This is a genomic window from Acinetobacter sp. YH01019 (assembly GCF_013420285.1).
Taxonomy (GTDB): domain Bacteria; phylum Pseudomonadota; class Gammaproteobacteria; order Pseudomonadales; family Moraxellaceae; genus Acinetobacter; species Acinetobacter gandensis.
This window is the reverse complement of sequence record NZ_VOYM01000001.1, coordinates 173,014-230,684: the sequence shown is the minus strand read 5'-3', so window position 1 is coordinate 230,684 and position 57,671 is coordinate 173,014. Positions and strand designations below refer to the sequence as shown.

At 41.0% G+C, this 57,671-nt stretch carries 53 protein-coding genes and 4 tRNA genes (2 of these 57 only partly in view); 25 read left to right on the top strand and 32 right to left on the bottom strand.

Annotation, left to right across the window (positions count from 1 at the left end):
* The 3 genes in view from FTT84_RS01140 to truA are tightly spaced (at most 49 nt apart) and all read left to right on the top strand, a layout consistent with a single transcriptional unit that may run on beyond the window.
* Positions 1-1,076, top strand: partial view of a fimbrial protein FimV gene (locus FTT84_RS01140; RefSeq protein ID WP_180079642.1) — the 3' portion only. 235 nt of this gene lie to the left of the window's left edge; the window shows 1,076 of its 1,311 coding nt (coding positions 236-1,311); the start codon falls outside the window, past its left edge; the stop codon is at positions 1,074-1,076.
* Between the two features lie 49 nt (positions 1,077-1,125).
* Positions 1,126-2,088, top strand: coding sequence for an asparaginase domain-containing protein (locus FTT84_RS01135; RefSeq protein ID WP_180079684.1), 963 nt, complete (start codon positions 1,126-1,128; stop codon positions 2,086-2,088).
* Positions 2,089-2,105: 17 nt separating this feature from the next.
* Positions 2,106-2,903 (top strand): tRNA pseudouridine(38-40) synthase TruA, encoded by a 798-nt coding sequence (gene truA / locus FTT84_RS01130; protein ID WP_180058457.1) that lies wholly within the window; start codon positions 2,106-2,108, stop codon positions 2,901-2,903.
* 147 nt (positions 2,904-3,050) lie between these two features.
* Here truA and FTT84_RS01125 read toward each other — a convergent pair whose 3' ends face one another.
* Positions 3,051-4,058, bottom strand: coding sequence for an AraC family transcriptional regulator (locus tag FTT84_RS01125; RefSeq protein WP_067763848.1), 1,008 nt, complete (start codon positions 4,056-4,058; stop codon positions 3,051-3,053).
* Positions 4,059-4,289: 231 nt separating this feature from the next.
* Here FTT84_RS01125 and infA point away from each other — a divergent pair, with 231 nt between their 5' ends.
* The 3 genes from infA (at position 4,290) to FTT84_RS01110 (ending at position 5,661) form a co-directional block, all read left to right on the top strand.
* Entirely contained in the window at positions 4,290-4,511 is a 222-nt protein-coding gene (infA, locus tag FTT84_RS01120; protein WP_004692529.1) for a translation initiation factor IF-1, read from the top strand.
* Positions 4,512-4,760: 249 nt separating this feature from the next.
* Positions 4,761-4,976, top strand: coding sequence for a hypothetical protein (locus tag FTT84_RS01115; RefSeq protein ID WP_162270483.1), 216 nt, complete (start codon positions 4,761-4,763; stop codon positions 4,974-4,976).
* Positions 4,977-5,226: 250 nt separating this feature from the next.
* Entirely contained in the window at positions 5,227-5,661 is a 435-nt protein-coding gene (locus FTT84_RS01110; RefSeq protein ID WP_257223343.1) for a hypothetical protein, read from the top strand.
* A 94-nt stretch (positions 5,662-5,755) separates the two neighbouring features.
* Here FTT84_RS01110 and leuB read toward each other — a convergent pair whose 3' ends face one another.
* The 4 genes from leuB to leuC form a co-directional block, all read right to left on the bottom strand.
* Positions 5,756-6,835 carry a 3-isopropylmalate dehydrogenase gene (leuB, locus tag FTT84_RS01105; protein ID WP_067763852.1) on the bottom strand — a complete coding sequence of 360 codons (1,080 nt, stop codon included), beginning with the start codon at positions 6,833-6,835 and terminating at the stop codon, positions 5,756-5,758.
* Between the two features lie 41 nt (positions 6,836-6,876).
* Positions 6,877-7,440: a hypothetical protein gene (locus tag FTT84_RS01100; RefSeq protein ID WP_067763855.1), complete on the bottom strand. Its 564-nt coding sequence runs from the start codon at positions 7,438-7,440 to the stop codon at positions 6,877-6,879.
* Between the two features lie 105 nt (positions 7,441-7,545).
* The gene (gene leuD, locus FTT84_RS01095; protein ID WP_067763859.1) at positions 7,546-8,196 is read right to left on the bottom strand and encodes a 3-isopropylmalate dehydratase small subunit; all 651 of its coding nucleotides are present in this window, start codon (positions 8,194-8,196) and stop codon (positions 7,546-7,548) included.
* 24 nt (positions 8,197-8,220) lie between these two features.
* Positions 8,221-9,654, bottom strand: a complete 1,434-nt coding sequence (gene leuC, locus FTT84_RS01090) for a 3-isopropylmalate dehydratase large subunit (protein WP_180079640.1) — start codon at positions 9,652-9,654, stop codon at positions 8,221-8,223.
* 355 nt (positions 9,655-10,009) lie between these two features.
* Here leuC and FTT84_RS01085 point away from each other — a divergent pair, with 355 nt between their 5' ends.
* Positions 10,010-10,246 carry a DUF2061 domain-containing protein gene (locus tag FTT84_RS01085; RefSeq protein ID WP_067763865.1) on the top strand — a complete coding sequence of 79 codons (237 nt, stop codon included), beginning with the start codon at positions 10,010-10,012 and terminating at the stop codon, positions 10,244-10,246.
* Between the two features lie 101 nt (positions 10,247-10,347).
* Here the strand turns inward: FTT84_RS01085 and FTT84_RS01080 are convergent, their stop codons facing one another.
* The gene (locus FTT84_RS01080) at positions 10,348-10,545 is read right to left on the bottom strand and encodes a hypothetical protein (protein WP_067763869.1); all 198 of its coding nucleotides are present in this window, start codon (positions 10,543-10,545) and stop codon (positions 10,348-10,350) included.
* A 645-nt stretch (positions 10,546-11,190) separates the two neighbouring features.
* On the opposite strand from FTT84_RS01080, the gene FTT84_RS01075 reads away from it, so the two are divergent.
* On the top strand, positions 11,191-12,054 hold the full coding sequence (locus FTT84_RS01075; RefSeq protein WP_067763872.1) for a LysR family transcriptional regulator: 864 nt from the start codon (positions 11,191-11,193) through the stop codon (positions 12,052-12,054).
* A gap of 63 nt (positions 12,055-12,117) precedes the next feature.
* Here FTT84_RS01075 and FTT84_RS01070 read toward each other — a convergent pair whose 3' ends face one another.
* The 3 genes from FTT84_RS01070 to FTT84_RS01060 form a co-directional block, all read right to left on the bottom strand.
* Positions 12,118-12,360 carry a DUF2789 family protein gene (locus tag FTT84_RS01070; RefSeq protein WP_067763876.1) on the bottom strand — a complete coding sequence of 81 codons (243 nt, stop codon included), beginning with the start codon at positions 12,358-12,360 and terminating at the stop codon, positions 12,118-12,120.
* Positions 12,361-12,459: 99 nt separating this feature from the next.
* A complete protein-coding gene (locus tag FTT84_RS01065; RefSeq protein WP_067763879.1) occupies positions 12,460-12,939 on the bottom strand; it encodes a DUF2628 domain-containing protein in 480 nt (159 codons plus the stop codon).
* Positions 12,940-13,038: 99 nt separating this feature from the next.
* Positions 13,039-13,695 carry an HAD family phosphatase gene (locus FTT84_RS01060; RefSeq protein WP_180079638.1) on the bottom strand — a complete coding sequence of 219 codons (657 nt, stop codon included), beginning with the start codon at positions 13,693-13,695 and terminating at the stop codon, positions 13,039-13,041.
* Between the two features lie 181 nt (positions 13,696-13,876).
* Here FTT84_RS01060 and FTT84_RS01055 point away from each other — a divergent pair, with 181 nt between their 5' ends.
* Positions 13,877-14,356, top strand: coding sequence for an RNA pyrophosphohydrolase (locus FTT84_RS01055; protein ID WP_180058402.1), 480 nt, complete (start codon positions 13,877-13,879; stop codon positions 14,354-14,356).
* A gap of 77 nt (positions 14,357-14,433) precedes the next feature.
* On the top strand, positions 14,434-16,728 hold the full coding sequence (gene ptsP, locus FTT84_RS01050) for a phosphoenolpyruvate--protein phosphotransferase (protein WP_180079635.1): 2,295 nt from the start codon (positions 14,434-14,436) through the stop codon (positions 16,726-16,728).
* On the opposite strand, the gene FTT84_RS01045 is transcribed toward ptsP, so the two are convergent.
* Entirely contained in the window at positions 16,721-16,915 is a 195-nt protein-coding gene (locus tag FTT84_RS01045; RefSeq protein WP_180079633.1) for a hypothetical protein, read from the bottom strand. The two genes, ptsP and FTT84_RS01045, sit on opposite strands and share 8 nt — an antisense overlap.
* Positions 16,916-17,007: 92 nt before the next feature.
* A complete protein-coding gene (locus FTT84_RS01040; RefSeq protein ID WP_180079631.1) occupies positions 17,008-17,661 on the bottom strand; it encodes a LysE family translocator in 654 nt (217 codons plus the stop codon).
* 137 nt (positions 17,662-17,798) lie between these two features.
* Here FTT84_RS01040 and FTT84_RS01035 point away from each other — a divergent pair, with 137 nt between their 5' ends.
* The gene (locus FTT84_RS01035) at positions 17,799-18,272 is read left to right on the top strand and encodes an Lrp/AsnC family transcriptional regulator (protein WP_257223342.1); all 474 of its coding nucleotides are present in this window, start codon (positions 17,799-17,801) and stop codon (positions 18,270-18,272) included.
* 48 nt (positions 18,273-18,320) lie between these two features.
* Here the strand turns inward: FTT84_RS01035 and FTT84_RS01030 are convergent, their stop codons facing one another.
* Complete coding sequence (locus FTT84_RS01030; protein ID WP_180079629.1) at positions 18,321-19,994, bottom strand: acyl-CoA dehydrogenase family protein; 1,674 nt, start codon at positions 19,992-19,994, stop codon at positions 18,321-18,323.
* 92 nt (positions 19,995-20,086) lie between these two features.
* Between FTT84_RS01030 and FTT84_RS01025 the strand changes: the two genes are divergently transcribed.
* Entirely contained in the window at positions 20,087-20,692 is a 606-nt protein-coding gene (locus FTT84_RS01025) for a TetR/AcrR family transcriptional regulator (RefSeq protein ID WP_067764153.1), read from the top strand.
* 204 nt (positions 20,693-20,896) lie between these two features.
* Here FTT84_RS01025 and FTT84_RS01020 read toward each other — a convergent pair whose 3' ends face one another.
* Positions 20,897-22,021 (bottom strand): alpha/beta fold hydrolase, encoded by a 1,125-nt coding sequence (locus FTT84_RS01020; protein WP_373684981.1) that lies wholly within the window; start codon positions 22,019-22,021, stop codon positions 20,897-20,899.
* A 982-nt stretch (positions 22,022-23,003) separates the two neighbouring features.
* Here FTT84_RS01020 and FTT84_RS01015 point away from each other — a divergent pair.
* Positions 23,004-24,524, top strand: a complete 1,521-nt coding sequence (locus FTT84_RS01015) for a catalase (protein WP_180058399.1) — start codon at positions 23,004-23,006, stop codon at positions 24,522-24,524.
* Positions 24,525-24,605: 81 nt separating this feature from the next.
* On the opposite strand, the gene FTT84_RS01010 is transcribed toward FTT84_RS01015, so the two are convergent.
* From FTT84_RS01010 to hcaE, 9 genes are all read right to left on the bottom strand, one after another.
* The gene (locus FTT84_RS01010; protein WP_067764155.1) at positions 24,606-25,661 is read right to left on the bottom strand and encodes an MBL fold metallo-hydrolase; all 1,056 of its coding nucleotides are present in this window, start codon (positions 25,659-25,661) and stop codon (positions 24,606-24,608) included.
* 57 nt (positions 25,662-25,718) lie between these two features.
* Positions 25,719-26,660, bottom strand: coding sequence for a cation diffusion facilitator family transporter (locus tag FTT84_RS01005; RefSeq protein ID WP_180058398.1), 942 nt, complete (start codon positions 26,658-26,660; stop codon positions 25,719-25,721).
* 271 nt (positions 26,661-26,931) lie between these two features.
* Positions 26,932-27,843, bottom strand: a complete 912-nt coding sequence (locus FTT84_RS01000; protein WP_180058397.1) for a DMT family transporter — start codon at positions 27,841-27,843, stop codon at positions 26,932-26,934.
* A 283-nt stretch (positions 27,844-28,126) separates the two neighbouring features.
* Complete coding sequence (gene hcaD / locus FTT84_RS00995) at positions 28,127-29,362, bottom strand: 3-phenylpropionate/cinnamic acid dioxygenase ferredoxin--NAD(+) reductase subunit (protein WP_180079627.1); 1,236 nt, start codon at positions 29,360-29,362, stop codon at positions 28,127-28,129.
* An 11-nt stretch (positions 29,363-29,373) separates the two neighbouring features.
* Positions 29,374-30,336 (bottom strand): 3-carboxyethylcatechol 2,3-dioxygenase, encoded by a 963-nt coding sequence (locus tag FTT84_RS00990; protein WP_180079625.1) that lies wholly within the window; start codon positions 30,334-30,336, stop codon positions 29,374-29,376.
* A gap of 65 nt (positions 30,337-30,401) precedes the next feature.
* Entirely contained in the window at positions 30,402-31,220 is an 819-nt protein-coding gene (gene hcaB, locus FTT84_RS00985) for a 3-phenylpropionate-dihydrodiol/cinnamic acid-dihydrodiol dehydrogenase (RefSeq protein WP_180079623.1), read from the bottom strand.
* Positions 31,221-31,222: 2 nt separating this feature from the next.
* Positions 31,223-31,549 carry a 3-phenylpropionate/cinnamic acid dioxygenase ferredoxin subunit gene (gene hcaC, locus FTT84_RS00980; RefSeq protein WP_067763933.1) on the bottom strand — a complete coding sequence of 109 codons (327 nt, stop codon included), beginning with the start codon at positions 31,547-31,549 and terminating at the stop codon, positions 31,223-31,225.
* Positions 31,549-32,067 carry a 3-phenylpropionate/cinnamic acid dioxygenase subunit beta gene (gene hcaF, locus FTT84_RS00975; protein WP_180062903.1) on the bottom strand — a complete coding sequence of 173 codons (519 nt, stop codon included), beginning with the start codon at positions 32,065-32,067 and terminating at the stop codon, positions 31,549-31,551. The genes hcaC and hcaF overlap by 1 nt, the downstream gene beginning before the upstream one ends.
* On the bottom strand, positions 32,064-33,431 hold the full coding sequence (gene hcaE, locus FTT84_RS00970; protein WP_067763943.1) for a 3-phenylpropionate/cinnamic acid dioxygenase subunit alpha: 1,368 nt from the start codon (positions 33,429-33,431) through the stop codon (positions 32,064-32,066). The genes hcaF and hcaE overlap by 4 nt, the downstream gene beginning before the upstream one ends.
* A 279-nt stretch (positions 33,432-33,710) precedes the next feature.
* Between hcaE and hcaR the strand changes: the two genes are divergently transcribed.
* Positions 33,711-34,616: a DNA-binding transcriptional regulator HcaR gene (gene hcaR / locus FTT84_RS00965; protein ID WP_180058394.1), complete on the top strand. Its 906-nt coding sequence runs from the start codon at positions 33,711-33,713 to the stop codon at positions 34,614-34,616.
* A 404-nt stretch (positions 34,617-35,020) separates the two neighbouring features.
* Here hcaR and FTT84_RS00960 read toward each other — a convergent pair whose 3' ends face one another.
* The 7 genes from FTT84_RS00960 to FTT84_RS00930 form a co-directional block, all read right to left on the bottom strand.
* The gene (locus FTT84_RS00960) at positions 35,021-35,878 is read right to left on the bottom strand and encodes an alpha/beta fold hydrolase (RefSeq protein WP_067763949.1); all 858 of its coding nucleotides are present in this window, start codon (positions 35,876-35,878) and stop codon (positions 35,021-35,023) included.
* Positions 35,879-36,171: 293 nt separating this feature from the next.
* Complete coding sequence (locus tag FTT84_RS00955) at positions 36,172-37,428, bottom strand: OprD family outer membrane porin (protein ID WP_180079621.1); 1,257 nt, start codon at positions 37,426-37,428, stop codon at positions 36,172-36,174.
* A gap of 603 nt (positions 37,429-38,031) precedes the next feature.
* Entirely contained in the window at positions 38,032-39,051 is a 1,020-nt protein-coding gene (gene dmpG, locus FTT84_RS00950) for a 4-hydroxy-2-oxovalerate aldolase (protein WP_067763955.1), read from the bottom strand.
* An 11-nt stretch (positions 39,052-39,062) separates the two neighbouring features.
* A complete protein-coding gene (locus FTT84_RS00945; protein ID WP_180079619.1) occupies positions 39,063-39,959 on the bottom strand; it encodes an acetaldehyde dehydrogenase (acetylating) in 897 nt (298 codons plus the stop codon).
* Positions 39,960-39,984: 25 nt separating this feature from the next.
* Positions 39,985-40,782: a 2-keto-4-pentenoate hydratase gene (locus FTT84_RS00940; RefSeq protein WP_180058389.1), complete on the bottom strand. Its 798-nt coding sequence runs from the start codon at positions 40,780-40,782 to the stop codon at positions 39,985-39,987.
* A gap of 511 nt (positions 40,783-41,293) precedes the next feature.
* Positions 41,294-41,962 carry an HAD-IA family hydrolase gene (locus FTT84_RS00935; RefSeq protein WP_067763964.1) on the bottom strand — a complete coding sequence of 223 codons (669 nt, stop codon included), beginning with the start codon at positions 41,960-41,962 and terminating at the stop codon, positions 41,294-41,296.
* A 183-nt stretch (positions 41,963-42,145) separates the two neighbouring features.
* A complete protein-coding gene (locus FTT84_RS00930; protein WP_067763966.1) occupies positions 42,146-43,114 on the bottom strand; it encodes an RluA family pseudouridine synthase in 969 nt (322 codons plus the stop codon).
* 759 nt (positions 43,115-43,873) lie between these two features.
* Between FTT84_RS00930 and FTT84_RS00925 the strand changes: the two genes are divergently transcribed.
* From FTT84_RS00925 to FTT84_RS00900, 6 genes are all read left to right on the top strand, one after another.
* Positions 43,874-47,371, top strand: a complete 3,498-nt coding sequence (locus tag FTT84_RS00925; RefSeq protein ID WP_180079678.1) for an Rne/Rng family ribonuclease — start codon at positions 43,874-43,876, stop codon at positions 47,369-47,371.
* A gap of 187 nt (positions 47,372-47,558) precedes the next feature.
* The gene (locus tag FTT84_RS00920; RefSeq protein WP_180079617.1) at positions 47,559-49,400 is read left to right on the top strand and encodes a long-chain-acyl-CoA synthetase; all 1,842 of its coding nucleotides are present in this window, start codon (positions 47,559-47,561) and stop codon (positions 49,398-49,400) included.
* Positions 49,401-49,540: 140 nt separating this feature from the next.
* Positions 49,541-49,616, top strand: a tRNA-Lys gene (locus tag FTT84_RS00915).
* Between the two features lie 21 nt (positions 49,617-49,637).
* Positions 49,638-49,713: transfer RNA gene (locus tag FTT84_RS00910), tRNA-Lys, on the top strand.
* A gap of 49 nt (positions 49,714-49,762) precedes the next feature.
* A tRNA-Lys gene (locus FTT84_RS00905) sits at positions 49,763-49,838 on the top strand.
* 258 nt (positions 49,839-50,096) lie between these two features.
* Positions 50,097-50,172, top strand: a tRNA-Lys gene (locus tag FTT84_RS00900).
* A 93-nt stretch (positions 50,173-50,265) separates the two neighbouring features.
* On the opposite strand, the gene FTT84_RS00895 is transcribed toward FTT84_RS00900, so the two are convergent.
* The gene (locus FTT84_RS00895) at positions 50,266-50,934 is read right to left on the bottom strand and encodes a hypothetical protein (RefSeq protein WP_180079615.1); all 669 of its coding nucleotides are present in this window, start codon (positions 50,932-50,934) and stop codon (positions 50,266-50,268) included.
* 316 nt (positions 50,935-51,250) lie between these two features.
* Here FTT84_RS00895 and FTT84_RS00890 point away from each other — a divergent pair, with 316 nt between their 5' ends.
* Positions 51,251-51,508: a PspC domain-containing protein gene (locus tag FTT84_RS00890; protein ID WP_180079613.1), complete on the top strand. Its 258-nt coding sequence runs from the start codon at positions 51,251-51,253 to the stop codon at positions 51,506-51,508.
* A gap of 106 nt (positions 51,509-51,614) precedes the next feature.
* Here the strand turns inward: FTT84_RS00890 and FTT84_RS00885 are convergent, their stop codons facing one another.
* Entirely contained in the window at positions 51,615-52,727 is a 1,113-nt protein-coding gene (locus tag FTT84_RS00885) for an HPP family protein (RefSeq protein WP_180079610.1), read from the bottom strand.
* 257 nt (positions 52,728-52,984) lie between these two features.
* Positions 52,985-53,497 carry a hypothetical protein gene (locus FTT84_RS00880; RefSeq protein ID WP_180056287.1) on the bottom strand — a complete coding sequence of 171 codons (513 nt, stop codon included), beginning with the start codon at positions 53,495-53,497 and terminating at the stop codon, positions 52,985-52,987.
* 200 nt (positions 53,498-53,697) lie between these two features.
* On the opposite strand from FTT84_RS00880, the gene glyQ reads away from it, so the two are divergent.
* The 4 genes from glyQ to FTT84_RS00860 form a co-directional block, all read left to right on the top strand.
* Positions 53,698-54,681: a glycine--tRNA ligase subunit alpha gene (gene glyQ, locus FTT84_RS00875; RefSeq protein ID WP_067666981.1), complete on the top strand. Its 984-nt coding sequence runs from the start codon at positions 53,698-53,700 to the stop codon at positions 54,679-54,681.
* Positions 54,681-56,750 (top strand): glycine--tRNA ligase subunit beta, encoded by a 2,070-nt coding sequence (gene glyS, locus FTT84_RS00870; RefSeq protein WP_180079608.1) that lies wholly within the window; start codon positions 54,681-54,683, stop codon positions 56,748-56,750. The genes glyQ and glyS overlap by 1 nt, the downstream gene beginning before the upstream one ends.
* A 107-nt stretch (positions 56,751-56,857) precedes the next feature.
* Complete coding sequence (locus FTT84_RS00865; protein ID WP_067763985.1) at positions 56,858-57,331, top strand: hypothetical protein; 474 nt, start codon at positions 56,858-56,860, stop codon at positions 57,329-57,331.
* A 222-nt stretch (positions 57,332-57,553) separates the two neighbouring features.
* Positions 57,554-57,671, top strand: the start of a protein-coding gene (locus tag FTT84_RS00860) for a DUF3060 domain-containing protein (protein ID WP_081410296.1). Its footprint extends 239 nt past the window's final position; 118 of the gene's 357 nt are visible here — the first part of the coding sequence; it begins with the start codon at positions 57,554-57,556; the stop codon falls past the right edge of the window.

The following is a 57,671-nucleotide window of genomic DNA, read 5'->3' as shown; positions in this document are numbered from 1 at the left end:
CTGAGCGTAATTTCTTTTCAGCAGAAGCACAAATCAACCAATCTCTCAAAAAAGACAATTCGCAGCATGAATTGTATTTATATCTTTTAGACATTCATATTTTACAAAAAGATGAATTTGCGATCAGTCAGTTACTCAGTCACATCCGTTCATTAGAATTAGATGACATTCTTGAACAAGCTGATGTTAAAAAAGCTGAATACGAAGGCAATAAAGAGCAAAATGACAACAGTACTAATTTTGTATCACCTGTAGTTGAAGATACGACGCAGTCTACTAGCTCAAAAAATACGGCTGACTTTGATGCATTGATGGAGACGACAACAGCTCCTGCAGCAGAAAGTAAGGTTGAAGAAATTAAGCCACTTGATTTCAATTTCAGTTCAGCTCCAAAAGTTCAATCTGAAGTGGTTGAGAAACCGACTCAGGTAGAAGATATTAAGCCTTTAGAGTTTGAATCATTCACCACTCAAGACAAGCCAGTTATTACTGAGACAGCACCATTAGTAACACCAACAGAAACTGCAGTTGATGAAAACAAACCGCTTGATTTCAGTATGGACTTTGCACCATCAACTTCGTCAACAACTCAGCCTGTTGAAGCACTTAAAGCAACTGAAGATAAAATTGAACCACTTGATTTCTCTTTCACCACCGATGTCCCAAAAACTGAAGAAGCTAAAGTTGAAGAACCGACATTAAGTTTTGATTTAACGGGTTTTGACACAGCAAAGCAGGAAGAACAGCCTGAAACAGCATTAGACTTCAAACTTGATACTATTCCATCAGTTGAAGATAAGCCTGCAATAGCACCTTCTACAGGCCTAAGTTTTGATATTAGTGGTGTAAGTGCACCAGTTGTTGCATCCACAACTGATCATAATGATCCGCTGGTACAATCATTCCCTGAGTTGCTTGAAGTCAATGAAGCACAACTCAATATTGAACTTGCAGAGCAATATGTGAAATTAGGTGCTTACCAAGCTGCTCGTGATGTATTGGCAGAGAAAGAAGCTGAGTTTTCAACTGAACAACGCCAACAGGCAGAACAGTTACTGAATCAGATCGCATCTTAAGCAAAAGCCATTTAAAATAAAGCAGTCTTCCATGACTGCTTTTTTTATGATGAAAAAAATAGCTCTAATTTATATGGGTGGTACTTTTGGCTGTGTGGGTGAGCCGCTCAGCCCGATGCCTGCTGATGACTTTATTCCAAAACTCAAACATGTCCTACCCTTACATCTTGATATTGAATGTTTTGTCGCATCCGTTATACGGGATAGTAGTGCTTGCACTGCACTTGATTGGCTTACTCTCATCCATCAAATACAGCAACTTCAGTTACAACAATTCCAACATTTTGTCGTCATTCATGGTACTGACACTTTAAGTTACGCAAGTGCTGTATTGGCCCATTTTATAGGTCAATCTGCACATGTGGTCCTCACAGGCAGTCAGTATCCACTCTTTACTGTTTCAGGCGATAATACCCGCGAATTTACCGATGCAATTGATAATCTAAATTTTGCATTGGAATCTGTTCATACATCATCTGTGGGTGTGTATTTAGCATTTCACCATCATTTATATCATGCGCGATCAGCCTTAAAGGTACACACAACTGAACTGAAGGCCTTTGATGGCATAGATGCATCATTGCCAATTTCTTCAACTGATGCAGCTGTGATCATCAACGAACATATGCTAGAAAAGGCCGAAGCATTTAACTGTGTCAGCTATATGTGGCAACCCATTGCTCCTGCATTGCAAGTCGCAAATTTAAAAGCATTTTTACAACAACCGCCCGACGCCTTAATTTTGCAAGGTTTTGGTACAGGCAATATTTCAATTAATGCTGAACTTTTAGACTTATTCAAATCACTACAAAACAAAGGTTGCGCCATTCTACTCAGTACACAAGTGATTTTTGGCAGAATTGATCAACGCTATGCAATAAGCGAATGGGTACAACAAAGTGGGCTCTTGGTGAGTAATTGCTATGGGCATGCAGATCTTTATGCCAAATGCTTAAAAATGTATTTACAATACGACAGCGCAGCAGAATGGTCAGCGCATTGGAATGACTAAGGTAATTTGAGGTAACTATGCAACGTTTTGCAATTGGGATTGAGTTTTGTGGCATGCAGTATAAAGGCTGGCAAACTCAGCAACCGGGTGTACCAAGCGTGCAAGAAACCATTGAAACTGTCTTAAGTAAAGTTGCCAATGAACCGATTATGCTGCATGGCGCGGGTCGTACCGATGCAGGCGTACATGCCACCAATATGGTTGCGCATTTTGATACGAATGCGATTCGTCCTATTCGTGGCTGGCTCATGGGCAGTAATAGCCAACTGCCGAAAGACATCTCAATCCAATGGATTAAAGAGATGGATCACGAATTTCATGCGCGCTTCAAAGCGCAAGCACGACGTTATCGCTATGTGGTCTATAACAATCCCCAGCGCCCTGCCTTATTGCATAAACAAGTGACGCATGTATATGCCCAACTTGATGTTGCCAAAATGCAGCAAGCAGCAACAAAGTTTGAAGGCACACATAATTTTGAAAGCTTTCGTGCCGCTGCCTGTCAATCCAATCAGCCAGTCCGCCATGTACGTCACTGCCGCCTCATTCAACATGGCTGCTATTTAGTGCTTGATATTCAAGCTGATGGATTTTTACACCATATGGTTCGCAACATTATGGGCTGCCTCCTTGAAGTCGGTCAGGGCATGTATGAGATTGACCATATTGACGCGATTTTTGCCGCAGAAGACCGTAAAGCAGCAGGCGTGACTGCACCACCAGATGGTTTATATTTCATTCACGCAGACTATCCTGCACAGTTTGAATTACCTAAAGTTCCACTAGGGCCACATTGGTTAAATATGCCTGAGTAAAAAATCCCTCCCAGCCTCCCTTTTATAAAGGGAGGAGCAATCCTTCATTTTAAACTTGGGTTTATAAAGCTCCCATTTGACAATAAGAGGCACTCCCCTCCTTTATTAAAGGAGGGATTGGAGGGAGGATTTTATCGAAGAATAACCTTAACGCTGCTTACGCTTACGATATTCCACAGGCGTTTCATTGGTCCAGCGTTTAAACGCGCGATAGAACGTACTCGGCTCAGAAAAGCCGGTTAAATAGACAATGCGTTCAACACTTTCATTGGTATTCGCCAACAGTTTTTTCGCTAAACGACAGCGATAATCTGACAAGATTTGCTGGAAGCTGGTATTTGCTTCAGACAACTGAGTACGTAAGCGACGTGGTGTAATATTCAACTGCGCAGCGACTGTTTCTAGCGTTGTTTCCCCACTTTCAAGAGTTGAACCAATAGCACGTCGAACTTCACCCACCAAGTCATAGCGCGCCAATTCCTGCAATTTTTCAATCGCCAATTGTTCATGTAATTGTAATAGCTCAGGTTCTGCCTGCCACAACTGATATTCCAAAATGGCGGGATCAAAATACAGACGCGTTTCTTTCTGCCCTAGACTAACTGGGCATTCATAAATACGGAAATATTCATCATCCGATGCACCCTGACTAAAATTAAAGTCAATATAAATCGGTTGAAAACGCCCTTCTGTAATGAACTTAAAAAAACGTAAAACGCCAGATAAAGCGCATTCAGAAAAATGGCGATTGACAATGTTTTCTGCCCATGGCTGTTCACCATTGGTCAAATAACAACGGTCATCTTCAATGACTAATTTGGCATGAAAAGCATCGCTAATTAGACGTTGATAAGCCAAAGCACGCTTAAGCCCTTCACCAAAATTTTCAGATGAAATAAACAGGTGCTCAATCACTTGTCCGCGATATAAAGGCAAATGTTCACCGAGATGCAATCCGATGTCAGGATCCTTACTGACTTCTTCTGCAGCCACCCAAAAGGCAAATTGCGCGTTGAGCGGGGTACGGTCATTGGTTTCGACCTGATTTAAAGCGACACCCGCTTTTGTTAAAATTTCTTCTGTTGGTAATCCTGCACGACGAATCGCTTGATACCCCAAACGCAGTACAACAGATGCATCAGTTAGCTGACCCACTCCAGAACCTTCCTTGTATGTACTTCATTTATACCTAAAAAGATTGAATTTAGATTAACTGCGATTGACCAAACTGACAACAGTTAGCTGATCTTTTTTGTAGAAAATATTTAACTGATTTGTTCGCTTATTTAACTGACAGTCGATCACTGCAAAACCTGTAATGGCTTGTATTTCGCAAAAGAATTGACTATAATTTGCGCCTTTCCAATTTATTCTTTTAGGTAGGCTATGGCCAATAAAGAGGAACTCATCGAGTTCGAAGGCGTTGTCACCGAGACGCTTCCTAATACTATGTTCCGTGTACGTTTAGAAAACGGTCATGAAGTGATTGCTCACATCTCTGGTAAAATGCGTAAACATTACATCCGTATTTTGACTGGCGATAGTGTTAAAGTAGAAATGACTCCTTATGATTTATCTAAGGGTCGTATCACTTATCGTGCACGCTAAGTTTTAGCGAAAGCAAAAAAGCCACTGAAAATAGTGGCTTTTTTAATGTCTGCACAATCAATTCTAAAAGATCAAAACTTTAAAATTTGACTATTTATTCAGCTTAATTCCACTCATCCTATGGAATTACACGTGGTAACAATTACTTTAATTTCATCCAGATGCAATAACACAAACAATAATGAAGAACTTTATCATGTAAAAATATTTTGCATTTATATAGCACTGCCGCTGACAACTTGTGCAACAATGAAGCAAGAAAAATTAGATCAATCCCTACAACAATATATTGGACAGTCTGTCATACAAGTACAACAGCAACTCAATTTAACCCAAATGGGTTATCGTCAGGCAGCAGCAACCGTGCAAACTAAAAATACACTCACTTATACCATCTTGCATAATATGTATGGTTTTATCATATGCATGTTCCTATTGATACGCCCAATATCGGCACAAGCGTGACAATGGGAGCTGCCATACCTCCCCCCATCTAAAAGCAATCTCAGCGTTGAAATGAAATGCCAAATTCAATTTAAATTAGAAAATAATGTCGTACAGTCTGTACATTACATTGGAAAGGCATGTTGATTTCTTGCAATATGCTTTGATATGAGTGTGGTCTAATAGCGTTGCCATGTATCAAATTCATACACTTATTACGCTCACAACGGATTAAACTAAGAATTATTGTTGTTTCGTGAGGCTGTATTCCATGAAATTAAGCATGATTTTTCCTTTAGGTTTTTGGCATCTTCACTTTGGTTCCGTAGCTATCTGCAGCGCCATTCTGTTGTCAGCTTGTGCAGCGACATCAACAGTGCCAAGTTACGAGCGACATCGCTATTTAGAGTCATTTATTGGAAAGTCCAGTGAGACGATCCGTACTCAACTCAATTTAAGCCAATTAGGCTATCAAAATATCAGCCCCGCCGAATTACATCCAGATCGTTTGAGTTACCGAGTAGCACGACCTGTTAGTATTCCCCTCCCCATGGCGGACAATCCTGCTATGGGCATAGGCAGTGGTGCAGCTGTACCTATTCCGAGTGGCACGCATAGTTATGATGTCGAGCTAAGTTGCTTAATTGAATTCAAACTGAAAAATAATATTGCGACCGATGTGCAATTCACTGGGCGAACTTGCTAATTTAGTAGTAACTCTGCATATATTGCTATCCGGCATTTTTTCCAAAACATAAAAAACGCAGCGTTAAGCTGCGTTTTTTCAATTCAATGAAAACTTAGTTCAATGCTGTTACTACAGCTTGACCCATTTCCACTGTACCGACTTTCGTACTGCCTTCAGACATAATGTCACCTGTACGTAAGCCTTGATCCAAAACATTACCTACAGCATCTTCAATCGCTTTAGCGGCAGCTTCTTCACGGAATGTGTAACGAAGCATCATCGCAACAGAAAGAATTGTCGCTAATGGGTTAGCAATGTTTTGACCTGCGATGTCAGGCGCAGAACCATGACATGGCTCATACATACCTTTACCATTTTCATCCAAAGATGCTGATGGCAACATACCAATTGAGCCCGTTAACATCGCCGCTTCGTCCGATAAAATATCACCGAATAAGTTACCAGTTACGATCACATCAAACTGTTTCGGTGCGCGTACCAATTGCATTGCAGCATTGTCTACATACATATGAGACAAGTTGATTTCTGGGTATTGTTCTTCTTTCAATGCAGTAACGGTTTGTTTCCAAAGCTCAGTCACTTCAAGCACGTTGGCTTTATCTACCGAACATACTTTACCGCCACGTAAGTTAGCCATTTCAAAAGCAACTTTGGCAATACGTTTAATTTCAGACTCAGCATAAACGTCGGTGTTGAAACCTTGTTTTTCACCGTTTTCAAGCTCACGAATACCACGTGGTTGACCGAAGTAAATACCACCAGTCAATTCACGTACGATAAGAATATCCAAACCTGACACGATTTCAGGTTTCAAACTTGAAGCATCTGCCAATTGTGGATAAAGAATCGCTGGACGTAAATTCGCGAATAAATTTAATTCTGAGCGAATTTTTAACAAACCACGTTCTGGACGGATTGAACGTTCAATACTATCCCACTTCGGACCACCGACTGCACCTAACAAAATAGCATCAGCTTTTTTTGCTTGCGCTGCTGTTACGTCAGGGTATGGTGAACCATGTGCATCAATTGCTGCGCCACCTAATAAACCTTGTTCCCAAGTCAAACCTAAGTTGAATTTTTCATTCACACGTGTAAGCACTTGTTCAGCCGCTTTCACGATTTCAGGACCAATACCATCACCTGGTAAAATCAAAATATGTTTTGACATGAGTGTTTCCATTTATACGCTGGCTTTATTACCAGTCAGATTTAAAGTTTTTTTTCTACGAACTCACCAAGTCCTGTTAAGACATTGTATGGGCGGCAGAAACGTCGAATGGTCTTTTTTTCCTGAATCAAATCAACACATAAAGGATCTGGCGCAGATACAGCCAATAAACTGCCTTTTTGCTTTGAACGATCACGGAACATTTTAAAACTATACTGCTGCTTGGCTCTAAAATTATGAATCACATGCAGAGATTCGGCTTTATCGGTTGAAATTGGATAAAAGCGAATCACCACTTCATGCTGTCCCGGTGGCACAGAAAGATATAATGCATTCGGATCTGATAACGAATGGCCATTTAAACGGACAATGCCCGCTTTAATTGCAGCACGTTGAACGTGGTGATTACTCGAATCAACCACCATTAATTTATCAAAACGCTCAAACTCACACGTCGCTCGACCTACGCAACGAATGACTGCATTATTTTTCGTGCTTTCAGTTTCTTTCACATTTTTAATGCGTGCTGTGTCAATGGTTTGACATGCACCCAGTGATGCTAGCACCACGCCTGTAACAATCAGCTGACCGAAGAACTTTCGCATTATTCGAACCCAACCTGTTCAATTCTGACTAACGTATAAATTTTGTTATGTCTGATATTAACAAGAGTTGGACATAGATACTACAGCGAAGTTCTTGGTCCATACTTAGGCTTTAATCTCAGCAAAAACCCAAGGTCGTGATTGCTTGGTTTTTTCTTCATAAGCTCGAATATCATCTGCAGCTTGCAAAGTTAGACCAATATCATCCAAACCATTTAATAAACAGTGTTTGCGAAATGGATCAACTTCAAATTTGAATGCTTCGCCTGTCGGGGTACGAACTTCTTGTGCTTCTAGATCAATGATTAATTGATAGCCTTCAGTCGCAAAACATTCTTTAAAAAGTTGATCTACAATCTCTTCAGACAAAATCACGGGCAACATGCCATTTTTAAAGCTGTTGTTATAGAAAATGTCTGCATAGCTTGGCGCAATCACAGTACGGAAACCGTATTCTTCCAAAGCCCACGGCGCATGTTCACGGCTAGAACCACAACCAAAGTTGGCACGTGAAATCAAGATTGATGCACCTTGATAACGAGCTTGGTTTAATGCGAAATCTGGGTTTAATGGACGTTTTGAGTTATCTAAGCCCAAATAACCTTCATCTAAATAACGCAATTCATCAAATAAGTTTTCACCAAAACCAGTGCGTTTGATTGATTTCAAGAACTGTTTTGGAATGATTAAATCAGTATCGACATTGGCACGGTCTAAAGGTGCAACGATACCTTGTTCAACGGTATATTTTTTCATGCTGTTTGCTCCTAGCTGCCAATATTAGAAAGAACGTACATCAACAAAGTGACCTGCAATTGCGGCTGCTGCTGCCATTGCTGGGCTTACTAAGTGAGTGCGACCGCCATTGCCTTGACGACCTTCAAAGTTACGGTTCGAGGTTGATGCACAGTGCTCACCCGGTTGTAATTTGTCAGCGTTCATCGCTAAGCACATTGAACAACCTGGCTCACGCCATTCAAAACCAGCTTCTATCAAAATTTTGTCTAAGCCTTCAGCTTCAGCTTGCGCTTTCACCAAACCTGAACCTGGAACAACCATCGCTTGTTTAATACTTGATGCAACTTTTTTGCCTTTTGCAATTTCTGCTGCTGCACGAATATCTTCAATACGCGAGTTGGTGCAAGAACCAATAAACACACGGTCTAATTGAATATCTGCTAACGCCTGACCTGCGGTTAAACCCATGTAATTATACGCACGTGTCCAGTCATTACGCTGAACATCATCCTTTGCTTGTTCTAAGGTTGGCACAGCTTGAGTCACAGGAATCACCATCTCAGGAGACGTTCCCCAAGACACTTGTGGCTCAATTTCTTCACCTTGCAATACCACAACGGTATCAAAGTGTGCATCTTCATCAGAATGCAAGGTATTCCAGTATGCAACTGCTTGATCCCACTGCTCACCTTTCGGTGCATAAGGACGATTTTTCACATATTCAATGGTTTTTTCATCGACAGCGACCATACCCACACGAGCACCGCCTTCGATTGCCATATTACATACGGTCATACGGCCTTCAATCGACATATCACTGAACACTTGACCACCAAATTCAATCGCGTGACCTGTACCACCTGCGGTACCAATTTTTCCAATAATCGCTAAAACCACGTCTTTAGATGTTACGCCTTGACCTAATTTTCCATCAACGCGAACCAACATGTTTTTCATTTTCTTTTGAACTAAGCATTGAGTTGCCAATACATGTTCAACTTCAGATGTACCAATACCATGTGCCAAGCAACCAAATGCACCATGTGTCGCAGTATGCGAGTCACCACATACCACGGTCATACCAGGCAAAGTTAAACCTTGCTCAGGCCCGACCACATGTGCAATCCCTTGACGCACGTCATTAATGTCAAATTGCGCAACATTAAAAGTTTTGCAGTTATCATCTAAAGTTTGTACTTGAATACGAGAAGTATCATCTTCAATACCAGCAATACCTTCAGAACGTTCTTTTTTAGAAGTAGGTACGTTATGGTCAGGTGTTGCAACGTTTGCACTTAAACGCCATGGTTTTCGTCCCGCAAGCTGTAGACCTTCAAATGCTTGTGGTGAAGTTACTTCATGCAATAAATGACGGTCGATATATAATAATGATGAGCCATCATCTCGTTGTTTTACTAAATGGTCATCCCACAATTTGTCATACAATGTTTTTGCTTTTTGGGTTTCGCCTGCCATGTCGATTTGCTCCACTGGACTGGGTAAATTCTTTCGTTAAATCGATTATAACGAGCTATTAACATAAATCTAATTTATCATTTTTATTAGTTTAAAAACTTATAGGAATGATAAAAAGTCAGTGATTTCACTGCTTTTTTAAATCTAATTATCTAGCTGAAAACAGCGCCAATTCTGGCTTAACGCCTAGTTTCTCTTCGACATTTCGCCTGCATTTTTATAAGCATAATCATTCTGCAAAGGCATAATTAAAAAATTCAATGATGATAAATTGAAATTTCTCTTTTACAATGCAAATAAGAATCATTATTATTAAATCAAGCCAAAATGAATTGATTAAACAAGGAGCATTCTCATGGCACACATTAACAAATTCGTCGAAAACAATCAGCGCATGTTTAAGAAAACATTGAGCTATTACATCATGCACATTACGGTTGCGATGCTTGTTGGTTATTTTGTCACTGGCAGCTGGGCAATGGCTATTACTTTAAGTTTACTTGAACCGACTGTTCAAGCATTTGCCTTCTTCTTCCACGAAAAAGCTTGGGAAAAGAAAGATAAAATTGATCAGGAAAATATTCCCGCTTAATTTCCTTTCGCTGTTCCTTGTTCAAAACCACCTTCGGGTGGTTTTTTTATTCTGCATCACGTTTATAGAGCAGGATTGTCACAACTGTAAATCCGATGAGACTACAATTTATCTTGCTGTGTTTCATGCGCATGCACTAACTGCTCAATTGCAATAAGTAACTGTGTTTTCGCTGCATTACATTCAGCTGCGGCTTGATTTTCATCATCTTCATCGTCTGCAAGTTCATATACGGCACAGCGCTTTTCAACCGTACCTTCAAAAATGTCCAGTAGATTTTTTATATGTTTAAGATCCATATCTTTATCCCTCAAGGAAAATATCAACAAGTTCTGCACATTTTCCAGTTTTATGTCTAATGTTCAGTATCATCCAATGTGATTCGCGCCAAGACTTCAAACAGTTGATTCAAGTCGAAAACAGCCTTTCTATTATTCTTAAAATTGCCATTTAAATTTTTCTATAAATTAGCACTGAAATTCGCCTAAGTTACGAGTTGTCTTTGACTTCATTGAGTACATTCAAACCATGCCTCAATGCCTGTACTCACACTATTATGCACATTGTCATCAATGCATAAATCAGAGACTTTGTAACAACGAATGAAGAAAAAAATACATATCTAAAAAATAACTTTAATGAAAGAAAATTTGCTCATTCAGCGCATTTTTTCAAATCTTAGCTGAGTCTCGCTGTAACCAGATGTTAGTCACGACATGAATGATTAAAAGCGCCTCATTCGCCCTTTTATGCAAAGAATTTATTTAAAGTGATTAGAAAACGATAACTTAAATAAAAATAACTCTGTGTTACTTATGCAAAATAATGATAGCAAACGTAATGAATGCTTAGTTTTAAATCAAAAGATACAACTTTCCCTTTGATTTATTCTTAAAATATTATAACAATGCATATAAGCATAAAAATTCTTTATAGGAATGAAGATGAATCTCGCAGCCTTTGAAGCCTTTGTAAAAGTCATGGAAACTGGTTCGATCTCCTTGGCAGCAGATCAACTCTTCATTACCCAACCTGCTGTCACCAAACGTATTCATAGTTTAGAAGAATACTTTGGCGTGAAATTATTTGAATCTGCTGGTCGTGGTGTACAAGCTACGCATGCTGCAAATTCACTTTTGCCAAAAGTAAAAAGCTGGTTGAATGAATTGGGTGATATTCACCATACCTTGAGCCATGAACAAGGTCAGGTACAAGGCAAATTAAAAATTGGTACTAGCCATCACATTGGTTTACATCATTTGCCACACCACTTACAGCGCTATGTACAACAATATCCTGAAGTGACTTTAGACGTGCATTTTGTTGATTCAGAACAAGCACATGAGCAAGTCCTTGCAGGCGATCTTGAATTGGCATTTTTAACCTTGCCACCGCAAGGTGATAGTCGTTTGAAATACATTACGACTTGGAATGATCCATTGGTATTTGTGGTATCACCTTTCCATCCTTTAGCACAAATTGAACATTTAACTTTAGAAGATTTGATTCAATACCCAAGTCTATTGCCTGCTGCACAGACTTATACCAGTCAAATCACTCTAGCTGAATTTGAAAAGCATGGACTCAAACCAAAAGTAACCATGAGTAACAATTCTCTTGAATCAATTCGAATGTTGGTATCGATTGGTCTAGGTTGGTCAGTTTTACCTAAAACCTTATTGAACCAGGACTTAAAACAGTTAGATTTAGCTTCGAATATGAATCGTAAATTAGGGATCGTTTGGCACCCAGGCCGTACCCAATCTCGTGCTGCTGAAAAATTAGTTGAATTGATGAAAGATATTTAATGCTTCAATAGACAAAGCAAAAGCCACCTGTACGGTGGCTTTTTTTATAACAAAAAAAGGAATCTATTTTGTCACTGAATCTTCATGCAAAGATTCATTGAGCTGATCGATAATAATCGCCCATTCACCATCAGACTTAATTTTTTCTGCCAAAAATTGACGCTGCCCCTCAGTCCAATAATCAGCTTCAGTAATTTTGGTATGCGCACTCAATTGATGGGTCACAATAAACAAAGCAATTGCTTCTTCGCTTGACTCCAAGCCTAGCTGTTCAAATAGATTCGTCATACGTGGACGTACACTCATTGTTATGCTCCTCAGCCGATTTTATTGGGATGTTTTAATCTTCAATTGTTCTGCTCTAAGGATATAACATGGAACATCCATGTACTCAATTATAGAATTCTATAGCGGTGAAAAATGAATAAAAGGCAGGCTCAACATCACCACCACCACGATTTGAATAAATAACCATAACACAGGTACGCCTAGACTTACGCCACCTTCTTCAGCAAAGACCTTTTCATTGTATTTGGGGTGATTCATATAAGCTTTGGTTTTTTGCTGTGCAAATTTGAGGTACAAATCTTTGCCCATCAAGCCAATCAATATGTTAGGTACAAATGACAATGCGGCAATGGATTGTACAGATAGTCCAACAATTTCCACTACCAATCCCACCACGAACATAATTGCAAGCCACAAGAAGAAGTAGCTATACATTTTGCGATATAGCAGCCAATACACCCCAAAAATTAAACCCGCCCAGCTCAAAGCTAATGGTTTCGTTGTCACATTTTTCTGTTCAAGATAACTTAAATAGTGTGCTGCTCTTGGCCCAATAAAAATACGTAGTAAATGTTTAAAATTTTCTGCTGGCTGCATAAAAAGAAAAATTAAAGGAATATTAAGCTTAGTGTAGCGAATATTCGCTACATAAAAAAAGCACCCGAAGGTGCTTTAAATGACACTGCTGTAAAACTGTTAAGCTTGGATTGACCAATCCTGAATATCCCAGCCCTGTTCTTTAGCTAAAACTTCTAAGCGATCATCTGGGTTGACTGCAATCGCATGATCCGCATATTCCAATAAGAATCGGTCATTGATTGAATCTGAATAAGCCCAAGATTCCGTCACATCACGGCCTTCAAGCCATTGATTGAGACGTACTAATTTGCCCTTTTGGTAGCACGGCGTATTCATCACTTTTCCTGTGTATTTACCATCCACAATTTCTGCATTTGTAGCGATAATTTCAGTAATACCAAACTCACGGAAAATCGGGGCGGTAATAAAATCAGATGTTGCTGTAATCCCAACCAATTGATGGCCCGCCTCTTGATGGCGTTGAATTGCTGCAAAACCTTCAGGGCGCATTTGTGCACGAATCACTTTTTTCATGAACAGTTCGTGCAACTCAGTTAAATAAACGGTGTCATGCTTCGTTAAAAACTGAAAGACAAATTCATTGTAAGCAATTGGATCAAGCTGACCTTTTTTATAATCGTCATAAAACTTGTCATTCATAGCACGGTGATGAATCGGATCAACCAAGCCTTCATTGACCAAAAACTCTCCCCATGAATGGTCTGAGTCGGTATTTAATAAGGTGTGATCAAGGTCAAACAGTGCCAATTTCATGAAAATACTCGTAAAAGCTGAAATTTAAGAAAAAAATTGTAAATCTATCTCCGCTAGTCGATAGAAATTCGTTAAGATCATAACAATTTTAACATTTTTACACTTTGCTTTTTCGAGATGGACACAGAAATAAACGTCCCCGAGCACAAAGTCATAAATTAGACAATTTTTAGGTAGCCAAATGATCGATTCAGAAGGTTTCCGACCCAACGTCGGGATCATTTTGGCAAACGACATTGGACAAGTTTTATGGGCAAAGCGCATTGGTCACAATGCTTGGCAATTTCCACAAGGTGGTATCCAACATGGAGAAACCCCCGAACAGGCACTTTACCGTGAGCTGAGAGAAGAAGTTGGCTTACTGCCCGAACACGTCCAGGTGATAGCACAAACCCAAGGGTGGTTGCGCTATCGTTTGCCGCATCGGTATATACGCACGGATTCAGACCCTGTATGTATTGGTCAAAAACAAAAGTGGTTTTTACTCAAACTGACGGCTTCAGCACACAATATTCAGCTGGATTTGTCAGACCCACCAGAGTTTGATCAATGGCAATGGGTCAGCTACTGGTATCCATTGGGTCAAGTCGTGAATTTTAAGCGTGATGTATACCGCAAAGCCATGGTGGAACTGTGCAATCAGCTTCCACAGAAACCATAAAAATTTGCCCAGCTTGTGCAGATTTTTTAGATGAGTGTTGTTATAAATAAAACAGAATAAATTAAGGAGCAGAGCCGATGTCGAACATGCAGCTGGATACATTAAGACGCATAGTCCAAGAGATTAATGCGTCAGCCAGTTTGCATGAATCATTAGACATTATGGTCAACCAAGTGGCTGAAGCCATGCATGTTGATGTTTGCTCCATTTACCTGCTTGACGAACGTAATCATCGTTATTTACTGATGGCTTCAAAGGGTTTAAACCCTGAAGCTGTGGGTCATGTTTCATTACACACCAGTGAGGGTCTGGTGGGTTTAGTGGGACAACGTGAAGAAATCGTCAACCTAGACAACGCACCGAAGCATGAACGCTTCATGTACTTACCGGAAACCGGCGAGGAAATTTATAATTCATTCCTTGGTGTACCTGTCATGTACCGCCGAAAAGTAATGGGCGTATTGGTGGTTCAAAACAAAGAACCTCAAGACTTCTCTGAAGCAGCAGAATCTTTCCTTGTTACGCTTTGTGCACAACTCTCAGGGGTAATTGCCCATGCACATGCTGTAGGCAATATTGAAGTATTCCGTAAACCAAATAATCTGCCAGCATATAAAACCTTTCAAGGTATATCAGGTTCAGGTGGTATCGCACTGGGTCGCGCCGTAATCCTCTATCCTCCAGCCGATTTAGCCTCAGTACCAGACCGCGAAGCCGATGACATTAGTGAGGAATTGGAATTACTTGATAATGCCATCGATTCGGTGCGTCAAGAAATTCAGTCGCTTGATGACAAAATGCAAGATGCCTTGATGGCTGAAGAACGTGCACTATTTAGCGTATTCTTACGTATGTTGGATGAAAATGCCCTTCCCGCTGAAATTAAAAACGAAATTCGCGACGGTCACTGGGCACAAGGTGCTGTTCGCATTGTCATTGATAAGCACATCGCACTGTTCGCACAGATGGAAGATGACTACTTACGTGAACGCGTTTCCGACTTAAAAGACCTTGGTCGTCGTATTTTAGCTTTCTTGCAAGAAGCCGATGCGAGCCATCGTGAAATCACAGATGAAAGCATTTTAATTGGCGATGAAATTTCCACGGCAGCTTTGGTTGAACTGCCAGTCGATAAAATTGCGGCAATTGTCACCACTGAAGGGGCAATGAACTCGCACATGGTCATTGTAGCGCGTGCCCTTGGTATTCCAACGGTCGTTGGTGTAACAGAACTTCCGATTAATACCCTTGATGATGTTGAAATGATTGTCGATGCGCATCAAGGCCGTGTATTCATCAATCCACCACGTCGTTTGCGTACTCGCTATAAAGAAATTCAAAAAGAAGAAGAACAGATTGCTAAAGATTTGAAGCAATATGAAACTAAAGATGCCATTACTCCAGATGGTGTCGCAGTTAAACTGTATGTGAATACAGGCCTCATGATTGATGTAGTTCGTGGTGTACAACGTGGTGCCAAAGGTGTCGGACTCTATCGTTCTGAAATTCCGTTTATGCTACGTGACCGCTTCCCCGGCGAAGAAGAACAGCGAGCGATTTACCGTCAGCAGCTCAGTCACTTTGCCAATAAACCCGTGGTGATGCGTACTCTCGATATTGGTGCAGATAAAGACTTACCTTATTTCTCCATTGAAGAAGAAAACTCAGCACTCGGTTGGCGTGGTATTCGTTTTACCCTTGATCATCCTGAAATTTTTTCTTCGCAAATCCGTGCAATGCTCAAAGCGAGTATTGGCTTAAATAACTTACATATTTTACTGCCAATGGTGACCAGTGTTAGTGAGGTTGAAGAAGCGTTATACCTCCTTGAACGCGATTGGGTGGCTGTACAAGAAGAAGAACAAGTCAAAATTACCAAACCTAAAATTGGCATCATGGTCGAAGTGCCAAGTGTACTTTTACAAATTGAAGAATTCGCAGAATTAGTCGACTTTTTCTCGGTGGGTTCAAACGATTTAACCCAGTATTTATTGGCGGTTGACCGTAATAATCCACGCGTTGCCAACTTATATTCACATTCGCACCCGGCTGTGCTGCGCGCACTGACACGTTTAGTTCAACAGTGCCATGAATACGACAAACCAATCAGCATTTGTGGTGAGATGGCAGGTGATCCTTTAACCGCAATTCTATTAATGGCAATGGGCTTCAACACCCTATCCATGAGTTCAAGCAATATTTTGAAAGTGCGTAAAGCGATTTGTCATGTTCCGATGCCTGATGCTAAGGAACTATTAGAACGCGCGGTGAACATGAGTAATCCACTGATGGTGAAAAGTATGATGGAATATTACTTTAAGACACATGGTCTCGGCGATATGGTGAAATCTGCAACACGAATAGTCAGTTAAATTGTAAAAATACAGACCAATAAAAAGGGAGATAGTCATTTGAGTATCTCCCTTTTTTGTGCTTGTCATAGCCACGTTTTGCATTTTTCTTTCGATCTACAAAAGTTTGGCTTTTGTTAAAATCGTTCATGTGTTTTGCCACAAAGTTGCGCATTTCAACTTCTGGCAGGACTTTTTTCTTTGCCATTTGCATTCACCTTTTATGCCCACACAACACCATGTGGATGTAATGCATATATTGGACATTTTTAGGTAAATTTCAAGCCTTTTTAATCGTGCTTAAAATAAACGTGCATAGACGGGTGCCATCACATTAAGCTCTTTATATAACAGGCTGATGGCTAGAAAGCCCATAATACCCGCCAAACTCCGTACCAACTTTTTTTGCACATGCAGTGGCTTTAAAAATTTCTTTAAGCTCATTGAGCAGAAAATGTAGAGTCCACCAATGACAGTCAATGTCAGCAATGTAACGACCATCAGTATAGGGCTTTTTTGCTGCAAAGATACCGAGCCAAAAATTGCAGGCACTAAGGCCAAATAAAAAGAAATCGTCTTCGGATTACTTAGTGTAATCAATAGCCCCTCTTTGTAGGCTGTAAGGGTTTTTCCTAAATTGAGTTCATTGCTACTGGCCAGTAAATCTCCCTTAAATGTCCAAAACTGATACGCCAAATACAGTAAATAACAGCTCGAAAAGACGATTAAATAAAATGAAAAGTTTGGGCTGAGTTGACTGATATAACTTAATAAAAAAATCGATGCAGACAGATAAATCATGTCCGCTGTCATTAGACCCAAAAGCATGACGATACCCACCTGATAACCTTGAGATAATGTCTTAAACATGAGTCCTGTCATGCCCGGCCCTGGTAATAATGCCGCCAAAAACAGCGTAAAAATATAAGTAGAAAGTTGTGTGAAATGTTCCATGTTGCACAGATAAGATCAGCAATGAATGGCGCTATTTTTGAATAATTTTAGAGGTAAAACTGATCTATTTATTTTATAAAAACGCAATAAAAGGGTATAAATAACCGATGTATTCATTTTTAGGGTTATTTATACCAATGAGCCTTTTAGATAAAACTGATGCTAAAATTCTAAAGTACCTACAAGAAGACTCACGCATGACCAATGCCGAATTGGCAGAGCAAATTGGTATGTCCACTTCACCCTGTTGGCGTCGTGTGAAACAGCTAGAAGATACTCAAGTGATTAAGGGCTATGGCGTATTACTCGACCGTAAAAAAATCGGGCAAGGCGTGATGGTTTTTATTCGTGTATCCATTGATAGTCACAGCGAAAAAGAAGCCAAAAAGTTTGAAGAGCGGGTCTCTGAACTTGAACATGTGGTGGCCTGCTATAGCGTGGGCGGAGATGCAGACTTTTTACTTCAGGTGGTGTCTCCTGATCTCGACACCTATGCTGAATTTTCTATGTCGACCATTCGCCGCTTACCTGGGATTAAAGAAATGCAAAGTATTTTTGTGCTAAAAGAAATTAAGCCTTTTTTGGGTTATCCGATTCAAAGTCGAAAATAAAATACTGACTAAAGCCCTCTCCCAAAGGGAGAGGAAAATACGTTGCATTTAACTTGCGAAAGCCCTTTCCAGCAAACGCTCCACATCGACCATTTTGGCGTCCAACATCCCCACTACTTGCCCATGTTTAGCGCTATAACGGCTTTGAATAAAACCTGCTGCCACATAGTCAGGTGCATATCTTTTTAATAATACCGCTTGTGCCAAGACCGTTAAGCGACTGACCAAACTGCGCCCCATAAATTGTAAATCTTCAGGTGACTGATGAAATGATTTAAACAAGTCTTGTAATTCGGTTTGCAGGGTTGCATCTGTATTTGCTGTGGTGGCTAAATCTTTAAATAATACTTCGATGGACTCAGCATCACGTGCAACTGCACGCAGCACATCCAAACACATAACATTGCCTGAACCTTCCCAAATGGTATTCACAGGTGCTTCTTTAAAAATGCGCGCCATGATGCCGTTGTCTACATAGCCATTGCCGCCAAAGACTTCCATCATTTCACCACTCAGCTCTACTGTACGCTTACAAATCCAGAACTTAGCAGCTGGGGTCATAATACGCTTCCATGCCACAGACAAAGCATCATCGGATTCATAACACTGCGCCAAATGAAAACTGAGCTGAGTGGCTGCTTCACTTTCTAAAGCTAAATCTGCCAAAACTGCACGCATCAATGGTTGCTCAATCAATAATTTACCGAAGGCTTTTCGCTGACGCGTATAAGCAATGCTCTGCACGAGGGCTTGGCGTAGCATGGCACTTGAACCGACTGAACAGGTTAAACGTGTATAATTGGCCATTTCAATAATAGTCGGTATCCCACGCCCTGCTTCGCCAATCATGATACCCCACGCATTTTTAAATTCGACTTCTGAACTTGAGTTGCTACGGTTACCGACTTTTTCTTTTAAGCGTTGCACCTGAATTTGATTTTTGCTGCCATCTTCCAACCAACGCGGCACAAAAAAGCAGGCTAAACCGTCTTGCTCGGTTTTTGCCACCACCAAATGCGCATCACACATCGGCGCAGAGAAAAACCATTTGTGCCCTGTGAGTAAATAAGCTTGGCCTCGACCTGTTTCTGCAATAGGTGCAGCAAGGGTTTCATTGGCACGCACATCCGATCCACCCTGTTTTTCGGTCATGCCCATACCGAGCCAAATCGACTTTTTCTGTGCAATTGGGACATCACGCTCATCATATTCGGTGGATAAAAGCTTCTCACCTATTTTTGCCCAAAGTTCAGGTTCACGTTGTATGAGTGGAATGCTACCCAGCGTCATCGAATTTGGGCATAAGTTGCCACACTCGACCTGCCCCGCTAGATAAAAACGCGCTGCCCATTCAACCCATTTACTTTTAGAATTCGGCTGATTGAAAGGATGTGCATGGGTATCAAACTGGCGGTTTAGACTCATCCATTTATGCCATGCGGGATGAAATACAATGTAGTCTTTCCGGCGTCCACGCGCATCGAAGGATTGTAAAATTGGAGTGTGGCGATTTGCGAGATCTGCATATTCATAATATTCACTAGAACCTACAGCTTTGCCCATTTCGCACAATGTCGCCTGATCATGACTGCCATAACGTTTTAATATTTCGTGTAAAACCGTATCACTGGAAAATAGATTATAGTTTTCCAATTCATCAAATTGATTCGTAATTTGATGGGTCATCCATGCCTGATCGAATGTCGGATTTGATGTCTGCATTGTTTATATTTCCTGCTTGTTCTTATCTCCATTTCATTTCAGTATAGACAATTATTTACTGCTATATGTTCGGCTTTTCTTGGCCTATCTTTATGAAACATTCTGAGATAAACGTACGACGTAAGCCTCGTCAATCACGCGCCAAGCTCACGCAAGAGGCATTGCAAGAAAGTTTTGTTCGGCTTTTGCATGAACGGCCTGCCGACAAAATTACCATTCGTGAAATTACTGATCTCGCAGGTGTCGGTTTAGGCACCTTTTATGAGTATTTTTCAAAAAAAGAAGATTTGATTGCGCTGACTATTCATTTACATGTGAAACACAATGCCGAACAGATGAAAACTTATGCACAATCGCTGATGAAGTTATCCACAAATTTGGACTTATCTGCTTATGTTCAGCACATGATTCATTTTCAAATTAAGCAAGTTAAAGCACAGCAATTTTTATGGGCACAGGTATTTTTGTTAGAACGACAGATTTCTAGTATTGAAATCTATCAAAAAAGCTATGCCATGATGGTAGAGATGTGGCGCACGATTTTGACACATTTTAAAGCTGAAATTGCGCTTGATCGGCTGGCGTTGAATTTTCAGCGAGTGTGTTACGGATTTATTTCGCAGAGCTTGTTAGTAACCCCTGAGTTTGCGAAATGGCATGATTTAGAGCGAGATATAATTCATATGTTGCGCGATTAGACCTCACGGACAAGTTGCTGACGTTTCAAATGCATTGGTTAATAAAATAAAGTCATGTTATTTATAAAAAAACCGGCTCTTAAACCGGTTTTTTTAGATATTTAGGAAATTTATTTTTACGGCAGAAGAAAATCATTCATCACTTTGCTTATCCGGCAATAAAAGTGCTTTAGAAGTTAAGCTTTTATTGCCAGCTAACTTATCTCATTTACACGCCTTTGCAATGCTGCCGTGTTCTAAGCTCTTTAAAAACTCAGCCGTATATTTCGGGCTATGGCGTAATGCATCTCGATGATCGCCATTTGGGATCGCATGATAGACCGCTGGCAATTTTTGTTTGCACACTTGCTGGTAATAACTTTGTGTATCGCGATGATCGACCAAATGGTCTGCTGTACCCTGAACAAACATCAATGGTACGGTTGGCTTCATATATTCAATCGACTGTCGTTTTAAGTAGCTTAATAAAGGTTTTAAGTCTGTATCTTTTTTAAAGATTGGCTGAGGTGCTTGTTCTAACTCAGTTTGTAGTTCTGACAAACAGCGTTTACGGGCCTGATTTAGTAAAGACTGCATATCTGGACTAACCAGTTGATCTACATTGATCGATGGATCTGCTGCGGCTGCTCCCAACAACACGATTGGGAAAAATGCCGCTACATTGGTATCTGGATTTGGATTGGTTTGTACGTATTCAGCAATGCCTTCATATTGATAACCACCCGGTGCCAAGGCGATTGCAGCTTTAAGATTCAATTCAGGCGCATCTTTTTGCCCCTGAGCTGCAACCGCAATAGCAGCTGCACCACCTTGACTATGCCCCATCACCACCCAATCTTTATTAAACTGCTTCGGCTTCCAAGAATGCAATGCACGCACAGAATCCACCACATTATAAACTTGACTCGCTGCATTCATATAAGGATGCATCCCCGGTGTACCCAGTCCTTGATAATCTGTTGCAATCACCGTATAGCCACGCATCAACCAACTGTCGAGTGCACCATCAATGACTTCTTGCAAACTATGCACAGGCCCACCTGCATAATCACTTGATGGAGCACATGTATCAGCCACACCAGTCGTGCCATGTGCCCATGCCAATACGGGCCAGCCTTGTTTAGGTGCTTGTCCTTTAGGTAGTAAAATATAACCCGAAGTCACAATGGGTTCACCATTAACCCCTCGACTACGATACGTGATCACATAACGTTGCCCAGCATGTTGATATGATGTAGGAATCGATTCACGTTGCAGTGACAACATCGAACCTGGCAACAATGCTGCAATATTGTTTTTAGTTTGAGAAATATCAGCTTTAGGCATCACTGTATCTGCCGCATACAATTCAGTTGCACTTAAGCCAACAATTGAGCCAGCAATGACTTAGGCGCTGGAGAACTTTGATAAATATTTTCTTTGATTCAACATAATAAACCTCTGAACGTTCATTCAAGTTACACGTTGTTTATCTAAAAATAAGAAACTCATAATCACTGTTTATTTAATTCTTGTCTTACAGCTACATATCGATTTTTTACAAACTATAAATGGTGCTTTCAACCCTCTTTTCAATTAGCCCACTTTTTCAATTCCGCTTAGCCCTAATTAAAGGCTTTTTATAAAAAGTCCAGCTTAGTACATAAAATCGTTTTATGTATTTCGTAAAAGTTAAAGATAGCTGTACCAACTGGCATCAATCCATAAAAATTTATTTACATTTTTTTAAACGACGTAATCCACTTGCCAATATTTCTTCAGCTGTATTTTCAGCATATTTAAGTATTAAATAATGTCTTTAATGTTGAAAAACGCTCCAATATTAATAGCTCAAAAATGTCTTTCATTAACTAGAATCAGCTAAAAAAACCTATATTAAGACTAAAATCCATAATAAAAATATGGATTTAATTAGTTCGTCCTCTTCTACCTATCATAGCAACATATTTGAGTTTAATTCATCGATAAAATATTAAAACAAAATATATAAACATATAATTTAAATTCAACAACTTGATTCATCGAATTAACCATTTATTCAAAACTATTTTTCCATTTGTCAAAAGCCACAGAAAGCTTTAGAGTCAATAAGTATATAAAGATTTTTAAGCTTTTAACGGCTACAGTTTTATGACTTCTCTTCGATTGATTGCTGCTTGAAAAATTTTAGAATGAGAGAAAAACTGTTGTCACATTATCACTTTAAAATGAATTAACAAAACGGTTAATGTCATGTGCTGTTGAGCGTGTTATCAATTGAAAAGTTATAGCTCCCAACTTTAATACATGATCATAATAATGGAGATACTCAATGAGCGACGACGTTAAAAAATGTCCTGTCACCCACCTAACAACTGATGCTGGTGCTCCTGTTGTAGACAACCAGAACAGTATGACGGCAGGTGCACGTGGTCCTTTACTTGCCCAAGATTTATGGCTTAATGAAAAACTCGGTAATTTCGTTCGTGAAGTAATTCCAGAGCGTCGTATGCATGCTAAAGGTTCTGGTGCTTTCGGTACGTTTACCGTGACTAACGATATTACCCAATATACCCGCGCTAAAATTTTCTCAGAAGTTGGTAAAAAAACTGAACTTTTTGCTCGTTTCTCTACCGTAGCGGGTGAGCGTGGTGCTGCAGATGCAGAACGCGATATTCGTGGTTTTGCCCTTAAATTCTATACTGAAGAAGGTAACTGGGATTTAGTTGGTAATAACACGCCTGTCTTCTTCCTACGTGATGCACGTAAATTCCCTGACTTAAATAAAGCAGTGAAACGTGATCCAAAAACCAATAAGCGTAGTGCAACAAATAACTGGGATTTCTGGACTTTACTTCCTGAAGCTCTACACCAAGTTACGATTGTGATGTCTGACCGCGGTATTCCAGATGGTTACCGTCATATGCATGGTTTTGGTAGCCATACCTTCAGTTTTATTAATGCCAATAATGAACGCTTCTGGGTTAAATTCCACATGCGCACTCAACAAGGCATTAAAAATTTAACCGATGCTGAAGCTGAAGCGATTATTGCCAAAGACCGTGAAAGCTCACAAACAGACTTGTTCGATGCAATTGAACGCGGCGATTTCCCGAAATGGAAAATGTACGTTCAAATCATGCCTGAACTTGATGCAGAAAAAGTACCTTATCACCCATTCGATTTAACCAAAGTATGGCCTAAAGGTGACTATCCATTGGTTGAAGTGGGTGAATTCGAACTCAACCGTAACCCTGAAAACTATTTCCACGATGTAGAACAAGCCGCGTTTGCACCAAGCAACTTGGTTCCAGGCATTAGTTTCTCACCTGACCGCATGCTGCAAGCGCGTTTATTCAACTATGCGGATGCTGCACGTTACCGTGTGGGTGTAAACCATTACCAAATTCCTGTGAATGCACCACGTTGTCCTGTTCACTCGAACCGTCGTGATGGTCAAGGCCGTATGGATGGTAACTATGGTGCAACACCGCATTATGAACCAAATAGCTTCAGCCAATGGCAAGAGCAACCACAATACAAAGAACCACCATTGAAAATTACTGGTGATGCTGACTTGTGGGATTACCGCGAAGATGACAGCGATTATTTCAGTCAACCACGTGCATTATTCAACTTAATGAATGCTGAACAAAAACAAGCATTGTTTAATAACACTGCTGGTGCAATGGGCGATGCACTCGACTTCATCAAATATCGTCATATCCGTAACTGCTACGCTTGTGAACCGGCTTATGGTGAAGGTGTTGCGAAAGCATTGGGCTTAACCGTAGCAGATGCGCAAGCTGCACGCGCAACTGATCCAGCTCAAGGTAACCCAGGCCTACTTTAATACTTTAAATAAATATAAAAAACCACCTTTCGAGGTGGTTTTTTATGGCATTAAATATTTCAATTAACTTCTAATTCATCCTTAAACAATCAATTTTTTACCTTCATGTAAAGTCAAAAATGGATTCATTAATTTTGAAGTTTTGCGCATCGCTTTGTGTAGATCATGCTCAGGTTGTTCGCGTGCTTCATCAGTCAACTGAAAAGTGCGATAGTGCATTGCCAGGGAGCATTTAGATTGTAAATCCTTATGCGCTTGAAATGCTTCTTCAGGATTCATGTGCAAATAGGTCATTAAACGGCGTGGTTCATACGCCCCAATTGGTAGTAATGACACCCGTGGTGCACCTAGACGGCTATAAATTTGCTTAAAATGCGCTGCATAGCCCGTATCTCCTGCAAAGAAGAAATGACCTGTACTATGAACAATTGAAAAACCACCCCATAAGGCATGATTTTGATCACGCCAGCCACGTCCTGAACCATGCTGTGCAGGCGTATAGACAATGCGTAAATCCTCAAACATTTCCGACTGCCACCAATCCAACTCGATGACATTGAGATGTTCAGGTAGATAATAGCCATTACCTAATCCTGTATAGATTGGCATTGCAAATTGTTCATGTAACCAATTCAGCGTCGCTAAATCCATATGATCATAATGATTATGACTCAGTAAGACACCATGAATCGTTGGTAGTTCTTCTAAAGCAATACCTGCAGGACAGGCACGACGAGGCCCTGTGCCCTGACGTGGGCCTGCATACTCAGCCCAAACGGGATCGGTCAAAAAGTTATAAGGTCCAATTTGAATTAAAACGGTGGCATGGCCCACAAACCAAACCAACCAATCATCCATTTTCGCCAATGGACGGTTTTGTGGAATGCTCCGCGAAGCAGCATAAAACTGCTGATACTCTTTCTCTCGATCCACTTTCCAAGTATCACTTTTACGCGTCATGATCCATTTCAGCATATCTTTTCGGGTGAAAGGCTCAGGATTGCGCAGTGTATTGAAAAACTTTTCCCCATTAAAATGGTCACTCGCCAGATAATCAAAGACTGGCTTGGTCCATGTATGCTTCATACAACTTTCGGTTGCGATTTGAAACTGAGCTTTTTGTGTTTTTGGATTCATGTATTTTAAATTCATTCACTGAGCTGACAGATTTTGCAAAGTTGAAGACTCTGCGACCTACTGTTCAAGACGACCTTTCATACGTTCCTGCCAGACCACTTTAGACTGTGGTTTGACAAAGAGTGCCACAATTTCAGGGTGAAGCTGTTTAATTTGTGCTTCAATTCTGTTGACGCATGCTTCAATCTCATCTGACGTTAAATTATCTTTAAATTCAAGACTCAATGAGGCAATGACTTGATGTGCGCCCATTTGCTCTGTTAATACTCCGTTAGCAGAATGTACAGCTGGATCTAGTTCCGCCACGTTTAAGACATTATGCCTTAACTGTGGATCGGCAGTTTCCCCCATAAGCAATCCTTTAGTCTCACGTGCCAACAAAATCGCAGAGATGGCCAATACCACGCCAATTAAAACCGAAGCCAAACCATCAAGCATTGGCATATTCAGCGCATGTGATAAATAAATACCAATCAAAGCAATGAACAAACCGATTAATGCAGCTGTATCTTCAAACAAAACGGTAAAGGTCGTGGGATCTTTACTGCGTCGAAATGCTTCGAAATAACCTTGCTTACCCTTTACCTTTCGAAAGGCTTTGAGTGCCACAAACCAAGACGTCCCCTCACATAAAATCGCAATGCCTAACACAATATAGTTAATCATTGGGTTACTCATGGCTTCAGGGTGATAAATATGATGAATCCCCTGATAAATTGAGACGATTGCGCCTAATGCAAAGACCAGTAATGCCACAATAAATGCCCAAAAATATAACTCCCGTCCGTAACCAAACGGATGTCGCGAGTTAGCTGGCTGCTGAGATTTCTTCATACCGTACAGCAGTAAGACTTCATTCAGCGTATCGACCACTGAGTGAATTGCTTCACTGAGCATGGCCGAACTATTCGTGATATAAGCAGCGACAAACTTTACCAGTGCAATCGCTAAATTGCCGAAGAGCGCTGCATAAACCACGATTTTATTGGATTCAGACATTCAAATTTGTCCTAAACTTATTGTTATCAAACAGATCTATTTGATTTTATGGCTCATTCCATAGTACTCAAACTGACTGTTGCTGTTGTTTGTTATTTTGTTGTTTTTAGAGCAAGTGTCGATTGTTTCATCAGTTTATAAGTTGCTTATATTTAAAATGTTCCATGTGAAACCTCAGACTATTCCGAAATAATTGAACCATTCAAAATATGAAAAATACACATAAAAAAGGAAGCCGCAGCTTCCTTATAATTCTGTAGATGTACGCCGTTCAACGTACTTTATTAATATATTGCTCGCGCCACTCTTTCCAAAAGTACATCACAATACCAAACATCACGACGACGATCCCAATAAAGGCATTGGAGCTAATATATTCACTGTTCAACGTCGCTCCCAAAACCAATGCTATGACAGGTGTCATCACATTACTGAGGGACACTGTTGATGCCGCCAAACGTTTGATCAGCCAGAAGTAACACAGCATCGCCACAATGGATGACATGATCATAGTAAAGACAAAACCTATCATGGCACGGCCACTTGGCAATTCGGTTGGAAAATGCTGCCAGATAAAAGGAATGATGAGTACCGAACCCAAGGCAGAAACAATCAGAGAACCTGTTGCCTGAGACATCGGTTTTAACGGTGCGTTAATCTGTTTCACCCAAAAAATCGAACTGATATATGACACCATACTGATTAGCATCAGTACAACGCCAATTGGATTGACTTTGCTATCAGCAGAATCTGCAAAGACAAAAGTTAGACCACCCACTGCAACCGCCATGCCCAACCACTGCAAAGCGACCAATTTATGTGTTTTTAAAATAACATGCCCAATCAAACCGGCAATTAAGGGTGAAAAACCAAAAATCAGTGCCATTAAACCAGAGGTGAGATAATTGGCTGCGAGATAAATAAACAACTGTGCGCCAATCAAATTCAAACTCCCAGCCACATAACTTTTTAATGAGGTTTCATCAAACGGCAAAGGATCACGCATCAATTTCAACAGAAACAGCGCAATAATAGATGCGCCGAAGTAACGGATAATCAACACCCACATCGGATGTATTTCCTGCACACTCCACACAATCGCGAGCGGCGTCGTCGCCCAAATCAGTACCAAAAGAGCATATATACTTGCCGTCACCAATATTGGCGTTGAGTTTGAATTCATAAATTGCTCAATTAAATTTATCAAAAAGAACTGAACTCAATTTATGTTCAATCCGGTATCAACAATACTGATGGCGGCATGGATGCCGCCCGATCATTTGGAATACACGGAAGTATCCCCAAACGATCAAAAGATTTTTGTTACTTTTAATCTTTTAAAAGTAAGGCATCGCCTGCGCAAAGGCATATAAACCAAAATGTAATGTAAGGCCGTGACGCTAAAACTAAAGACATAAAAAAACAGACCTACGTTACCGTAAGTCTGCTCCTCTTAGACATTCAGCTTACTTTACAAGTTTACGTAAATCTTGGCTTAAATCTAAATATTTATCCGCTTCAAACGCCGCATTCTTGCTAATCAATTTTTTCAAATGACGCATCTCTTTCGCAGCATTCACAGTGATACCACCAACAATGACACCGTCAGTTACACCAAACAATACAAATGAAGATTCAGCCGCCAACTCAGGTTTAATTTCACCACGAACGATCCATTCGCTTGCAGCCATATCACCTACAAATTGATAGTTGATATTCAATTGATCTGTCCAAAACCATGCTGGGTTTGGTGTAGGATGTTCTACATCCATTACATGACGAGCAAAGATACCTGCTTGCAAGTTCGCATTTTCCCAAGTTTCGACACGACGGTGGTTACCACAGTCACGAAGCTGAGTCGCAACGTCACCCGCTGCATAAATATCTGGATGCGAAGTTTGGCAGTTATCATTCACTTTAATGGCAAAATCAACGTCTAAACCTGCATCAACCGCAAGTTGAGCATTTGGCACAATACCAATACCGTAAACTACAGCATCTGCACGAAGTTCTTCACCGCCTTCAAGCGTGATCACCACTTCTTCGCCATCAAGCTTACAGTCAGCAATAGAAGTCGAAAGACGAACATCTACACCTGCAAGACGTTGTTGAGCCAATAAAAATTCACTCAATACGCGTGGAGATGAACGCCCCATCACCATTGGACCCATTTCAATCACGGTCACGATACAGTCTTTAGAACGTGCTGAAGATGCAAGCTCAAGACCAATCACACCACCGCCGATCAATACAATACGGCGACCCGCTTGTAATACAGGCACCAATGCTTGTGAATCTTCAAGGTTACGTAAGGTATAAACGTGTTTACCCAAAGCATCGAAATTCGGTAAACGGCGTGCTGCACCACCAGTTGCTAGAAGCAACTTGTCAAATGCAACAATTTCACCATTTTTCAGTTCAACTGTTTTCGCATCGCTATGGATTTTCACCACTCCATTGCCACGAATATGTTCAACACCGAGTTCTGCCAATTTTTCTTCTGACAGAATTTCGATTTTGGTCTCTTCAGGTTTTAGAATTACGTCTTTAGACAAAGGCGGACGTTCATAAGGAAGATGTGTTTCATCACCCACCAAAATGATTTTGCCTTCATACTTGTTCGCACGGAGTTCTAAAATGGCGCTAGCACCAGCTTGACCAGCTCCAACAATAACGATGGTTTCGATACCATTTTGGCTCATGGGTTTGTTCCTTATTTCAATTCTGCAGATACGATGCCGAAGCCCGCAATCCACTCACTAATGTCTTCGTAGCAATGTGTTGTCATGTCGTATTCGCCCACTTCATGTAGTGCAGCAAAAGCAGCCATCCAAGAACGAACTTCTTGACCGCCACGACCGCCTTCAACACGAATTTCAGCTTCAGTCATTGCTTCAATTGCAGCAAAGTCAGCTTTGGCAAAAGTTTCAAGCAATGCACGGTCCCATTCTGGGTTAAGTGGCACTGCGACAGAAGTATCACCAGCTGCAAGCTTTTGACCTACGGCAATAATTTTGCCTTGACGTGCATTACGTGCATCAATTGTTGGGTTACGACCTGCAATCAGGAATTCTTCCACTTCAGGAGGCACTGAACCCATTTGCGGTGTTGGTGGATCATGAGACAAGCCACCTGTACCCAAAACAAGTACACGTTCATTTTCTAAGTTCAATGATTTAATAAACTGACCGACTGCACGACCCAAAGCGACTGTACGCTTGGTTGTTGGCATCGGCGCAGCTGCACCATTGATAAAAATTGGAATCGTTGGATAACGATCAAGCTTGCCACCACAAAGGAAATGTAATGGTTGAGTCACACCGTGGTCTGCCTGCATACGATAAGAGTATGCAACATCAACACCTTCATCCAATACGCGACGAACCAGACTGATTGCTGTTTCTTCAGGCACATTGATGTGGTCATTGTCTTTACCATAATCCCAATCACCTGCTGCTTTGGCACGAATACCGACGCAGAAAGATGGCATGAGGTCATAGAAGAAACCATTGAAATGGTCTGGACCAAAAGTAATGATCAATGTTGGATTATAGTCTTCAACTTCTTTAGCAAGTTTGGCAAAAGTTTCGCGAACTTTTTCCTCTTTGTATTTCTCTTGCGGAGAAGCGAATTCCATTAGGGGACTGTGCGATGCACAAATAAGTTTAACGGCCATGGGTGACTCCTAAACGGAAGGCAGCCAAGACGGCTGCCGAGTAAGTCCTTTACGTATTTGGCGAATTAAATCTCGTCAAAGAAGCCAGCACGTGGTTGACGTAAACCACGGATACCCAGACCACATTCAGCATTAATTAAAACACCAGTTAATGGGCGGTTGTTTTGACGAGAAGCCAATAACACGTATGAACCAGTCATATCTTCAGGTTCGGGTAAGAAATTGAGCGGCATGCCGCGTGCAATCATCTCAGGATCACGTGCATCGAGTAGACCGAGGTTTTCTTGGCCTAAAGAAGCAGCACCTTTGATGTTTACATTCATACCCGACGGAGCAACAGCGTTCACTCGTACTTTAGGCGCAAGCTCATAGGCTAATTCTTTCATAATCCCAACGCCAGCATGCTTAGACGCTGTGTATACAGGGCCTCCGCCTGCCGAATACAGTGCTGAGTTAGACAAAGTAAATATGATAGAACCTTCCGAAGCTATCAATGCATCAAGTGCAGCTTTGGCACCTAAGATGAGAGATTTGGTGTTAATACCCATAATCTCATCAAAAGCTTTTTCCAGCTGTTCACCCGATGTATTGACGATATCTGCGTAATGATCCCAGATACCTGCGTTTCCGACGAAACAGTCAAGTTTGCCATAATGTTCTACAGTTGCTTGAACTGCACGAACATTATCCTCATAGCTGGCTACATCACCTGCGATCGCAAGCACGCGGTCACCAAAATGTTCTTTCAATGCATCAACTTTCGATTGAGAACGTTGAAGAACAGCAACTTTTGCACCTTCTTCTAAGAAACGTTCAACCAATGCCCAGCCTAAGCCTGAACCACCACCGGTAATAAGTGCAACTTCGCCTTGTAGCCAACCCATGATTACTCTCCTGCCATCTCTACGTATAAAGCACCATCTTCAACAATCACAGGGAATGTTTTGATAGGATCTGTTGCTGGTAAGCATAATGCTTGACCAGTTTTCAAACAGAATCGAGCCGAATGAAGTGGACATTCAACAGTGCCATCATCTTCAAGGTAACCTTCAGACATTGAAGCATTACCATGTGAACAACGGTCGTTCATCGCGAAAAATTCGCCATTGTTGTTGAATACTGCAAGCGCATCGATACCGTTAACGCCGCAATCTACTTTCAATGCTTCGCCTTCGTCTAATTCGTCAACTTGGCAAACAAAAATCTTATTCATTAGAAGAACACGCTCAGGTTATGTGAGTTGTAAGTCACCTGATCAAGGGTAATCTTACGGTTGAAGATTTCGAAACCTTGCTCAGTGTCGACTTTGCGGATCTTGTCGTGACGCTTACCACAGTAGATTGTTACATCTTTCTCTTTCTGGGTACGGTACAACAAGTACGTTACGTAAACGTCGAATTCGCCTTCAACTTCAGTCGCTTCAACAATCACATTAGACACCATGTGTGTTGTACGTGAAGGAGGTTCTTCAGCCCAAGCCATACCTGTCTCTAAACGAGCTACACGGCGTTCCAACAAATCTTTAGTATCGTTAAATACCCAAGTTGTTGGCGGCTCAATCGAGCGACGACGGTCACGTGTTTGCGCGTTTGGTGTTGTGCGTAGCGTATAAGAAATATCTTCCGCTAATACAGCTAACCAATCGCGGAACTTCCAATCGTCAAGCAATTTTGCTTCACGATAAAGAAACTGACTAATTTGGTGATGGAGTTCTAAACTAATTTGACTCATTTCATAAGCTCCTTCTCATATTCGTCAGCCGCAGCTTCAACGTCTTCCCATTTTTCATGAATCAATAGGTCAGCCCAACGACGGTACATACCACGTGCAGCTGTTTCTGAGAAAATGTAGTTGGTGATACCAGGGATACCATCTTCACGTACTTTCTCGTTACCTTTACCCATTTCCATAATCAATTTGTTTTGACGGGCTTTATAACCACGTAAAACTTTTTGAATTTCAATCCAGTTCTCAGAGTCATCTTGCTCAAGGAAACCAGCAGGACCGAATGCGCGAGTCGCAGAGCGCTCAAATGCTTCTTTCACTTCTTGAGATGCTTCTGCGTCTGCAATACAAAATGCCCATACTTCAGTTTTGTTTGGACCACGTGGGTGCCATACACGAAGCGTTGCAGTACCGTTCAACCAAGACAATGTTGGGAACATAGTGTTGTGACCAGCAAGACGTAATGCACGTACTTCGCCTAAACGCTCTTTAACTTCATCAAATGTTTCACGGAAGTAGTTGGCAACTTCACCATCTACCCAAACGTTCGCATCTGGTTTTTCAGTAAAGAAGAAGCCTGAACCGTGACCACGTGAACCGTATTGGATCGCGTCTTTCGCAGTTTCCCAAACTGGACGAGCTGTTTGTGCAGCACCTAATTTCTTAGATGATTCGTCATCTGGTTTTGCACCCAAAACTTGGATTGCAGATGCGTGAGAGAACAATGCGTGGTATTGGTCAGATGCAAACTGTTCAGCTGCAAATTTCCAGTTACACTCGATTTCCCACTTGTGTACACCACCGATAATTTCAGTACCACCTGGACGACGGTCAAGAACACCATCTAAGTACCAAGCGATATCGCCCATGTATTCTTCTAGGTCAGGTGTTGTTTCATCCCAACAAGCGAATACTAAGCCTTTGTATGATTTAACACGGTTAACTTCAACAAGACCCCATTTCTCTTTACAAGCACCGTGCGGGAACGCGCGGTCTTCAAGAGGGATATCTTTTAAAGAACCATCAATGCCATAAGACCAGCCGTGGTACGGGCAAGTAAATGCACGTGTATTACCACAGTCCGCGAAGCTCACACGCATAGAGCGGTGACGACATTGGTTTAAGAATGCTTTGATTGAGCCATCTTTTTGACGTGCAACGATGATTGGATCTTCACCCATGTAGGTATTGAAGAAATCACCAGCCTTAGGAATTTGGCTTTCATGGCATAGGAATAACCATGTACGACCGAACACACGTTCTAATTCAAGTTCGTAGATGTCTGGATCTGTATAGATAGATGGCGTGATACGTCCATTTTGTGCATCGACTAAAGCATCGATTTCGCGCACATCAATTTTTCCACTCATGAAAAGCTCTCCTGTGACCATAAGGCACAAAGTAATAGACTCAACTTTTCAACGATGATGGATTTTAGAGCGATTTTCGGGAAATATTTATTTTGTTTTAATTAAGAGATTTTATGGATTATTACGGTAGGATTTTTTTATAGACAAACCGTTTTCAGCTGACCAAGACCATTTATTTGCTGAATGGCAAAATAATCTACACGCAATAGTTGTTTATAGATTATACTGAATCAACTTAATAGTAAGACATTTTTTGGATTACTCTACGGGCTGAATTTTATGGAATTACGACACCTACGATACTTCATTACCGTTGCTGAAGAACTCAATTTCAGTAAAGCTGCGTTGAAACTTTATACCGCTCAACCCTCTTTAAGTCAGCAAATCAAAGACCTTGAGGAAGATGTCGGCGTTCGACTTTTACACCGTACTAAACGTAAAGTTGAGCTCACAGAAGAAGGTGCCGTATTTCTTGAACAAGCACGTTTGACACTTGCTCAAGCAAACAAGGCTGTAGCCATGGCGCGTCAGGTTTCACAAGCCAAACAACAGATGTTGCGCATTGGTTTTGTACCTGTAGCTGAGATGAAAATCTTCCCATACGTCTTGCCAAATCTGCGTGTACAAAACCCTGAGTTAAAGATTGAATTATTGAGTTTAAACAACCTTGAGCAGATGAAACTGCTACAAAAAGGTGAACTAGACATCACTTTCACACGTAACAACTTCCACAATGATGAAGTGGAAAGCCAGTTTGTATTACGTGAACCTTTAATCTTTATTTTGCCAAAAGATCATCCTTTAGCGAAGTATGAACGTATCCCTGTAAAAGCCTTAAACGGGATCGATTTTATTATCCCTGCACGTGAGCAATCAGGCACATTGCACGAAGTAATTTTAGGCTTCGCTGCCGCACATGGTATTCAATTCAATATTGTTCAAAAAGCCGACAATATTTTGTTTAATATCAACTCAATTGGTATGGGTTTAGGCTGCACAATTCTACCTGGTTATATCGCACCATTGACCATGAATAACACGGTGATTCGCCCATTAGATGTCGAATTACCCTACCTCGATTTGTACGTAAGCTACCGTAAAAATTCGACTTCAGTCGCAGTAGATAAGTTCCTTGAGCTATTAACCAAAGTTTTTTACTTGGATATTAATCGCGAACAGCGTTAATTTTCATCAAATCAAAAAATGAAAAAACTGCACCATTATTTTTAAAATGAATAATGGTGCTTTTTTTTGTCCAATTTAGCCTTATTTTTAATCGTTCAAAGCTTTTAATTGACGCTTTTTATCTATCAGTGAAAGTGTGTTTATGGGAAATAACTTATAAATTTTAGTTTTGATATTTATAAACTTAGCTAAAAAATGCCGTTTTACAACTTAAGTCTAATAAGTAAAACCATATTCCCTACTATTTATATGGATTAATTTTCAAACTTTTCTCAATACAAGAGACTCATTTTGGCACCCATTAATGAGAATAATACTCATTTAAACTATTTCTGTCAAAAGATTTATATAAAAAAAGGATGGCAAAACCATCCTTTTTTGAAGTTCATGTCAGTGACAAGAAATTACACACCACGCGCTTTTAAATAATCTTTAATCACGGTGTTGAATTCTTCTGCTTTTTCAACTTGAGACCAGTGGCCACATTGGCTGAAAATATGCGCATCAGCATGAGGAACGGTATTCAAAATATCCCAAGTACGAGATACAGGAATCACCACGTCTTGTACACCGTGAATCAACAATACTGGCACAGTAATGTCTTTCATTTTTTCGAAATCTAATGGGAATTCGAAACGGTCACGGTCGCGTGCGCCAACAACATCCATCAAACGATTTGATGCATAGTCATTTGCAGCAGAAGCGAAACGTACTTTTACTAATTCATCAGTAATCAAGTCTTTGTTTACAACAAACATAGACAAAGTTTTCTTGATCCCTTCTTCAGTTAATACTGGGTTTGCATGTGCTTTAAGTGCTGCAGTTTGTTTCGCACCACCTGTACCCATAGAAACGATACCCAAAATACGCTCTGGATAGTCAAGCGCCATTTGGAATGCTAACCAACCACCAAGTGAGTTACCCACTAACCAAGTTTTTTCAATACCAAGTGCATCTAACGTACGCACGGCGTGATCAACCCAAGCTCGGATACCATACGCAGTATTCGGTGCAACAACAGTTTGACCATAACCAATCGTGTCGATTGCGATACAACGTGCTTGTTCACCAATTTGAGGTAGGTTCAACCACCAGTTAGCAGCAGCAGATACACCTGTACCTGAACCGTGTAAAAATAGAATTGGTGTACCCTCACCCACTTCGTGGTAATGAGTCAATTCGCCTTCAGCAGTTTCAATCCATTTATCTTCTAAACCAAAGAATGAATCAGTTGTATAGTCAGGAATCTGAACAGTGCTCATACATGCTCCTCGTATTGCGTAGAACTTGTGTTTCAAACCATAGCGGTTTTAAACCCAAGAGGGACTCTTTCGAATTTTGTGTTTTTACAGTCTCATATTACCTGTTCAATAGACTGTAACTGATACATATTTACGATCATAAACAACAAAATGACTATAATTTAAGTATTTGTTTTTAAAGAATTAAATAATCATAATTCCCTTATGATTATTGTGGTATTTCGCTTTTGAATAGGCCTTTAAAAAAAAAGCGGGAAATGCCAATTTATCTTCCCGCTTTTTCATTGCTTTAATTAGAACTTATACGTATAGGTCGTTGCTACGCGGTACTCTTTCAGGTCTGATTTCCAGTCATAATTGGCGTCAATATACATTCCTTGAATGCCTAAACCTTTCAATTTACCCTCTGGTACGGTGTAATTTACGATCAAATTAAATTCATCCGACTTTTGATCTTTTAGCGCACCTTGCGCTGTTTTAACTTCAGCATCAGAACCAGTGAAGTAAACAGCCGTTGCATTTAGGCCTTTCGCACCCAACTCAGCAAAGTCATAACCATAGGTGAAGCCCCATGATTTTTCATTTACATTGGTGAATGTTGCTACACCCCAGTTCACCAAATAAGGCTGAGGCACCCATCCACCCAATGTCGGGAATGCTGTATCACCAAACATTTGTTGATAACCTAAACCGAAGGTATGTGAACCATAATTCACTTTTGCACCTACCGATAATGCTTGGTTATCCACTTCACCATATAATTTGTCACCCGAATCTGAGTTATCGAAGTAACGTACATGGCTATCAAGTTTGGCTTTTTCACCTAACTTGGTTTTATAGTTTGCACCAACATATTGCTGGGTATAAATATCTTGTACATCGGCATACCAGTAGCTTGCACCAATCTCAGGTGTAAATTGGTGATCAATACCCGCAATGTACATACCATCCGCTTCCGCACCTGTATCATAATTTGCTGGTGGCGCAAATTTAGTTAACTCACGGAACTGATTGTCATAACGGTTATTAATGCCATCGATGTAAGCCAAGGTTAACTTAGTATCTTTTACATCTTTTGATTCCAACCATGCACCACTATAAGTCGTCAACAACTGACGTGATGGATCGAAAACTAAAACTGGAGAAACAGGTAATAATTCACCTACTTTCAATTCAGTTTGAGATACTTTGGCTTTTAATGTCGCACCAACCTTCCCAAAATTATCTTTTGATTCTTTGCCATCATGCGGCAAAATCCAGTCTGGATTTTTATCACGCGCATTCAATTTGAATGCATGTTGTACCAAAAGATCTGCACCTACTTGAATGCCAGCACCAATATCTTGGTAACCTGACTTCGCATCCAAAGTGATCCCTTGCGACCATGAACCCCAGTTCGCTGCAGGATTTTCTTTGATTTGGCGATCAAGATAGAAGTTTTTAAATTTTAATTGCACTTGGCTATCGTCAACAAAATCTGCATAAGTTGCAGAAGTTCCTAATGTTGCTGTCGCAGCAAGAATTGCTATCCATAAATTTTGACGACGCATGGCTTATTTCCCAGTAATCAAATTAAGCTATGGCACCATCATGCTAAACAATGCCCTTTTTAAAAATCCGACTACAGTATTAAGGTTTCAGCCAAAGCTCTATTCTTAGGACTGTTTTACTCAAAGTAACTATTTTTCTTTAGATATTTAAGCAATAAGTTATTTTCACTGTTTGTACCAAGCGATTTAATTAAATGCCTGTTTTATTAAATCAAAATTCTTTTTTTTATTTTTTATGCAATTACAAGTCAGTTATTAATTGCTTTTAAGTTTAATCAAAATGGTTATCTGAGATTCATCCTCATTTAAATTATAAGATAAAACAATCACATCATATATTTATTATATAAATATCAAATACTTAATATCTGGCTTAAATTTAATTTAATGCTGTTTTTCATAATTTTTTCAATATGTTATTGAAGCTTAGTGCTTAAAATGAAATGAACCGTGAGCGCATAGTGAACAGACCCAACTTCATACTGACAGTAATATTAAAATTCACCTACACATCATCCTCGATCGCAAATTTCAATGCGGTTGCTAAGAGCTATAAAAAAAGCGCCCTTTTGGGCGCCTTTTTAAACAGATACTTAAATCAAATTAAGCATTTGCTTCTTTAGCTTTAGACATTGTCAACGCTAAATCTTCAATCATGTCTTCTTGACCACCAACCGTACCACGGCGACCAAGCTCCATGAGGATTTCACGCGCAGAAACGCCATATTTAGCTTCAGCACGTTTAGCAAACAATAGGAATGATGAGTAAACACCTGCATAACCTAAAGTTGCCGCATCACGGTCTGCACGAATTGGGTTGTGCATCATTGGAATCACAAGATCTTCAGCAACGTCTTGTACTTTGAACAAATCAACGCCAGTGTCCATACCCATACGGTTAGCAACTGCAATGAACAATTCAAGTGGCGTGTTACCTGCACCCGCACCAAGACCAGCAGATGCTAAATCGACACGTACTGCACCAGCTTGAACCGCAGCAACAGTGTTAGAAACACCCATACCTAAGTTGTGATGACCGTGGAAACCTAGCTCAATGCTTGAATCTAAATGCTGACGTAAGTGACCTACGCGATCAAGTACATCTTGGGGAAGCATGTAACCTGCAGAGTCAGTGACATAGATACAGTTTGCACCGTAAGACACCATCTTCTTCGCTTCTTCAAGCAATTTTTCAGGCGTTGCCATGTGAGCAAGCATCAAGAAGCCCACAGTATCCATCTCTAACTTGCGTGCAGCTGTGATGTGCTGTTCAGAACAGTCCGCTTCAGTACAGTGAGTTGCCACACGAATAGTAGAAACACCAATTTCATGTGCCATTTTTAAATGGTCAACCGTACCGATACCAGGTAGAAGTAATGCAGAAATTTTTGCATTTTTCATACGTGGCACAACAGCAGACAAGTATTCTTCGTCAGTTGCAGCAGCGAAACCGTAGTTTACAGATGAACCGCCAAGGCCGTCACCGTGAGTCACTTCAATTAAAGGTACGCCTGCATCATCAAGTGCTGTTGAAATGGCAATCATTTGCTCAACAGTGGTTTGATGGCGCTGTGGGTGCATACCATCACGTAAAGTCATATCATGAACAATAATCTTAGACATGAGGTTGCTCCTTAAGCTTCTTCTTTATTGAAAACGTGTTCTGCAAACATTTCTGCAGTACGTGCAGCTGCTGCTGTCATGATGTCGAGGTTACCTGCATATTTCGGTAGGAAATCGCCAAGACCTTCAACTTCTAAGTAAATAGAAACACGGTTGCCATCAAATACTGGACCATTTACAAGCTTGTAACCTGGTACGTATTTTTGAACTTCTTTGATCATTGCGTGAACTGACTCAATGATCGCTGCTTGATCTGGCTCACCTTCCACTAGACAGTGAACAGTGTCACGCATCATCAATGGTGGTTCAGCAGGGTTAATGATGATGATCGCTTTACCTGCTTTTGCTCCACCAACTTTCTCAATTGCACCCGCAGTTGTACGTGTGAATTCATCGATGTTTTTACGTGTACCTGGACCTACGGATTTAGTCGATACAGTTGCAATGATTTCACCGTATTCAACAGGTTGAACACGAGAAACTGCAGCAACCATAGGAATAGTCGCCTGACCACCACAAGTTACCATGTTTACGTTTGGCACTTCGCCAGCAGCAAGCAATGCTTCAAGGTTTACCGGTGGTACGCAGAATGGACCAATCGCTGCAGGTGTTAAGTCAATCATTAACACGCCAAGTTCGTTTAACTTGCGGCTGTTTTCAGCATGTACATATGCAGACGTTGCATCGAATGCAATTTTGATGTCATCTTCAAGAACGTGAGGAAGAAGACCATCTACGCCTTCAGCAGTGGTTTTCAAACCCATTTTCGCAGCACGAGCAAGACCTTCAGAAGTAGGATCAATACCCACCATCCAAACTGGCTCTAACCATTCGCTACGTTGTAATTTGTAAAGCAAATCAGTACCGATGTTACCTGGACCGATCATTGCACATTTAATCTTTTTCATGAATGTACTCTCTTTGAATCTGGGATTATTCAGCAGCGAAAGCAGCTGTTACAGAGCCGAAGCCTTCAATTTCAACTTTGAATTCATCGCCTGGGTTTGCCACAACCATTGGCCCTAGCGCACCTGTTAAAATGATGTCACCTGCAAGTAATGGACGACCACGACGTACCATTTCATCTGCAAGCCAAACCGCAGCATTCATTGGGTTTGCAAGACATGCTTTACCCACGCCTTGAGACACAACTTCTTCGCCACGTGTCATGATCATTTTGCAGTTCACAAGATCAAGGTTTTCAAGTTTTACAGGCTTTGAACCCAATACAAAACCTGCTGATGAAGCATTGTCAGCAACTGTATCAATCAAAGAGATTTTCCAGTTTTCAATACGGCTATCCACAACTTCAATGGCAGGCAACGCATATTCTGTTGCGCTGATAATGTCTGCATAAGTGTGTTTATCTTTGGTCAAGTCTTGGTTAATCACCAATGCAATTTCTGCTTCAACCTTCGGTTGAATAAGTAGACCTGCTGGGATTTCTTCACCATCGCCATAAGCCATGTCTGCGAACAACATACCGAAATCCGGTTGATCCACACCAAGCTGCGCTTGAACAACTTTAGACGTTAAACCAATTTTACGGCCCACTAAACGGCGACCTTCAGCAAGTGCACGTTTGGTATTTTCTTCCTGAACGGCATAAGCGATATCTACATCTGCACTTTCACCACCAAGTTGTGGGCGAATAGGTGCAATCGCAGCTTGAGATAATTCAGCGTTACGTAAAGCTTGCGCAACTGATTCAACAACAGCAGAATTCGACATCAATGTTTCCTTAAACTGCAAAAAATGGACTTATAGCGCTGTGACAGGAATCAGGAGTTGCCTCGGTTCAGCATCTGCAATCGACTTTGCTGCCCGTCCTTCACATGAAACGCATCTATCTTTAAACCACTTTAGAATCAAGATTTTCAGCTTTTCATGCCAATACTTATTTTATTTATGACTATAGTTAAATCCTATAATTTCAGTTGGTTTTATTGATTAAAAACAAAAACATAAAGTTATTTTTCTAAATATTAAACTACCCATAAAGCGCCGAAAAATTCATCTTCCTGTTAAAAAAACAGTCATCTACGACTAAAAGATTAGATTATTCGTTTATTTTTCACACAAACCCACATATAACTGTTGAAAACAAGAGGTTTTTAAAAGCCCGATTTAAAGGATTTTAACGATGCTTCCTTTTTGTTACAGCGCGTCATCGCCAGTCTCAAACAAAAAAAGGAAAGCGAACTTTCCTTTTCACACTGAATTAAAGATCAACATATTTGTTTTATACAGCTTCACTCAAACTTACGTACTGCAATAACAACTGTTGCAACTCTGCAACATCATGCGCAATCGACAATGGCTGAAAACTTTTCAACGTTTCCACACTATGTACTCCGTAGGACACTCCAATACGCGGCATCGAAATATTACGCGCCATTTCCAAATCGTAGGATGTATCCCCCACCATAATAGCCTGCTCAGCAGCGATGCCTGTTTCTGCTAATATTTCCGCAAGCATCAGTGGATCTGGCTTAGATTTAGTCTCACTTGCAGCACGTGTAGTAACAAATAAATCACGACTATTGGTTTGCGCCAATACACGATCCAGTCCTTTGCGACTCTTGCCTGTGGCAACAGCCAATTGTGTACCTGCAGCTCTCAGTTCATTTAACATTTCAGCGACACCTGTAAACCACATATCGCCCTTAGAGTTCGCCACATAATGCTCAGAGTAGCTTTGCAAAATGTCGTGATGCAGCTCAGGCACAGTCGGAAATAATCGCTGTGCCACTTCAGGCAGACCTAAGCCAATAATGCTTTTCGCATCGGCATCTGTTAATGGTTGTTCAAAAGTTTGAGCTGCAAACTTTAAGCTCGAGACAATTTGACCAACTGAATCAAATAAAGTGCCATCCCAATCGAAAATGACCAGTTTTACAGGTGAGTTCATATAAGGTTCCTAATATTTGATTCAGCTATTAAAGCCCTCTCCTGAGCAAGATTTAAAGCAATGCTTTTAAATTGAAGCGCAAGTGAAGGTTTAGGAGAGGTCAATTCACAACATCTCCCCTAGCCCCTCTTTAATTAAAGATGAAAACTTTCATAAGCATCAACATACAAGATAGATTAAAACTTACTCATCATCTTCTATAGACTTCACTACCTTGTCTGCCTTTTGTGCACGTAGCTGAGCCACAATGCTTTGCATATCTTCAGGCAAAGGCGCTTCAATCGTTTGATAACCAGGGATTTCTAAGCGCATTGCATGTAGGCACAAACGACGTGGCTTCGGGCCACGATATTCAGTTTCATGGCCGTATTTTTCATCACCCACCAATGGATGACCAATACTTAAACCGTGCACACGAATCTGATGGGTACGACCTGAAAGTGGAGATGCATATACCAATGTGGCATGCATAAAGCGCTCTTTAACATTCCACTGGGTTTTTGAGTCTTTCCCTTCTTTAGACACACGTACACGACGCTCACCATTAGCAAGTTCATAACGATGCAAAGGTTGATCAATCAGTTGCTTATCCAAACTCACCACGCCTTTTACTACAGCCGCATAGGTTTTTTGGATTTTGTGTTCGCGTAGCATGTCTTGTAAGCTTTTTAACACACTGCGTTTTTTAGAAATCATCACCAGACCCGAAGTGTCGCGGTCAATACGATGAATCAGTTCAAGATACTTTTTACCTGTTGCCGCACGTAAGCCTTCAATCAGACCATAAGCCACACCGCTACCGCCATGTACAGCGATACCTGAAGGCTTGTTCACGACCATTAAGCCTTCATCTTCATACACCACACGACTAAGCAGGCTTTGCGCAACTTTGTCAGATACGGGTGCCGCCGTTTCATCTTTTTGCTCATAGCGTATTGGCGCAACACGGACTTGATCGCCAATATTTAATTTGGTTTCTGCTTTTACACGTTTCTTGTTTACACGTACTTGGCTTTCACGAATCAAGCGATAAATGCGACTTTTAGGCACACCTTTAAGACGACTAAACAGGAAATTATCAATACGTTGACCCGCCTGATGCTCGTCCACTTCAAACCAGGTGACGCTTTGCCATTCTTGCGTAGAATTCATACAGTTACTGTGACCTAAAAAAAATACTAAAATTGAATAAAAAATGATCATTTAAGCTATACTTTTCGCAAGAAACATAAGCTTAGCCCATAGGCAGATGATGCAAGGTTTGATATAGTCAGCGCACGGAAACCACCGTAACTGAGTAAAAGTTGATTCATTTTCAGTATTCACTGCATTTGAACTTTCAACACATTACTCATTTTAGCTCGGAAAGGTCCCAAAAGAATTATGCCGACGCCGAAGGCTTATTATATCGGCAAAACAGCAAACTGTTGCGTTTAATTGTACCGTAGGTACATAAAACAGTTTGCCGCAAAAAAATATGCGCCAACCAAGGTTGGTTTTTAAACGTAAACTGATACACATCAGACCAGTCGCTCCCTGAAATATCTTCAGGCCACAACGTTTGATGCATTGGATCTGCACAGTTTGTAAAGGTACGACGATAATTCCGTATCAAGACGCTCTATCAGATATGAATGGATGCTCTTCGAGCAATGTGACAGTGAAAGTTACTCACATCCAATGCACCGTTTGTCCGCCAGTGAAAGAGTCAGGTGACTTTAATCGTTTAAAAGATTGAAGCCGTATTGCCATCATCAATACGTGAATCAAAAACCGTTGCCCACCAAAAGAAGGCCGGTAAAAATGCTCAGTACACACTTTTTGTGATCTGAGCACATTGATCCATGATGTGTGATGCTCGCTACGAATCAAGCGATGTTCTCCTGTGTATCACTATTAGGTGTTACACCCATGAAACGTATGTTGATTAATGCAACACATGCCGAAGAGATTCGCGTTGCACTTGTCACTGGTCAGCGTCTTTACGATTTTGACTTAGAGAATCGTACCCGTGAACAAAAAAAATCGAATATCTATAAAGGTCATGTGACCCGTGTAGAGCCCTCTTTAGAAGCCGTATTCGTTGAATATGGTGCAGGTCGTCAGGGCTTCCTGTCGATGCGCGAAATTGCGAATTCTTATTACAAAGCAGACCCTCGCCAAACTTCGAACATCCGCGAATTGATCACTGAAGGTACAGAACTTCTTGTTCAAGTGGAAAAAGAAGAACGTGGCAACAAAGGTGCTGCACTTTCAACATTTATTTCACTCGCTGGTCGTTATTTGGTATTAATGCCAAACAACCCGAAAGGTGGTGGTATTAGCCGTCAAATTTCTGGTTCAGTTCGTGAAGAATTAAAAGAAATGTTGGCGTCTTTAAATGTCCCTCGTGGCATGAGCGTGATCGTTCGTACTGCAGGCATTGGCCGTTCACAAGAAGAACTACAACTTGACCTACAGCATTTGCTAGACCTTTGGGCACAAATCCAAAGTACTTCAAACTCTGGCCCATCACCAATGTTGGTTCACCAAGAAGCAGGCGTGGTTACACGTGCTATTCGTGACTATTTACGTGATGACGTTGCTGAAATCTTAATTGACTCAGAACAAGCCTATAACGAGGCGTATAACTTCGTAAAAGCAGTTATGCCACGTCAACTCGACAAGCTTAAAACCTATACCTTGAATGAGCCTTTATTTGCACACTTTGCAATTGAAAGCCAAATTCAAACAGCTTATGAGCGTGAAGTGAAATTACCTTCAGGTGGTTCAATTGTGATTGACCAAACTGAAGCATTGGTTTCAATTGACATCAACTCAGCAAAATCAACTCGTGGTAGCGATGTAGAAGATACTGCACTCAATACCAACCTTGAAGCTGCTGAAGAAATTGCACGCCAATTACGCTTACGTGATATCGGTGGTTTAGTTGTGATCGATTTCATCGACATGACCAAAGACCGCAACCAACGTATGGTTGAAGCAAAACTTCGTGAAGCAACACAAAGCGACCGTGCCCGTATTCAATTCGGCCAATTGTCTCGCTTTGGTTTAATGGAAATGAGCCGTCAACGCTTACGCCCATCACTTGAAGAAGCCACTGGTTATGTTTGCCCTCGCTGTCATGGCACAGGTATGGTACGTGACCTACGCTCTCTATCACTTTCAATCATGCGCAAAGTGGAAGAAATTGCACTACGTGAACGTCATGGTGAAGTTCAAGTACAAGTTCCTGTTGAAATCGCTGCATTCTTATTGAATGAAAAGCGTCACAGTCTTGTTTATTTAGAGCAAACTTCAAATGTACGTGTGACTGTGCTTCCTCACCCACACTTAGAAACACCACATTACGAAATTTCGTATAATCCTGAAGGCTTTGCACCAACCAGCTATGAACGTACTGAAGCTACACGTTCAAGTGAAAAAGAGTTGGGCTACGAAGCATCTGAATGGCACTTAGGTGAAGAACAAGCTGCTGCGCAACAACAAGCACCTGCACCACAACAAGAAAAAGGCCATAAGAAGAACAAGCACCAACAACAAAATGTAGCTCAGCAAGCGCCTGTTCAAGTCGCAGCTCCTGCACCTACAGCATCAACCAGCCCATGCGCTTGGCTTGAAAACTTGTTTGTTCAAAAACAAGCAGCGACCGTTGATCAATCTCGCACTGCAAACAATGCAGCCGCAGCGATTGAGCAAATGGTGAACAACGGTGCTTCTAGCCGCGGTCAATTCGGTCAGATTAATGCTGCTGCATCTGTAGCAACTACTGATAGTAATGCTTATCTTGCACCTTCATCTGTTGTACATAAACAAGAACGTGACAGCTTAGAAAAAGCTGAACGTGAAGAAAAACGTCACAACAAGAAGCGTCCAAACAAGCACAAAGAAGCACGTGAACAAGATGCTCAATCACATCAAGTTCATGAAGAAGTGCTACAACCTTCACGTCAAGATCGCCATGAACAGCGCCAAGAGCAACGTTCAGACAACCGTCAAGATCGTCATGAATCACGTCAAGACAACCGTCAAGAACAACGTTCTGAGCGTCATGACAATCGCCAAGAGCAACGCAATGAATCGCGCCAAGACAACAACCGTCAAGAGCAACGTTCAGAGCGTCAAGACAACAACCGTCAAGACCAACGTGAAAATCGTCGCAATTCTCGCCGTCAGCACAACAACGAAAACACACAGCAAGATGTTCAAAACAATGAACAAACGCAGTCTGTTCCACGTCGTGACCGCAACAACCAGCAACGCCCGAACCGCCCAAATCGCCAACGCGATCAAAGCGTGTTAAATGAACAAGCGATTGCACAGGAAGTTGCTGCTGAACAGCAAACTGCTCCGACACAGCACAACCGCCAGCCGAAAGTTGAGTTAGTGAATGCACCTCAACAAGACGTTATGGCAACTGCTTTGGTGGTCAATGTAGATCAAGCACAAAGTGAGATCGTTGCATTAAATCCAGCGCCTGTTGAACAGGCTCAACAGCCAACTCCTGCTCCTGTCGTAGAAGCTGCTGCTGTTGTTGAACAACCTGTTGTTGCTGTGGAAGCTGAGAAATCAGAGCCACAACACAAGGCAAACGAGAAAAAACCAAGTCGTGCCAGCAATGACCCACGTCAACGCCGCCGCGAACAACGTGCAGCACGTGCTCAACAGGCACAGGCTCCAAAAATTGCGCCATCGCAAATCCCTGAACTTGCTCAATACAATGTGGGCAGCTTGATTCGCCATGTATATGGAGAAGATTGTTCAGTATTGATCGAGCAATTTGGACTACTTCCAACCTTCAACCGCGCGTTACAAAAATTTGCAGATGAATATGCTGCAAATCAAGCAACTCAGACTGAAGTAGCGGTAGAGAAAAAGCCTGTTACCCGTGATGTGCAAGTAGCAAAAGCAGCACCGCAAGCCGAACCTGCGCCTATGTTGGATTTAACTCCGCCAAAGCCAGCGTCTGACAATCGCGTTGCAAATGACCCACGTGAACGTCGTCGTTTAGCAAAACTTGCAGCTGAACAAGCGAAGCAAGATCATGTGAAGGCGGTTGAAGCTGCTGCACCTGCTGAAACAACAACTGAAGTAACACCTTCGGAAGTGGTTGAAGCACCAGTAGTGACTGAAGCGACTACAGCTGTTACAGAAAATGTAACACCAGCTGAAGTAGCAACAGAAGCGCCAAGTGAACCAGTTCAAGCTGAACTTGAAGTTGAAGCGCCGGTTGCAGAAGCACCGACGCCAAAAGCAAAAAAAGCTGAAGAACCGGCTCAAGTTATTGAAACTGAAAAGAAAGCCGATAGCTCAACTGAAGACAATGCAAACGAAGAAGGTGAAAAACCAGCTCGCCCGCGTCGTCCTCGTGGTCGCCCACCTAAGAAAGCGAACACCGCAGCTGAGTAATAATTTGCTTTTTTGCAGGTGATTAAAAAAATCCAGTCATTTCGGTGACTGGTTTTTTTTTGATACTTTTGTCAAATTAGGTTGATTGCACTAGATCGAAACGATTAAAAGACAATTGTAGAAATTGCTGCAAAATTATTGCAAAGAAATAAACCGTATCGGATTACGAAAAATAAATAGGATTCACATGAGCCAAACTACACAACACGACCTTATTGGGATTGCTGACGTCGCAGCAAAAATCCCCGCGTTTATTAGCAAAGTACCCAACTTGTTGAGTGGTCTTAAGCAAGCCTATTTACGTACCCCAAACACCCCTGCTGGCTTAGGCATCGCCTTTGAAAAAGCGGTAAAACGCAATCCCGAAGGTTTTGCACTGTATTTTGAAGATCAAAAATATACATATAACGAGCTCAATGAATGGGCCAACCAAATCGGTCATTACTACTTATCCCTTGGTGCAAAAAAAGGTGATGTGATTGCGGTAATGATTGAAAACCGCTCTGAACTCGTGGCAACTATTGTCGGCCTCGCAAAAATTGGTGTGACGAGTGCCTTAGTCAACACAGCTCAAGTCGGTAAAGTCCTTACACACAGCATTAACTTGGTGAAGCCCATTGCGGTAATTGTTGGTGAAGAATGCCGTCAAGCTGTTCAAGATGTCCGTGACGATTTAACCGTTGCAGCAGATCGCCTCCATTGGTTTGCCGACCAAGCCACACGTATTGATGCAGGTAAAGCGCCTAAAGGCTTTATTAACCTTGCAGAAACAATTGATCAATTTCCAAAATTTAACACTCCAACCACTGCCAGCGTGAAAGGTAAAGATGGTTTGTTCTACATCTATACTTCGGGCACCACAGGTTTACCTAAAGCCGTTATCTTCACCAATAGCCGCTGGACTTTGGCGTATGGTACTTATGGCCACGTCCTAAATCTCAATAAAGATGATGTGATGTACGTAACGTTGCCGCTTTATCATGCAACAGGTACGGTGGTGTGCTGGTGTGGTGTCATTGCAGGTAGTGCTACCCTTGCGCTACGTCGTAAATTTTCAACATCATCGTTTTGGAAAGATGTACAGAAATTTGATGCTTCAGCTATTGGTTATGTCGGTGAACTCTGCCGCTACCTGATGGACGCGCCTGTTTCGGAGCTTGAAAAAGGCCATCGTGTGAAAAAAATGATTGGTAACGGTATGCGACCAAACATTTGGGACAAATTCAAAGAACGCTTTGGCGTAGAAGAAGTACTTGAACTCTATGCATCAAGTGAAGGCAATGTTGGTTTTAGTAACGTATTTAACTTTGACAATACTGTCGGCTTTTCGCCTACCCCGTATGCCATTATTCAATTTGACAAAGAAAAAAATGAAGCTGTACGTGATGCCAAAGGCTGGTGCAAAAAAGTCAAAAAAGGTGAAGTGGGCTTATTGGTCGGGAAAATCACGCGTCGCTCTCCATTCGATGGCTATACTGATGCCGAAAAGAATAAGTCTGTGGTGATGAAAGACATATTTAAACACGGTGACTCATTCTTCAACACAGGTGATTTGGTACGAGACATCGGCTTTAGACATGCTCAATTTGTCGACCGTTTAGGCGATACTTTCCGCTGGAAAGGCGAAAATGTATCTACCACTGAAGTGGAAAATATGGTCAGTGAATATGAAAAAATTGCTGAAGCAGTCGTGTATGGCGTTGAAATCCCTGACACCAATGGCCGCGCAGGTATGGCAGCGATTACCCTCACCGATGCAGCTGAATTAAACGAACAAGATTGTAGCGCCATGGTTAACTTGTTTAAGAAATCACTCCCAGCATATGCTGTTCCAGTATTTTTACGTATTCAAAAGCAAGTAGAAACCACGGGGACTTTCAAATATCAAAAAAATAAGCTGAAAGAACAGGCATTTGATCCTAAGCAAACTGATGATCGTTTATTGGTATTGCTGCCAAACGCAACGGCTTACTGTGATTTAACTCCTGAAATTTATGCCAATATTCAGGCATATAAATACCGTTTTTAAGCAAATAGCGCTCATTTTAGCGACAGATATCCGCTAAAATGAGCTACTTTGTTGTATTTATAATCAAACAAAAGCAAGTTTATGAATTTTTACTTGCGCTTGAAGCAGATCTTGCTACAATACGCACCATCAAGCGAAATGGGTCGTTAGCTCAGTTGGTAGAGCAGTAGACTTTTAATCTATTGGTCCCGCGTTCGAGTCGCGGACGACCCACCATTTCCTTCGATACCACAAGATGGGTCGTTAGCTCAGTTGGTAGAGCAGTAGACTTTTAATCTATTGGTCCCGCGTTCGAGTCGCGGACGACCCACCATCTTTTTAAAACATCAGTTTTAGAATACAATCTTGTAGATACCCCCTAAGGGTCGTTAGCTCAGTTGGTAGAGCAGTAGACTTTTAATCTATTGGTCCCGCGTTCGAGTCGCGGACGACCCACCATTCTTTCTTAGGGCTTCTTTCTTCCGGCATGCGAAGAATATGAAACCTGCAAGTTCCGACCAAGACAAACCATCTCCCTAAGGTTTTGATTCGCCATTCTCGTTGTTTGCTATATCGATGTTGCGAAGTATCATTCTTGTCTGACTAGATTAAGTATTTGATTTAAAAATATTAGATGACAAATCTTCCCTAGTTTTCAAAACTACACGCTTCGCTTATCTTGCAAAAATTTTAAAATCTTATTTTAAAATTTTCTCAGGGTTGTTAGCTCAGTTGGTAGAGCAGTAGACTCTTAATCTATTGGTCGTGGGTTCGAACCCCACACAACCCACCAATTATTATTAAGCTTCAAAAAAAATGGCATTCAATGCTTTGAACGCCGCTCACATTTACATCAATATTTTTTAAACACAAATTAAGTTCATTATTATTGATCTTTGACCAATTCGTATGCTTGTTGCGGCTCAGGATAACCTTGCGAAAAGAGTTCTTGATTTCGGTCTTCTTGTTCAATCCCCTTACGAATTTTATCTAAATCCATCACAATTCTGTTTTCATCAATGACTTTATAATAAAAATTTACACCTTCTTTACGATGTACTACCAGTTCTTGATGTGCTTGATCGACGGTCCAAGTGTCCTTCCGATAATTGACATTATTTCCTGGCTGTGGCGCTTTATCAGCAAAGACTTTGCCAAATTGAATAATGCTGCGGTGTACTGTTCCATCAGGCAATAAATTTAGAATGAAATCTGCATTGCCTTCCTTACAAGGAATAAAATTATCATCACATTTTACATTGGCATGAAAACGGCCAATAAATACTTTGGCATGCTCAGGTACAGGTACAGGTACAGGATCTAAACCACTATCATGCGGTATTGTTGCTTGACCAGCAATTTCAGTCAGTTTTTTGCCATGATCAGACTGTGCCTCTGCATGGGTTGGCTGTATTTCTTCAGTTGGTTGATTATTCGTTGAATTTTTTTCGGCATTTTCAGGCGTATTTGAAGAACTACACGCCACACCAAATCCACTGCATAAAGCGATTACAGCATATAAAGAAAAAGATACTGATCTGGGCTGAGTAGCCATTTTTTTCATCATTAGTCAGAACCAATTTCAATCTTTGGAATGAATTAAATTAATACTTGATCAATATTGTAACGATTTCTCTACAACTGTACACATATATTTTAATAAATGTTAGCTATATCTCATTGTTATCATTGATCTTTAATTAAGATCACTCTTGTTTGGCTCATTCTAAAGGCAAACTTATCAAGGACTGGCAAAAGATTACATAACTTTACTTTTTTTCGAATCATGGCTCTTTAAATCGTTAACTGAATCACCATCTATATTGTATGGGTCAATTGATGATTCATTTTCGATTTCAAAGGAGAACTGAATGGCCAATGTTGGTTTATATCGCTCAAACCGCTCTAACATGATTGCTGGTGTGGTGGGAGGTATTGCTGAACGTTTTGGTTGGAACGCTAATTTACTGCGTATTATCTTTATATTTGTTTCGTGTTTAAGTGCTGCTTTCCCAGGTATTTTGGTGTATTTGGTACTTTGGTTAGTGATGCCTAAATCACAAGACAATCTATACTCGACCAATCGCTATTCAGACTCTATGCGTACTGTGAATGATGACAGACGTTAATATCCCTTGACCTCAGTTTGGTCGCTACGGTCTCTTCCCCAAGTTTCCGTAGCTTTTTTTTGTCCAAAATTTAGCTTTAAAATACTTAAATTCAGTGAATCTACGGCTAATGATTATGTTGCTGTAGTGCGTTCAATTGTTGAGACAAGGCGGCAATCATATCGGCGCGACTAATCATACCCACCAATTTTTTCTGCTCGACCACAGGAATATAGTTAAATGAACGCTCGACAAAATATGGCACCAAATCTTGAATGGGTTGATCCGGCTGAACGGTAACAACTTTAGGATTCATAATTTGATACACATGATTTTCCCAACTTGCTTTTGGATCTGCCGCACGTTTAAACCATTCCACTACATCGTATAAAGCTAAATTGCCTACCAATCGATCTAAGTCACTGACCACAGGCAGACTCATTAAATTCACTTGTTTAAATTTATCTAGTGCAGATTGAATATCATCTTCCGCACGTAAATAAATCACCTGCTGGCTCATAATATCTCGACAACTAAATTGGCTCGTACCACGACGGCTGGCTAACTGCTGTGCCTCTAAAATGATTTTTTGTAGATCATATTCACTAATATCTAAAAGCTGACTTTGCTGCTCTAACACTTGCTGAATATCTGCCGGTTGAATCGAGACTTTTTGAGTTGGTGTTGGATCTACCGTGCGTGTATTCACTTGTGCTTTTTGTGGATATTGTTTACCCAATAATCGGTTATAAATAATTGCAACCACCATCAACAATACTGAATTTAAAAGCACTGGATAGAACAAGAAGGCATAACCTAAATCATGAACAGCCTCACCACCCAAAACGGCTGTAATCGCCACTGCCCCACTTGGTGGATGCAAAGAATCTGTGGTCATCATTAAAACAATGGCTAAAGCAACCGCAATACTAAAAGCTTCGGTTAAATTGGGTATAAACATGGCGCAGGTCACGCCAATTAACGCCGCAAGCGTATTACCAACAACCATATTCCATGGCTGTGCTAATGGACTAGCAGGTACAGCAAAGAGCAACACAGATGAAGCACCCATCGGGGCGATATACCATGCATTTAAGTCACCTAGCGCTAACCAACTAACAAAAGAAGATAAACCTAAACCAAATAAAGCCCCAACCCCACAAAGTATGCGGTCTTTGAGTGGAAGAACTTTAAAATTCGGTTTTAGCGTGTTGAGCCAAGCTGATTTTGCGTGAAACACGAGATACCTTGTTTGTTTTTTTGCGAGATGTTGCAATTATAAAGGCATGCAAACAATAAGATGTATTCAACTTACATCTTTATCTTATAAATTTTACTTTTGATCCTTTTCAATTTGAATACGCCGCTTACTTGCGTAGTTTTATCACAAGAAATGAGCCTAAAAGGCTCATCATGTTTTACTGATACTTAAAATAAAAAATCTATCAGCACTCACATCTGTACCTGCTAAAGTAAAAGAACATTTAGGCGGTCAGCTTATTCATCTTTATCAATCAAATCTTCACTTCCATAAATAATTTTCTGAGCTGTTTCATCATACACAATAGGAAACCACTCATAATAAGCCGAAGGGATTCGTTCAACTCGAATACGTCCAATCACATAATTATGCCCACCCAATAAATCAACTGTGAATCGAGCTGGACGAGCGATAATTAGCTGTGAATTATGATCAATGACGAGCTCAGTTTTCCCCTGTTCTACAGCGGTGGTAAACCGACCGTGGATAGGTGAGTCAAAGGCCATTCCTCGTGTGACTTTTCGAGTCCCCTGCTGACCATTGACCTCAAGCAAAAGACCTTCGCTCATTTGATACTTTGAACTAACCACTAACTGCTGCTTAATCACCTTCTTACATTCCACGTTGCAAGAATTAGTAATGGTCGCAATTTTTGAAGCGTGAAGTGATGAATCTGAATACAAAGCTACAGGCGTCGTACTACAGGCAGATAGCACCATACTTATCACAATAAAAGACTTCTTAAACATTGTTATCGCTCATCATTAAATTTATTCATCCACTTTATGCCACAAGTAACTACGTTTTTATTATGTACAATTGGAAAATATAAAATTCTGCACATCATTAAAACATCAAAGCTTGGTTCAAGAGCGATTAACCCTTTGCCACACACCCCCAAAATCCTTATAATTGAGCACAATTTTTATCTAATTTTAAGTGGATGACCATGAGTCGCGCCATATCGCATATTGATACCTTCCAAGGCTTAATTCTTGCCTTACAAAACTACTGGGCTGAACAAGGCTGCGTCATTCTTCAACCTTACGATATGGAAATGGGTGCAGGTACATTCCACACTGCAACTTTCCTACGTGCTTTAGGCCCTGAAACTTGGAACGCGGCTTATGTTCAGCCTTCTCGTCGTCCTAAAGATGGCCGTTATGGTGAGAACCCTAACCGTCTACAACACTACTACCAATTCCAAGTCGTGTTGAAGCCAAACCCAGACAACATCCAACAGTTGTACTTAGATTCTCTAAAAGCGATTGGTATTGATACCCTTGTTCACGACATTCGCTTCGTAGAAGACAACTGGGAATCTCCAACACTTGGCGCATGGGGCTTAGGTTGGGAAGTGTGGTTAAACGGTATGGAAGTGACTCAGTTCACTTACTTCCAGCAAGTCGGTGGTGTTGAATGCTACCCAGTGACTGGCGAAATCACTTACGGTCTTGAACGTTTAGCAATGTACCTTCAAGGCGTAGATTCAGTTTACGACTTGGTTTGGACGAAAGGTCAATTTGGTACTGTGACTTACGGCGACGTATTCCACCAAAACGAAGTTGAACAATCCACTTACAACTTTGAATATGCCAACGTTGAAAAAATGTTTGAGCTATTTGATTTCTACGAAGCTGAAGCAACTCGCTTGATGGAAGCTGAACTTCCACTTCCTGCATATGAACAAGTGATTAAAGCATCACATAGCTTTAACTTGCTCGACGCGCGCGGTGCAATTTCGGTGACTGAACGTCAACGTTATATTTTACGTGTACGTACTTTGGCACGTGCGATTGCACAAAGTTATGTGGCTGCACGTGCGAAGCTGGGCTTCCCAATGGCAGAACCGGCTTTACGTGATGAAGTATTAGCTCAACTTAAAGCACAAGTTGAAGCGGAAGCAAAAGTTGAATCTAAGGAGAGCAAATAATGTCTAAACATACAGTATTGTTCGAATTAGGCTGTGAAGAACTTCCACCAAAAAGCTTAAAAAAATTACGTGATGCACTTCAAGCTGAAACGGTAAAAGGCTTAAATGATGCAGGTCTTGCATTTGATGCGATTGAAGCTTATGCAGCGCCACGTCGCCTTGCATTGAAAATTGTCAATGTAGACGGTGCACAAGCAGACACACAAAAACGTTTTGATGGCCCTGCTAAACAAGCAGCGTTTGATGCTGAAGGTAAACCAACTAAAGCTTTAGAAGGCTTTATGCGTGGTCAAGGCATCACTGTTGATCAAGTATCGACTTTCCAAGCGGGTAAAGTTGAAAAAGTTTGCTACTTAAAAGATGTAAAAGGTCAAAGCCTTGATGTGCTTTTACCGCAAATTTTACAACACGCTTTAGATAACCTCCCTATCGCAAAACGCATGCGTTCAGCGGCAAGCCGTACTGAATTCGTGCGTCCTGTGAAATGGGTCGTATTGCTGAAAGACAATGCTGTCATTGATGCAACCATTCAAGATCATAAAGCGGGTAACGTGACTTATGGTCATCGTTTCCATGCACCTGAGGCGATCACACTTGCGCATGCAGATGAATACCTTGCGAAGTTAAAAGCAGCGCACGTTGTGGCATCTTTTGAAGAACGCCAAGCGATGATTGACCAACAAGTGAAAACACTTGCTGATGAAGTCAATGCCATTGCGATTGTGCCTGCGGATCTTCGTGACGAAGTAACTGCATTGGTTGAATGGCCTGTTGCGCTTCGTGCAAGCTTTGAAGAACGCTTCCTTGCTGTGCCGCAAGAAGCGTTGATTACAACGATGCAGGACAACCAAAAGTACTTCTGCTTAGTAAATGCCGACAATAAGCTTCAACCATACTTCATTACCGTTTCAAATATTGAGTCGAAAGACCCGTCTCAAATTATTGAAGGTAACGAAAAAGTTGTTCGTCCACGTTTGTCAGATGCTGAATTCTTCTTTTTACAAGATCAAAAGCAACCGCTTGCATCTCGTAAAGAGAAACTTGCAAACATGGTATTCCAAGCAGAGCTTGGTACGTTATGGAATAAGTCTGAACGTATTGCAAAATTGGCTGTGGCTTTGTCTGCTATCACAGGTGCAAACCCAGCAGATGCTGAAAAAGCAGCGCTACTTGCTAAATGCGACTTAACTTCTGAGTTAGTGGGTGAGTTCCCAGAGCTTCAAGGTATTGCAGGTACTTACTATGCACGTATTGAAGGTGAAAATGATGAAGTTGCTGAGTCTTTAGGTGAGCAATACTTGCCTAAGTTCGCGGGTGATGTGTTACCAAAAACCAAGACAGGTACAACGCTTGCTCTTGCAGACCGTTTAGATACGCTCACAGGTATTTTTGGTATTGGTCAAGCGCCTACGGGTTCGAAAGACCCGTTTGCACTTCGTCGTTCTGCGATTGGTATTTTGCGTCTTGTGACTGAAAATAATTTAGACGTTTCGATTGAGGATCTAATCAAACTTGCACTTGCTGCTTATGGCGATGTATTGAAAGATCACGATAAGACTTTAGCTGATGCTGTTGCATTCCTTGAAGGTCGTTACCGTGCGAAATACGAAGACCAAGGCGTTGCAGTTGATGTGATTCAAGCTGTTCAAGCACTTTCTCCAAAATCTCCGCTTGATTTTGACAAGCGTGTAAATGCCGTGAATCATTTCCGTGACTTGCCTGAAGCTGCTGCATTGGCGGCTGCAAACAAGCGTGTTGCTAACATTCTAGCGAAAGAAGCTGCCCCTGAAGGCGCTGTGGTTGAAGCCAACTTGGTTGAAGATGCTGAAAAAGCATTATTCGCTGAACTTGCGAAAATCACACCTGTGGTTGAGCCGTTATTTGCTGCGAAGGACTACACTGCTGCCCTTTCTGCACTTGCTGCACTTCGTGCGCCAGTCGATGCATTCTTTGACGGTGTAATGGTAATGGCAGATGATGCTGACCTAAAAGCGAACCGTTTACGTATGCTTGCACAGCTTCGTGACTTGTTCACAAAAGTGGCTGATATTTCGGTGTTACAACACTAAGTTTAAGCATTAATAAAAAACCCGCTTTAAAGCGGGTTTTTTTATGCCGTTTGAAATCTAGGTAAAATCCTGTTAGAAATAGCGGGATTTTTTGATAAGAACAATATATGAAAAGTATTACAGTCAATCATCCTTACCGCCCAGATCTCTATCTTTTTATCTTACATGCAGTATTGATGGCATACAGCTTTTACCTTTGGAAGGTTTATCCATACATTCCAACCAAGCCAGATATGGGTGCTTTATTCTTTTTGATTATTTCTGTTTTGGGTGGATTTATTGGAATCGTCATCATTGCTGTGACTTTGCCCAGATTAGACCGCACTGTGCGTTACTTAACGCTTTCAAAATTTGTTTTAAGTTTGGTGTATTGGTTGTCGAGCACAACCATTTTCGTTTTATTTGGCAGTACTAAATTTATATTCAATAATCCCCTTGTACTATTTGTCTTCGTTTTTCTATTTTTTAGCAGCCTGTATTTTTCAATTATTCGCGTTGCAGACATGCGTAAGAAAGACTGGCTGATTTTGGGCGGGATATTGGGTGGAGTAGTATTATTGTTCTTTTTGCCAAAACTTTAATCGCTAAATAACCCAGCTAAATCTTCATGAATTGTTTAAGATAATGTACTAATAATTCAATGAGACCGTTTGAAATACTAGATAAATCACTTCTTAATACATCAATGTGAAAAAGATCTTCTGTTGCACTCAATATCTCGTTTTAAATAAAGACGAATAAGACTTGAGCAAATAAATCTCGGCATGCTAAAAATAACTCAAACTAAATAAAATGAAATACCTATGATGAATGAAAAATTACTTAGCTTTGGATTATTGATTCTATCTATTTCTTCTGCAAATGCTGGAACTGAAATGACTCATTCTCGAATCATCATTTCTTCACCCGATACCGTTGCAA

Excerpts from the sequence above, each read along its gene's own strand:
- FTT84_RS01135 (WP_180079684.1), top strand. The coding sequence starts at position 1,126 with ATGAAAAAAATAGCTCTAATTTATATGGGTGGTACTTTTGGCTGTGTG.
- truA (WP_180058457.1), top strand. The coding sequence starts at position 2,106 with ATGCAACGTTTTGCAATTGGGATTGAGTTTTGTGGCATGCAGTATAAA.
- infA (WP_004692529.1), top strand. The coding sequence starts at position 4,290 with ATGGCCAATAAAGAGGAACTCATCGAGTTCGAAGGCGTTGTCACCGAG.
- FTT84_RS01115 (WP_162270483.1), top strand. The coding sequence starts at position 4,761 with ATGAAGCAAGAAAAATTAGATCAATCCCTACAACAATATATTGGACAG.
- FTT84_RS01110 (WP_257223343.1), top strand. The coding sequence starts at position 5,227 with ATGAAATTAAGCATGATTTTTCCTTTAGGTTTTTGGCATCTTCACTTT.
- leuB (WP_067763852.1), bottom strand. The coding sequence starts at position 6,835 with ATGTCAAAACATATTTTGATTTTACCAGGTGATGGTATTGGTCCTGAA.
- FTT84_RS01100 (WP_067763855.1), bottom strand. The coding sequence starts at position 7,440 with ATGCGAAAGTTCTTCGGTCAGCTGATTGTTACAGGCGTGGTGCTAGCA.
- leuD (WP_067763859.1), bottom strand. The coding sequence starts at position 8,196 with ATGAAAAAATATACCGTTGAACAAGGTATCGTTGCACCTTTAGACCGT.
- leuC (WP_180079640.1), bottom strand. The coding sequence starts at position 9,654 with ATGGCAGGCGAAACCCAAAAAGCAAAAACATTGTATGACAAATTGTGG.
- FTT84_RS01085 (WP_067763865.1), top strand. The coding sequence starts at position 10,010 with ATGGCACACATTAACAAATTCGTCGAAAACAATCAGCGCATGTTTAAG.
- FTT84_RS01080 (WP_067763869.1), bottom strand. The coding sequence starts at position 10,545 with ATGGATCTTAAACATATAAAAAATCTACTGGACATTTTTGAAGGTACG.
- FTT84_RS01075 (WP_067763872.1), top strand. The coding sequence starts at position 11,191 with ATGAATCTCGCAGCCTTTGAAGCCTTTGTAAAAGTCATGGAAACTGGT.
- FTT84_RS01070 (WP_067763876.1), bottom strand. The coding sequence starts at position 12,360 with ATGAGTGTACGTCCACGTATGACGAATCTATTTGAACAGCTAGGCTTG.
- FTT84_RS01065 (WP_067763879.1), bottom strand. The coding sequence starts at position 12,939 with ATGCAGCCAGCAGAAAATTTTAAACATTTACTACGTATTTTTATTGGG.
- FTT84_RS01060 (WP_180079638.1), bottom strand. The coding sequence starts at position 13,695 with ATGAAATTGGCACTGTTTGACCTTGATCACACCTTATTAAATACCGAC.
- FTT84_RS01055 (WP_180058402.1), top strand. The coding sequence starts at position 13,877 with ATGATCGATTCAGAAGGTTTCCGACCCAACGTCGGGATCATTTTGGCA.
- ptsP (WP_180079635.1), top strand. The coding sequence starts at position 14,434 with ATGTCGAACATGCAGCTGGATACATTAAGACGCATAGTCCAAGAGATT.
- FTT84_RS01045 (WP_180079633.1), bottom strand. The coding sequence starts at position 16,915 with ATGGCAAAGAAAAAAGTCCTGCCAGAAGTTGAAATGCGCAACTTTGTG.
- FTT84_RS01040 (WP_180079631.1), bottom strand. The coding sequence starts at position 17,661 with ATGGAACATTTCACACAACTTTCTACTTATATTTTTACGCTGTTTTTG.
- FTT84_RS01035 (WP_257223342.1), top strand. The coding sequence starts at position 17,799 with ATGAGCCTTTTAGATAAAACTGATGCTAAAATTCTAAAGTACCTACAA.
- FTT84_RS01030 (WP_180079629.1), bottom strand. The coding sequence starts at position 19,994 with ATGCAGACATCAAATCCGACATTCGATCAGGCATGGATGACCCATCAA.
- FTT84_RS01025 (WP_067764153.1), top strand. The coding sequence starts at position 20,087 with ATGAAACATTCTGAGATAAACGTACGACGTAAGCCTCGTCAATCACGC.
- FTT84_RS01015 (WP_180058399.1), top strand. The coding sequence starts at position 23,004 with ATGAGCGACGACGTTAAAAAATGTCCTGTCACCCACCTAACAACTGAT.
- FTT84_RS01010 (WP_067764155.1), bottom strand. The coding sequence starts at position 25,661 with ATGAATCCAAAAACACAAAAAGCTCAGTTTCAAATCGCAACCGAAAGT.
- FTT84_RS01005 (WP_180058398.1), bottom strand. The coding sequence starts at position 26,660 with ATGTCTGAATCCAATAAAATCGTGGTTTATGCAGCGCTCTTCGGCAAT.
- FTT84_RS01000 (WP_180058397.1), bottom strand. The coding sequence starts at position 27,843 with ATGAATTCAAACTCAACGCCAATATTGGTGACGGCAAGTATATATGCT.
- hcaD (WP_180079627.1), bottom strand. The coding sequence starts at position 29,362 with ATGAGCCAAAATGGTATCGAAACCATCGTTATTGTTGGAGCTGGTCAA.
- FTT84_RS00990 (WP_180079625.1), bottom strand. The coding sequence starts at position 30,336 with ATGGCCGTTAAACTTATTTGTGCATCGCACAGTCCCCTAATGGAATTC.
- hcaB (WP_180079623.1), bottom strand. The coding sequence starts at position 31,220 with ATGGGTTGGCTACAAGGCGAAGTTGCACTTATTACCGGTGGTGGTTCA.
- hcaC (WP_067763933.1), bottom strand. The coding sequence starts at position 31,549 with ATGAATAAGATTTTTGTTTGCCAAGTTGACGAATTAGACGAAGGCGAA.
- hcaF (WP_180062903.1), bottom strand. The coding sequence starts at position 32,067 with ATGAGTCAAATTAGTTTAGAACTCCATCACCAAATTAGTCAGTTTCTT.
- hcaE (WP_067763943.1), bottom strand. The coding sequence starts at position 33,431 with ATGAGTGGAAAAATTGATGTGCGCGAAATCGATGCTTTAGTCGATGCA.
- hcaR (WP_180058394.1), top strand. The coding sequence starts at position 33,711 with ATGGAATTACGACACCTACGATACTTCATTACCGTTGCTGAAGAACTC.
- FTT84_RS00960 (WP_067763949.1), bottom strand. The coding sequence starts at position 35,878 with ATGAGCACTGTTCAGATTCCTGACTATACAACTGATTCATTCTTTGGT.
- FTT84_RS00955 (WP_180079621.1), bottom strand. The coding sequence starts at position 37,428 with ATGCGTCGTCAAAATTTATGGATAGCAATTCTTGCTGCGACAGCAACA.
- dmpG (WP_067763955.1), bottom strand. The coding sequence starts at position 39,051 with ATGTCTAAGATTATTGTTCATGATATGACTTTACGTGATGGTATGCAC.
- FTT84_RS00945 (WP_180079619.1), bottom strand. The coding sequence starts at position 39,959 with ATGAAAAAGATTAAATGTGCAATGATCGGTCCAGGTAACATCGGTACT.
- FTT84_RS00940 (WP_180058389.1), bottom strand. The coding sequence starts at position 40,782 with ATGTCGAATTCTGCTGTTGTTGAATCAGTTGCGCAAGCTTTACGTAAC.
- FTT84_RS00935 (WP_067763964.1), bottom strand. The coding sequence starts at position 41,962 with ATGAACTCACCTGTAAAACTGGTCATTTTCGATTGGGATGGCACTTTA.
- FTT84_RS00930 (WP_067763966.1), bottom strand. The coding sequence starts at position 43,114 with ATGAATTCTACGCAAGAATGGCAAAGCGTCACCTGGTTTGAAGTGGAC.
- FTT84_RS00925 (WP_180079678.1), top strand. The coding sequence starts at position 43,874 with ATGAAACGTATGTTGATTAATGCAACACATGCCGAAGAGATTCGCGTT.
- FTT84_RS00920 (WP_180079617.1), top strand. The coding sequence starts at position 47,559 with ATGAGCCAAACTACACAACACGACCTTATTGGGATTGCTGACGTCGCA.
- FTT84_RS00895 (WP_180079615.1), bottom strand. The coding sequence starts at position 50,934 with ATGGCTACTCAGCCCAGATCAGTATCTTTTTCTTTATATGCTGTAATC.
- FTT84_RS00890 (WP_180079613.1), top strand. The coding sequence starts at position 51,251 with ATGGCCAATGTTGGTTTATATCGCTCAAACCGCTCTAACATGATTGCT.
- FTT84_RS00880 (WP_180056287.1), bottom strand. The coding sequence starts at position 53,497 with ATGTTTAAGAAGTCTTTTATTGTGATAAGTATGGTGCTATCTGCCTGT.
- glyQ (WP_067666981.1), top strand. The coding sequence starts at position 53,698 with ATGAGTCGCGCCATATCGCATATTGATACCTTCCAAGGCTTAATTCTT.
- glyS (WP_180079608.1), top strand. The coding sequence starts at position 54,681 with ATGTCTAAACATACAGTATTGTTCGAATTAGGCTGTGAAGAACTTCCA.
- FTT84_RS00865 (WP_067763985.1), top strand. The coding sequence starts at position 56,858 with ATGAAAAGTATTACAGTCAATCATCCTTACCGCCCAGATCTCTATCTT.